A 57,671-nucleotide genomic window follows, 5' to 3' on the forward strand; every position below is an offset into this window, starting at 1 on the left:
CGTATGTATTTTGTAGAGGTGAGAGTCTACAAAGTGCATTGAGATACGCTTTATTAAATATATGTGAGAATCAATGGCTGGTTTGGAGGATGAGACCAAACCACTGTTGTACAATTTTCCTTAGGAGATCTATTTATGTCTATTACAGTAAATACTAACGTATCAGCAATGACAGCACAGCGTTACTTAAACAGCGCAACATCTGACGTAAACCAATCAATGGAACGTCTGTCTTCTGGTAGCAAAATCAACAGTGCTAAAGATGATGCAGCTGGCCTACAAATCTCTAACCGTCTAAACACGCAAACACGTGGTCTAGACGTAGCGGTTCGTAACGCAAACGACGGCATCTCTATGATGCAAACTGCTGAAGGCGCAATGAAAGAGACGTCAAACATCCTTTCTCGCGTACGTGACCTTGCACTGCAATCGTCAAATGGTTCAAACACTGATGCTGACCGTGGCGCGATCCAACAAGAAGTAACGGCGCTTTCTGATGAAATGAACCGTATTGCTGAAACAACGTCTTTTGGTGGTACTCGTCTACTAAACGGTAGCTTCGGTACTAAATCTTTCCAAGTTGGTGCTGATTCTGGTGAAGCAGTAATGCTTACTCTGAACAACCTACGTGCTGACGAGTCAAACATGGGTGGCCAATCTTTCACTGCGAAAGAAGGTGTTGCTGCGGGTTGGACTGCTGGTAAAGACGCAAACATGACTATCTCTTTCACAGACAAAGCGGGCGAAGAGCAATCTGTTTCTATCAACGCTAAAGCTGGCGACGATATCGAAGAAGTAGCAACATACATCAACGGCCAAACTGACAAAGTTAGCGCATCTGTTGGTGAAGATGGCAAACTGCAAGTATTCGCAGCTAAAGGCACAATTGAAGGCGAAATCGAATTCTCTGGCGCTCTAGCTAACGAAACTGGTATGTCTGACGCTGTTCAAGCTCAAAAAACAGTAGGTAACATCGATGTTACTTCTGTTGGTGGCTCTCAAGATGCTATCGCAGTTGTTGATGCAGCAATGAAATTTGTTGATAGCCACCGTTCTGAGCTAGGTGCTGCTCAAAACCGTATGGGTCACACAATCAACAACTTAGACAACATTAACGAAAATGTTTCTTCTGCTAAGAGTCAAATCAAAGACGTTGATTTCGCGAAAGAAACAACGGAAATGACGAAAGCACAAATCCTACAGCAAGCAAGCTCTTCTATCTTAGCGCAAGCTAAGCAAGCGCCTAACGCTGCTCTAGGTCTATTACGTTAATCCACGCGATTAATTGATAATACCTAAATAGGTAGGTGGGCGGCTTCATCGTCAACCCACTTACTGAAATATGACAGCAGGGCCGCTCTCCTGCTGTCTTTTTTCGTATTAGGAGGAAAGAGTTATGAACCCCTCATTTGTGTCTTCAGTAACCCCTGCATCCACGCCTTCCAATAACGGCACGCAAATTGCTTATTCTAATCTGCAACCGACATCATCTGTGAATACTATAAATAAAATAGCAGCAAGCGAATCGTCTGAAACATTGACGCCAAGCCAAGCGATTGTAGTAGAAGCAGAACAAAAGCTTGAAACGAAAAAGAAAGAAGAACTTCATAAAGCAGTAAAAGAGCTGAATGAATACGTGAAAAGCATGGATCGAGGATTATCATTTCATTTAGACAGCGAATCAGGGCGGCAGGTTATTACCGTTCGTGAAGTCAGTTCTGGTGAGATTATTCGTCAAATCCCTGATGAAAAAATGTTGGACGTTGCTAGAGAATTAGCTGCCAGTGCATCTGGATTGATAGCTGAGAGGATATAAAACGTTAATTGAGGAAAGCGCTTCATGAGTATGAGCCCGATGGGGATGGGTGGTGGCCTAGATATTAATTCTATGGTGAGCAAAATAGTTGAAAGCGAGCGCTTACCAAAGCAGCAGCGCATCGATCGTGATCGCTCAGATATAGATATGAATATCAGTGGTTACGGCCGTCTGCAAGAATCGTTAGATACCATGAAAAACCTAATGTCGACGTTTCGCCAAGAGGATACGTTTGCATCTCGAACTATCTCAAGCAGTGATGATGAAGTCGTCAGCGCAACCGCGACACCTGATGCCTTAGCTGGCCGATACAGTATCGACGTTTTACAATTGGCTCAAGCTCAAAAATTAGCATCGTCTCCAATTCGTGATGATGCTAAATTTGGTCCAGGAAAACTTGATATATCGCTCGGTGATAAAAATTTCACTATCGATGTTATTGGTAAAAACAATAAAATTACCGATTTATTAAGACAAATTAATGGCGCACCGTCCAACCCTGGTGTGCAAGCTTCTATCGTAAAAGATGATGGCGGATCTCGTCTTATCTTAGCCTCAGACAAACCAGGTGAAAGCCACAAAGTAAAAATTGAAGTTGATGCAGAATATAATGATCAGCTCCATCGTCTTGCTTTTAATCCAAACTTTGATCCCGTGGTATCGACTAAATTCGATATTCCAACCCTTCTTCAATACCAAAATAATCCAGAAATAGCAGCTCAACAAGTAGGTGAACCGTTAACTCAAGAACAAGTTCCAGAATTGAGTGATGATGAAAAATACGCTTACTTTAAACCATTAATCGATGTTGCGAATAGAGATCTTGCGCGTGAAGAAAAAGCGGCGAAAGAAATTCTAGTTCAACAAGAGGCGACGGCTGCATTATCAATACTTGAAGACCCAAGCGATCCTACTTCAGGGATGTCTGGTTGGAGTGAACGTACAGCCGGTACATTACAAGCTGCACTGCCAAATGAAAGTGAAAAAATAGAATTAGCGAAAGCGGCAAAACAAGGTGATAAATCCGCGGCAGAGGCGCTGGCAGAAATTGGTCAAACACCTGATACGGTATTTCAAGCCGCAGGGATTACTTATGAACCGTCTCAACCTGCACCAAAAAAAGAGTTGGTTGATATAGCAAAAGAGAAAATTGAGCAATTACCACCGACAATAAAAGAAATAGCAAAAGAAAAATTAGAACCGATAGAAGAAGTCGTAGAGGCGATTAAGCCTGAAGGCCCACGGAAACCACTGTATTCAGGTCTTCAAGAAGTTCAAACTGCGAGCAGTGCAAAAGTCGTACTTGATGGTATTGCGAGAATTAGTAGTGACACTAATGTAATCCAAGATGCGGTGCATGGTGTTGATATCACGCTTAAAGGAACGACAGTAGAAAACAGCAAGCGTATTGATTTAGACGTTCAGTTTGATAGAGAGGGTGTAAAAGCCGCTATTCAGCAGTTTGTTTCTACTTATAATCAGTTTTATGAAACCACGCAAGCCTTAAGTGGTTTTGACCCAGCGACTGGACAAAGTGGCCCATTGGCAGGAGACAGCGTAGTTCGTTCGGCCGAGTCTCGATTAAAATCTGTTTTCGTTTCGCAAGTAGAGTCCGCCCCTAAAGACATTAAAACATTAATTGAGCTTGGGATATCGACGACGCGTCAAGGGACATTAGAAATAAACGATACGATGCTTGACCGTCAGTTGAATGAAAACTTTGGTCAACTGCATACTTTCTTTGGTGGCTCAAAAGGGTTTGCCAAGAAAGTGGAGGATGTGATCCAAAGCATGACTGGAGTGACGGGGCCAATTCGAACCAGAATGAATACTATGCGAGATCAAAATTACCGTTTGAATGATCAACAAATGGATTTAGATCGTCGAATGGAGAGTATGCAAGAACGTACTCGTAATAAATTTGCCAATATGCAGGACGTTACAGGAAAGATGAAAGCGCAGTTATCTGGCATGATGAACGCATTAGGTTAAAAGAATAGTAAAACCATATATTAGGTGTTTTCGCTGATGTTATTACAACAATTAGAAAAATTAGACCATGAATTACAAAGATTATATCAACGAGATGATATTAATTTTGAACAGTTGGCGGTTGTTTTATTAAATCGGGAACAACTCTTGCATCAATGCATGCAAGTGTCAGAAATAGTGCACTCCACTGAATGGCAAGCTGCAATTGAAAGAACTCAGTTAATTATCCTAGAGATGAATAACTTAGGACAAAAATTTGCTTTAGATTATCAAAAATTGAATCATGGAAAAAAATCGATTCAGTTATATAGAAAATTTCAATAACACTGAGGAAATACGATGAGAGGCTCACTACAAGCATATAAGAAGGTATCGATTGATAGCCAATTAAGTGCTGCATCACCTCATAAGGTCATTCAAATGCTAATGGCAGGTGCTATTGAGCGCTTAATCCAAGGAAAAGCAGCAATGCAGCAAGGTAATATCGCTGTAAAAGGTGAGCGTCTTGGTAAAGCATTGGATATCGTGATCAGTTTACGTACCTGTCTTTCAATGGATGATGGTGGTGACATTGCAAGTAATCTTGATTCTTTGTATGACTTCATGATCCGTCAGATTTCACAAGCAAATCAAAATAATGAACCTCAGTCAATTGATGATGTGGTTGAGATGTTACGTGAAATAAAATCCGCTTGGGACCAGATCCCAGTAGAATTTCATAACCTTACGGCTGATAAAGTTGGCATATAATAAATATATTTTATAAATCAAATATATTTTATGATTTTACCACTAATATCACATTTACAGTATGGTCATCGCTTCATTGTGAGTCATGGTTGCCTTATTTTTCTTATGCTATAAAATGGTCGAGTGATTTCATTGATTTTTAATGAATAAGCCAATTAAATCAAAGAATTAAGGCGTATGATATTTTTATGGAAGGTTTAGCAAAGACTCTAATTATTGAAGATGATGAGCAGAATAGACATAACCTTAAGGTCATTCTTGAGTTTATCGGTGAGCATTGCCATGCTATCTCAACTTCAGAATTGTCTACTTTTGAGTGGAGAGCGCCTTGGAGTGCTTGTTTTTTAGGTCAAGCAACTAATACATCGCAAAAAGAACTGATAAAAAATTCATTAATTGCCCATAACCATATCCCAGTCATTATTATGACTGGGGCTATGTACGATCTTGATGATCTTACTAATTATGTTGGTGAGTTAAACCAGCCTGTTAATTATCCTCAATTAACGGATGCACTTCGTCATTGTCAAGAATTTATGGGCCGCCGTGGTCTTGGTATTCCACACCTTGGTCGAAAAAACACCTTATTCCGTAGTATGGTTGGGCAAAGTTCAGCCATTAGTACTGTACGTCACTTAATTGAACAAGTATCAGGCACAGAAGCGAGTGTTCTTGTATTGGGCGAGTCAGGTACGGGTAAAGAGGTTGTAGCTCGAAATCTTCACTATCATTCACCTCGTCGTAAAGGTCCATTTGTTCCTGTTAACTGTGGGGCAATCCCTCCTGATCTTCTCGAAAGTGAGCTTTTTGGTCATGAAAAAGGGGCATTTACCGGTGCAATTACAGCACGTAAAGGCCGATTTGAATTAGCACAAGGCGGGACGCTTTTCTTGGATGAAATTGGTGATATGCCAATGTCGATGCAAGTGAAGTTACTTCGAGTACTTCAAGAGCGTTGTTTTGAGCGTGTTGGTGGAAATCAAAGCATTAAAGCAGACGTTCGCATTGTTGCTGCAACGCATCGTAATCTGGATGACATGATCGAAAAAGGCATTTTCCGCGAAGATTTATATTACCGTTTAAATGTCTTCCCAATCGAAATGCCAGCACTGCGTGAACGTAAACAGGATATTCCGTTATTACTGCAAGAATTACTGACAAGAATGGAAGCTGAAGGTAGTTCTCGAGTCAGATTAACGCCTCGTGCTGTGAATTCATTAATGGAACATCATTGGCCTGGAAATGTTCGCGAATTAGCTAATTTGATTGAGCGATTAATGATTTTGTTTCCAGGAGAGTCTGTAGATGTAAATCACTTACCGACAAAATACCGTTATAGCGATATTCCTGAGTTTCAACCTGAAAATCACAGTCAGCAGACCATTGAAGAGCAAGAGCAAGCCGCGTTAGCGGATATGTTTGCACATTTTAGTGATGGTGGTGTCCCTCAAATAGCAGCACAAAACTTCGGACCTAAATCAAGTGATTTACCTGAAGATGGTTTAAATTTGAAAGAGATGTTGGCAGATGTTGAAGTCAATATGATTTGCCAAGCACTTGAAGCACAAAATGGAGTTGTTGCAAGAGCGGCAGATATGCTTGGTATGCGAAGAACAACATTAGTAGAAAAAATGCGTAAATATAATCTTACTAAAGATGATATCCGATAATTAAAATTACTGACAATTAATTGACTCGCTAAACTTACGGTTAAACGTAAGTTGTTGATAGTAAGTAATAAAAGGGCTGGCATGTAAAATGCATTAGCCCTTTTGTTGTTTTGGCGGGAATAAAGTTATGCAAGGTAATTCAGAGGGCGAAATCAGTTCACCTCTTGGCACAGTAGAAGAGCAAAATACACGATATAAACAAGTGTTAGATGTTATGCCGGCCGGTGTAATATTATTGAATACTCAAGGTGTCGTGTGTGAAGTTAATCCTGAAGCGATTAGGCTTCTTGGGCCTCCACTATTAGGTGAACGTTGGTTTGAAGTTATTCAGCGATCGTTTGACCCAAGAGAAGACGATGGGCATGAAATATCCCTACGTAATGGTCGTAAAGTACGTTTGGCTATTTCAGCATCAGAAACGGGTCAACTTATTCTTATTACTGATCTGACTGAAACGCGTTTACTGCAATCTCGTGTCAGTGATTTACAACGCTTGTCATCGTTAGGAAAAATGGTGGCTTCCCTTGCTCACCAAGTGAGAACACCTCTATCAAGTGCGATGTTATACGCATCGAATTTGGGTTCCCCTAATTTACCTGCCGCCACCCACAAACGTTTTCAAACTAAATTGGTTGATCGTCTCCATGATCTTGAAAAGCAAGTGAATGATATGTTGCTCTTTGCGAAAGGCGGAGATAACAAAGTGGTTAATTCTTTTACGATCGCTGATTTAGTTGCTGAATATCAACCAATGGTTGAAACCGCATTACAGTCAAACCAAGTTGATTACGCCTTAGAGATAGAAGAAGAAGATACCTTATTAATGGGCAATGCAAACGCCATTGCAAGTGCCATTAGTAATTTGATCATGAATGCCATTCAAGCGATTGGTAAGGAGTGTCAAATCGACGTCTTCTTTAGGCCGGTAAACGGATTTTTAAAAATATCGGTACAAGATAATGGTCCCGGTATTCCATTAGAACTACAAGATAAAATTATGGAACCCTTTTTTACAACACGCTCTCAAGGCACCGGTCTTGGTCTTGCTGTTGTTCAAATGGTGTGTCGAGCACATAAAGGACAACTTGAATTGTATTCAGAACCGGATGATGGTGCGTGCTTCACCATGTCGATCCCGCTAACAGCAACTTATGCTGAATCCGCAACTCAAACAGAATCTGGAGAATAACCATGGCGCAAAGTAAAGTACTGATCGTAGAAGATGATGAAGGCCTACGCGAAGCGTTAATTGACACCTTAGAATTGGCGGGTTATGAATGGATTGAGGCTGATAGCGCTGAAACGGCATTACTTATCCTAAAGAAAGAGCCCGTGGATATTGTTGTCTCTGATGTGCAGATGGCAGGCATGGGTGGATTAGCTTTATTGCGTAGCATTAAATTAAATTGGCCGAATTTGCCTGTTTTATTAATGACTGCTTATGCCAATATCGAAGATGCAGTTTCAGCAATGAAAGACGGTGCGATAGATTACATGGCAAAGCCATTTGCACCAGAAGTACTGCTTAATATGGTTAGTCGCTATGCGCCCGTTAAAAATGAACAAACAGGTAATGCGATTGTTGCTGATGAAAAGAGTCTGAAATTACTTAAATTAGCAGATAAAGTCGCTCGAACAGATGCGAACGTAATGGTGCTTGGGCCTAGTGGCTCAGGAAAAGAAGTCATGTCTCGCTATATTCACAATAATTCTCAGCGCAGTGAAGGTCCTTTTATTGCGATTAACTGCGCCGCAATTCCAGACAATATGTTGGAAGCAACCTTATTTGGTTATGAGAAAGGCGCCTTTACTGGTGCGGTTCAAGCGTGTCCAGGCAAGTTTGAGCAAGCCCAAGGCGGCACCATTTTATTGGATGAAATCAGTGAAATGGATCTTAACTTACAAGTTAAATTACTTCGAGTTCTTCAAGAAAGAGAAGTAGAACGTTTAGGTGGCCGTAAGAGCATTAAGTTAGATGTTCGTATTTTGGCAACCAGTAACCGAGATCTTAAGAAATACGTAGAAGAAGGGCATTTTCGCGAAGATCTATATTACCGTTTAAATGTATTCCCAATAGCATGGCCACCGTTAAAAGAGCGTAAAGGGGACATTATTCCTCTTGCTCAACATTTGGTTGAGCGTCATTGCCAAAAACAAGGATTACCAGTGCCGACGTTAACCTCTCAAGCTATTGCTAAATTAGAGGTGTATTCTTGGCCTGGCAATGTGCGTGAATTGGATAACGTGGTTCAACGTGCGCTTATTTTGGCTGAAGAAAATCATATTACGGCGGATGACATATTACTTGAAGGGGTTGATTGGTCTGATGCAAGAAGCTTACAGCAAATAGTGAGCAGTGAAGCGCCAACAATTAAACCGGAACAACAGGTATCGTCAATAAGTGAAGCGTCAAATGATCCAACTGGCAGCGTCAATGTGGAGTCTTCGAGTTCCTCTACCGGACTCGGTGGTGAATTACGCGAGCAAGAATACATTATTATTCTAGAGACAATAAAAGCGTGTGATGGAAAACGTAAAGATGTAGCTGAGAAATTAGGAATTAGCCCTAGAACACTCAGATATAAGCTTGCAAAGATGCGTGATGCTGGAATCGATATCTCAAGCTAAAACAATGCGTTGCACTTGTTTGTGTTTTGGTATGTAAATTGCTTTATATACTTCGGGTCGTAACATTAAGTCAATTAATTGACTGGGTCGGAGAATAGAAATGAAGATTGGTGGTTTACAGGACGAAATGCAAGCAATGATGCTTGATGCGTCAAATACAACGCGTCCAGCAACAGGTAAAGAAGTCGGTGCGGACTTCAGTGCAATGTTTGCAAAAGCAGTAAATAACGTAAATGGATTACAACAAGCATCAAGTGATTTAGCGGTGCGCTTTGATCGAGGTGATGAAGGGGTTTCATTATCAGATGTCATGATCGCACGTAATAAATCAAGTGTTGCATTTGATGCCACAATTCAAGTGCGAAATAAGCTAGTTGATGCTTATAAAACACTCATGAATATGCCTGTATAGTTTCTAGGAAATAAAGCGTGTCAGAAGAAAATAAAAAAACAGACTTAGCCATGTCTGGTGGTATGTCATCAGGAAGTGCTACGGCACTAGAGAGCTCAATTGATGTTCAAAATCCTGATATAGACGAGCAAAGTTCTTCAAAATTAGATTCAGCACTTGGAAATCTTGATTTATTACGCCAAGTAATATTGGTGCTCTCTGTTTCTATTTGTGTTGCGTTAATAGTGATGCTTTTCTTTTGGGTACAAGAACCTGAAATGCGACCGCTTGGTATGTATGAAACGGATGAATTAATTCAAGTTCTTGACCATCTTGATGCGCAAAAATCAGAATACAAATTGGATGGTAATACCATCTTAGTTCCAGCCTCTTCATTTAGTAAATTAAAATTAGATCTGTCTCGTGCCGGTTTAAATAAATCCGTCGGTGAAGGCGATGATATTTTATTACAGGACATGGGTTTTGGTGTTTCACAGCGTTTAGAGCAAGAGCGCCTAAAGTTGAGTCGTGAACGTCAATTAGCCAGTACGTTTGAGCAAATGCGTCCAATTCGTAAAGCTCAAGTGCTGTTAGCGATGCCAAAACAAAGTGTATTTGTTCGTCATAACCAAGAAGCATCAGCAACGGTATTCTTGACTATGCGTATGGGCGCTAGTTTACGACAAGAAGAAGTGGATTCAATCGTTGATATGGTTTCGAGTGCCGTTCCTGGAATGAAACCAACCCGTATAACGGTGACCGATCAGCATGGACGTTTATTAAGTTCAGGCTCTCAAGATCCAATGGCAATGGCTCACCGAAAAGAGCAAGAATTAGAACGTAAACAAGAGCAAACACTACGAGATAAAATTGATGCAATTTTAATCCCTGTATTGGGGTTAGGTAACTATACCGCTCAAGTTGATGTATCAATGGACTTCAGTGCTATTGAACAAACTCGTAAGCAGTTTGATCCACAGACACCTTCAACTCGAAGTGAATACACATTAGAAGATTATAATAATGGTAATGTTATTGCTGGGGTTCCAGGGGCGTTAAGTAATCAGCCTCCTGTTGATTCTGCAATCCCTCAAGACATTGCGGAGTTAAAAGACGGCTCAGTATTAGGTCAAGGTTCTGTACACAAAGAAGCAACACGAAATTTTGAATTAGATACCACGATCAGTCATGAGCGTAAGCAAAGTGGCACAGTCGCTCGTCAAACGGTTTCAGTTGCAATTAAAGAGCGTCAAAGCATTAATCCTGACACTGGTGAAGTAACCTATACGCCAATAGCCGCTGAACAGCTTGAAAAAATCCGCCAAATCATCATTGGCAGTGTTGGTTTAAATGAACAGCGTGGTGATTTATTAAATGTATTAAGCGTTAAATTTGCTATCGAAGAACAGCCTATCGCTATTGATGTGCCAATTTGGGAAAATCCAAACTTTAACGATTGGATTAAATGGTTAGCTGGAGCATTAGTCATTATTGCTGTACTTCTCATTCTTGTACGTCCGGCAATGAATAAACTGCTGTTCCCTGAACAAGCTGCAAATGATAACGCCTCTAACGGTGAGGGGAATTCTGATGGAGACATGGGCTTAATTGGCAGTGATTTGGATAGTGATGGCTTTGAATTCGGTTCAGGTATCGACCTTCCAAATTTACATAAAGATGAAGACTTATTGAAAGCGGTTCGTGCTCTTGTAGCAAATGAACCAGAACTTGCGGCACAGGTCGTTAAAAACTGGGTATCTGAAAATGGCTAATGAGATTGTAGAAGCAGGAAAACAAGAGGAAGACAACCAAGAGTTTGATCTTTCTTCATTATCGGGCTCAGAGCGTGCAGCGATTTTATTACTTAGTTTAAGTGAAAATGACGCAGCAAGCATTATTCGCCATTTAGAACCAAAACAAGTTCAGAAAGTAGGTGCAGCAATGGCGACTGTGTCTGACTTAAATCAGACTAAAGTGTCCGCGATTCATCGTGCTTTCTTAGAAGATATTCAGAAATACACCACGATAGGCATGGGCAGCGAAGACTTTATGCGTAATGCATTAGTCGCCGCGCTTGGTGAAGATAAAGCAAATAATCTCGTTGACCAGATTTTATTGGGCAGTGGGTCGAAAGGTTTGGATTCGTTAAAATGGATGGATCCTCGTCAAGTGGCAAGCATCATTATGAATGAGCATCCACAGATCCAAACTATCGTATTGTCTTACCTAGACCCAGATCAATCGGCCGAGATTTTATCTCAGTTCCCTGAACGTGTGCGTCTTGATCTAATGATGCGAATTGCTCATCTTGAAGAAGTTCAACCATCCGCTCTGGCTGAATTGAACGAAATCATGGAGAAACAGTTTGCTGGTCAATCTGGTGCTCAAGCAGCCAAAATTGGTGGCCTAAAAGCGGCAGCAGAGATAATGAACTACCTAGACAACAGTATTGAAGGCATGTTGATGGATCAAATTCGTGACCAAGACGAAGAGACCGCAACACAAATTCAAGATCTTATGTTCGTGTTTGAAAATCTTATTGATGTACAAGATACCGGCATTCAAATGCTATTGCGTGATGTGCCACAAGAAGTTCTACAAAAAGCGCTTAAAGGTGCAGATGATGCGCTTAAAGAGAAAATGTTTAAGTGTATGTCAAAACGTGCAGCTGAACTTATGCGTGATGATCTTGAAGCGATGGGACCAGTACGAGTTGCAGATGTTGAAGCCGCTCAGAAAGAAATTCTGGCAGTGGCGCGTAGAATGGCTGATTCAGGCGATCTTATGCTTACTGGCGGTGCAGACGAGTTCGTATAATATGCTTTTAAGGCGTTAAGTTATCATTGAGCGGCTATTTCTTTGTATTATTGAAATGGCCGTTATGCTTTTTATCTTCTTCTTTTCTACAGGTTTTCATCATGAGTATCAGTACAAAACGTGGCTTTATTCGTCTTACCGATGAGAGTGAACTACAAAAAACCAATATTTGGGAATCGCCTGATTACTCTGATCCGAATCAACCGGCTCGTGAAACTGCCTTAAATTACGATCCTGGCTGGACGCCATCATTACCTAAAGAAGATGAACCAGAAGAATTTATTCTTACTGATGAAATTATTGAGCAGATCAAACAAGGCGCTTATAACGAAGGATTGTTAGAAGGCCAAGAATTCGGCTATAAAGAAGGCTTAGAAAAAGGCCAAGCAGAAGGTTTTGACGCTGGCAAGCCAGAGGGGTATCAAGTCGGTTACGACGAAGGTATCGCTGCAGGACAAGCTGAAATTCAAGAAAAAATTAAGCAATTAATTGAAATGGCAGATAAATTTTCTGCACCCTTAGCGTTAATTAATTCTCAAGTAGAAAAGCAATTGATAGATATGGTTCTCGCTCTGACAAAAGAAGTCATTCATGTTGAGGTAAAAACCAATCCTCAAGTACTTCTTGATACGGTTCGTGAGGCAGTAGAAACGTTGCCAGTGACAGAACGAGAGATCACAATTTCACTTAATCCAGAAGATCTGCAACGTGTTATTGATGCCTATGGCGAAGAGACATTAGCTCAAAAACAATGGACTCTTATGTCAGAACCTTCAATGAATGTAGGGGATATCAATATCCAAGCCTCTGATTCTAAAGTCAGCTACTTATTGGAAGAACGAATTAAAAGTGTGTTAGCTAAATTCTGTGGAGTTAACCGTCACCATGGGGATCAGTAATGTTGCCATTATCTGAACGCCTTTCCCAATATAAAACAACAGGGCTAACCACTCGCGCGATTGCGTCAGGTAAATTAGTACGTGTTGTTGGTTTAACGTTAGAAGCCACGGGTTGTCGTGCGCCTATTGGTAGTTCTTGTTTGGTTGAAACCATTAACGGTGAAATTGAAGCTGAAGTGGTGGGTTTTTCTGGTGAAAACCTATTTTTAATGCCTAACGAACAGGTTTCTGGTGTGCTTCCAGGGGCTAAAGTGACGCCTATCGTCGGTGGCAGCGGTATTCCCGTTGGTATGGAGTTATTAGGTAGAGTCGTTGATGGGGTGGGAAATCCGATTGATGGGCTGGGCGAGATATATATCGAACAAACCGCGTCTTTTACTTCAGAACCAATCAATCCATTATCACGAAAGCCAATTACAGAACCTCTTGATGTTGGTTTAAAAGCAATTAATGGGCTACTTACCGTGGGCAAAGGGCAACGTTTGGGGTTATTTGCAGGTTCTGGTGTGGGTAAATCGGTCACACTTGGCATGATGACTCGTGGTACCACAGCACAAGTGGTTGTCGTGGGTTTGATTGGTGAGCGTGGACGAGAAGTAAAAGAATTTATCGAAGAAATTTTAGGGCCAGAAGGACGAAAACGTTCTGTTGTGGTTGCTGCTCCTGCCGATTCATCGGCATTAATGCGATTAAAAGGCTGTCAAACAGCGCTGACTATCGCAGAGTATTTCCGTGACCAAGGGTTAGATGTCCTGCTTTTAATGGATTCTTTAACTCGTTTTGCGCAAGCTCAGCGTGAAATAGCCCTGTCTGTTGGTGAACCTCCCGCAACGAAAGGTTATCCGCCATCAGTCTTTGCTAAGCTTCCAGCATTGGTAGAGCGAGCAGGTAACGGCAATGATGACCAAGGTTCGATTACGGCATTCTTTACCGTGTTAACTGAAGGTGATGATTTACAAGATCCTATCGCAGATGCATCACGAGCGATTCTTGACGGACATATCGTACTTTCACGTGAAATGGCGGATGCAGGGCATTACCCAGCGATTGATGTTGAGAAATCGGTTAGCCGTGTTATGCCACAGATTACTGACGAAGAGCATATGCTCATGTCGAAAGCGGTGAGACAAGTACTGTCTATCTGTCGTAAAAATCAAGATTTGGTTTCGATTGGTGCGTATAAACCAGGAACGAACCCCGCGATAGATCAAGCGTTTACGCTTAAACCAAGATTAGACGAATATTTGCAGCAGCGCATGAAAGAAACGGTTCCTTTCGATATGTGTAAAAACATGCTGAAAATGTTGTTAAGTGGCTAGCGGCTATTTTACTCCCTTTACGGTAATCCCCTTTGATGACTATTAGGAAATTGCATGAGCAGCGCCTTTGATTTTTTACTAGAACAAGCTCAAGAGAGAGAGAACCAATCGGTACTGGCGTTAAATAAAGCCAAAGCTGAATTGGACAATTTTTATGAGCAAGTAAAACAAATTGAAAAATATCGTTTGGATTACTGTAATCAACTGCTAGAACGTGGTCAAAAAGGCTTAACTGCAAGTCAATATAGCCACTTGAATAAATTTCTCGTTCAGTTAGATGAAACGCTAACAAAACAAAAAAGCGCGGAATCTCACTTCACTTCCCAAGTGGATAATTGTCAAACCTATTGGCAAGAAACACGAAAACAGCGTCGTTCTTATGAGTGGATGATTGATAAGAAGAAAACGGAACGTCAAAAGGTTCTCGATAAACAAGAGCAAAATATGATGGATGAGTTTTCAACGTTACAATTTTCTCGACGAACTCAACGCGAATAGTCTTTGTGCTTCTCTTTTCTTTATTAAAAAGTGGCTTAATATTTGCTTTAAAATATCAAATATTGAGCCTCTAACGCTCTTGTCAAAAAATTTACACTCAATGTAGAGAATATACTATGAGCAGTCATGATTTATCATTAAACAGTATCAATAAAAATGTGCCTATAAAGCCTGATACAAAAACGGCTGCCGTAGAAAAACAGGATTCAGAAGGCTTTGTAGAAGAGCTAAAAGAGTTGATGGGGTTCAGCGAAAAAGAAGACGTCAAAAAAGCAGCGGTCGAAGATAAATCGACAGCGGATGACGTCGGTCAGTCAGAGAAAAAAGAAAAAGCCGACGAACTAGAAAAAAAAGAAGACAGCATAGAAGAAAAAGTGGGTGAAGGCTCTGAGCTATTGTCTCGCCTTGAACAAGCGAATGGCACACTTGTAGATAGAAAAAAAAACCTTGATAAAACCGCTGAGTCGAGTGAAAAAGGCCTAAATAGCAGTAAAGCAGTCGGTGATGAGTCTGGCCCAATTCAAGACATTCAATGGGGAAAACAAGCTAAAGCTGCTAATGGCGAAACTCAATCCAAAGGCGACGCTTCTGGCAACAAAGAATCGAATAAAGAGTTGTTAACGTCAACGGCTCTTATTGGCAAAGCGGAAGCGGAGTCAGGTAAATTAGCTGAAGCTAAAAAAGCGAAACTGGATATTTCAGCATTAGGCATGACAGATGTCGTTAATGGACAAGCAATCAATTTAACCGAATCAAAAACAACCGATTCTTTTGCCCAGCAACTAGCAACGGCATCAGGAACGACGGCAACACAACAGGCCACTTCAGCTCAAAAGTCGGATCCAGCGACAATGCCTTTAAATATTCGTCAAGAACAAGTGAGTGATGACGTTGCTGAGCGTATAAATATGATGATGGCAAAAAACTTAAAGCACGTTGATATTCGTTTAGACCCACCAGAAATGGGGCGTATGCATATTCGTTTGAATATGGGAACAGACAACGCGGGAGTTCAGTTTACCGTATCGAACCAGCAAGCTCGTGATGCGATTGAACAAAGTTTGCCTCGTTTACGTGAGATGTTTGCTCAGCAAGGTATTCAATTAGCGGATACATCCGTTCAGCAGCAAAGCTCTGGGGATTCATCACAATATGGGTATCAAAAAGAAGAGTCTTCACGCCAAGGTTCAGGGTTTGGAGAGTCCTCTACTGAAGAGCATGAAATTAATGTTCAAGTGTCAAAATCAAATGACGGCATTAGTTTTTACGCCTAATTTAGAATCATAATTAACGATTTACCTAAAAGGAAAAACAATGGCAGAACAAGGTGATTCATTAAACAATAAAAAGAAACTGACCATCATTATCGCATTGATTGTATTATTAGTTATTGGTGGTGCCGCGGCTTGGTTTTTCATGCTGAATGAACCAAAAGTGGAACCAACTGAGAAAGATATTGCTGCACTAGAAGCAAAAATGCCTGCGTTATATTTAAATCTCCCTCAGCCATTTATTTTTAATGTGACCGGTGATAAGCGTGATCGCCTCGTTCAATTAAAAGTACAAGTTGTCATGCGTGGTACAGATAATGAAACCACTGCAATTCAACATACACCTTTAATTGAAAGTGTCTTATTGTCGACTTTTGCAGCGGCTTCTGTTGAACAATTAAGAGAACCTCGTGGTCGTATTGATCTTCGAGAGCAGGCAACACGCGATATTCAAGATGCCTTTACCAAAATTACAGCTAAGCCTGTAATTGAAAAAGTATTATTTACTGACTTTGTAATGCAATAGGTTCAATGTGACAGATCTCTTATCCCAAGATGAAATTGATGCTCTACTCCATGGTGTAGATGATGTAGAAGACGATCTACCAGGTGCAGATGAAAACGTAGGTTCTACCAAGAGCTTTGACTTTTCATCACAAGATCGAATTGTTCGTGGTCGTATGCCTACGCTCGAATTGATTAATGAGCGTTTTGCTCGTCATATGCGTATTAGCTTATTTAATATGTTAAGAAAGACGGCAGAAGTATCGATTAATGGTGTATCAATGGTGAAATTTGGTGAATACCAAAACACACTTTATGTACCAACTAGCTTGAACATGGTGCGTTTCCGTCCATTAAAAGGAACGGCACTTGTTACAATGGAAGCCCGTTTAGTTTTCATCTTGGTGGAAAACTTCTTTGGCGGCGATGGTCGATTCCACGCCAAAATTGAAGGTCGTGAATTTACACCAACAGAGCGACGTATTATTCAATTATTACTGAAAGTGGTTTTTGAAGATTATAAAGAAGCTTGGTCTCCTGTCATGGGGGTGGAGTTTGAATATTTAGATTCAGAAGTTAATCCAACGATGGCGAACATTGTGAGTCCAACAGAAGTGATCGTCGTTAGTTCATTCCATATTGAAGTGGATGGCGGCGGTGGTGATTTCCACGTGGTATTCCCTTATTCAATGGTTGAGCCTATCCGAGAATTGCTTGATGCTGGTGTTCAAAGTGACAAGATGGATACCGATGTTCGTTGGAGTAAAGCGCTTCGTGATGAAATCATGGATGTGCCAGTAGAAATGAAAGTTAATTTATTAGAAAGCCAAATTTCATTACGTGATCTAATGGATTTACAGGTAGGCGATATTATTCCCGTTGAAATGCCAGAAGCGGCGACCGTCTTTATAGAAGAATTACCAACTTATCGCGGTAAGGTTGGAAAATCTAACGATAAATTAGCAGTGCAAATCACTGAGAAAATTAAACGACCTGATATGGTAAAAACGGATTTAGCCTTTTTAGGCAAAGACGTATTGTTTGATTTAGATGATGAATAAGTATAAATAAGGTAATTGAACATGAATTCAAATGAGCAACAAATGGCTGACGAATGGGCAGCGGCATTAAGCGAAAGTTCGGAAGCGGTTACTGCGCCTTTAGATGATTTAGAAGAAAGATCACCGGCATTTAATGAAGATGAACGCCGTAAACTTGATACGATTTTAGATATTCCAGTCACTATTTCTATGGAAGTAGGGCGCTCGCAGATCAGTATTCGTAATTTATTGCAACTTAACCAAGGCTCAGTGGTTGAGCTTGACCGTATTGCGGGTGAATCATTAGATGTCATGGTTAACGGTACGCTTATTGCTCACGGTGAAGTTGTTGTCGTGAATGATAAATTTGGTATTCGTCTAACTGATGTAATTAGCCAAACAGAACGTATCAAAAAGCTACGTTAATTTAGCTACTTAGCTAAGTCACTGAACGAAAAGGGAAGGTATATGAAACAGCTATGGTTATTGGCCCTCGTGCCCTTTCCTTTGTTCGCTGCAAGCACCAACAATGTTGATTTAGCAGCAACATTGGGTTCACTTATTTTTGTCATAGCGCTCATCTTATTTTTTGCATGGTTGCTAAAACGGATGAGGGTCCCAGGTGTGGTGGGGGGAGCAGGCAGTTCAATGAGTATTGTAAAGCAGCTTCCTGTTGGTACTAAAGAGCGTATTGCTGTTGTCCAAGTCGGAGAAGAGCAATTTCTGATCGGAATTACCTCTCAAAATATCAATATGCTGAGTAAGCTTGAAACCCCGTTAGAAATAACAGAAAAAAAGCTAACACCATTTTCAACCCAACTAAGCCAACTGATGAAAAAAGATGCTAAAAACTAATTTAATTGCCGCCACTTTGGCGGTTTTTTCACTCTTCTTTATGACATCCTCTGCATGGGCAATTGATGATTTAGCAAGCGCGATCCCTGCCACGGCTGCTAGCGGTGAAAATATGACCTTAACGGCGATGGAAAAAGATTCTGGTGCCGCGAAAACCATCGCACACGGTAGTAGTTCTGGTGGTGGTATTCCAGCTTTTACCATGACAACTAATGCGAATGGTGGTGAAGATTATTCGGTTAATCTTCAGATTTTAGGGTTAATGACGATGCTAGGATTTTTGCCTGCCATGGTTATTTTAATGACCTCATTTACTCGTATTGTTGTGGTTATGTCGATTCTTAGGCAAGCCATGGGTTTACAGCAAACACCATCGAATCAAGTTATTATTGGCATCGCAATGTTTTTGACTTTTTTCATCATGGCACCGGTGTTTGATAAAATAAATAACACCGCTATTCAGCCTTATATCAATGAAGAAATTAATGCGCGAGAAGCGTTTGATGTCGCTCAAGTGCCTATGAAAGAATTCATGTTAGCGCAGACTCGAGTTAAAGATTTAGAAACGTTTGTGAATATGTCGGGTGTCGATGTCGACACTCCTGAAAACGTTCCTATTACGGTTATTATTCCTGCCTTTATCACTTCTGAATTAAAAACGGCATTCCAAATTGGTTTTATGCTTTTCTTACCGTTCTTAATTATCGATTTAGTGGTGGCCTCCGTCTTGATGGCGATGGGTATGATGATGCTTTCGCCTATGATCGTATCGTTACCGTTTAAATTAATGTTATTTGTACTGGTTGATGGTTGGAATTTAATTCTTTCAACTCTCGCCGGTAGCTTTATGACTTAAGGAGCAAGCATGACCCCTGAAATGGCGATTGAGCTATTCCGCGGTGCACTGTACATGGTGCTTATCATGGTGTGTGCCATTATTATTCCAAGTTTATTAATCGGCTTAGTTGTCGCTGTTTTTCAGGCTGCAACCTCTATTAACGAACAAACCTTAAGTTTTTTACCGCGTTTAATCGTAACGTTATTAGCATTGATGTTGTTCGGGCATTGGATGACGAGAATGCTAATGGAGTATTTTTACGAATTGATCGCGCGAATGCCTACGATATTGTATTGATGGTTTTATTTTAGTAAGCATAAGCTGATGTTATGGAATACCCAACTCAACTAGTTTTAGATTTTATAGCGACCTATTTTTGGCCCTATACTCGCATTTCAGCCATGTTAATGGTGATGTCTGTATTTGGGGCTCGTTTTGTGTCGCCAAAAATTCGACTTTATTTAGGGTTGAGTATCACCTTTGCTGCAATGCCAGCTATTCCCGCGATGCCATCTGACATTCAACTGGTCTCTTTTCAAGGCTTTATGATTACGGCAGAGCAACTCATTATTGGTATTGCCATGGGGATGGTGACCGTCTTTGTTACCCAGACATTTGTATTGCTTGGGCAAATTTTAGGTATGCAATCAAGTTTAGGCTTTGCCTCAATGGTTGATCCTGCAAATGGTCAGAATACCCCTTTGCTTGGCCAATTGTTTATGTTCTTGTCTATCTTGTTCTTTTTGGGAACAGATGGTCATTTAGAAATGATCAATTTTGTAGTGATGAGTTTCACTACATTACCCGTCGGAATTGGAAAATTAACCAGCGTTGATTATCAATCCCTTGCAGGTTGGCTTGGCATAATGATGAAAGCCGGCTTAAGTATGTCTCTCTCTGGGATCATTGCTTTATTAACGGTTAACTTATCATTTGGTGTAATGACTCGTGCAGCACCTCAGTTAAATATTTTCTCTTTGGGCTTTGCATTTGCACTACTGGTCGGATTATTGCTGACGTCTTATATCATTCTTGGTTTGTTTACCCATTACGACTTACATTGGGGTCGTGCAGAAGCCCAAATTTGTAGCTTGATAAGATTGGATTGCTAATGATTGAATTAAAAGTAGTGGAGGTCAGTCATGGCAGAAAGTGACGGTCAAGAACGCACCGAAGACGCCACGTCCAAACGCTTGCAACAAGCCAAAGATAAAGGGCAGGTTGCAAGGTCAAAAGAATTAGCGTCAGTATCGGTACTCGTCTGTGGTTCAGTGGCGTTAATGTGGTTTGGTGAAGATGTTGCCAAAGCCCTTTTCTCCATCATGGAACGTTTATTCTCCCTTTCTCGAGAAGAGATTTTTGACACCAATAAATTACTAGAAATTGTTGGCGGCGCATTAGGTGCATTAGTCTTTCCTGTATTATTGATACTGGTTACCTTGTTTGTTGCGGCATTAATTGGGGCTGCAGGTCTTGGTGGGATCAGTTTTTCAGCAGAAGCGGCGATGCCAAAACCATCGAAAATGAACCCAATGTCAGGCATTAAACGTATGTTTGGTATGCAAAGTTGGGTTGAGCTTTTAAAGTCGATCTTAAAAGTGTCACTTGTAGGAGGAACCGCCTTTCATTTGATCAATAAAAGTAAGGCCGATTTATTTCAACTGAGTTTAGATACTTATCCATCCAATATTTTCCATTCTCTTGATATTCTGTTGAATTTTATTCTATTAATAAGTTGTACTTTATTGATTGTGGTTGCGATTGATATACCTTTTCAAATTTGGCAACACGCGAATCAATTGAAAATGACAAAACAAGAAATTAAAGATGAATACAAAGAGACAGAAGGTAAGCCTGAGGTAAAAGGCCGTATTCGTATGTTGCAACGAGAAATGACACAGCGACGAATGATGGCAGATGTTCCCTCGGCGGATGTTATTGTTACCAACCCCGAACATTATTCAGTCGCTTTACGTTATGATCAAAGTAAAGACTCAGCACCAATTGTGGTGGCTAAAGGGGTTGATCATATTGCAATGAAGATCAGAGAAATTGCTCGTGAACATAATATTGATATATTGCCAGCACCACCGCTTGCTCGAGCGTTATACCACTCAACAGAAGTAGAACAACAAATCCCTGATGGGTTATTTGCGGCTGTTGCTCAGATCCTAGCATACATATTTCAGATGAAGCAGTATAAGAAAAAAGGTGGGACGAAACCTGAGCTTGATGAAGATACGTTAACCATTCCAGATGAGTTAAAGAAGTAGGAATAATGTAGTTATGCTATTTCTTTATAAATGCCAACTTTTTAGCATGCACTGGTGATGAATAGTCTGTAAGTCAGATGTATTTATACTTTCTGAATTAAACATAACCCCTAATTTAGAGTGCTTTTCTTTAGCATCAATATTTTTGATTTCGCCAGTAACCGTAATAGGAGCGGTCGTTTCTAGTTCTATCGAGACATTGACTTTCTGATTGATAAGATTGTCTGGATTCAACTTGGCTGGAAGTGAAATAGCACACCCCCCAACAGAAAAGTCAGTCATTAAGCCTGTAATGTTATGGCTTCCAACGGTTAAATTGCATGAAAACTTAGTTTCAAGGCGTTGATGAGTACGGATCTGTCTCATTGATATGCTGTTGGGTGCATGAAGGCAAATCATCTCCATTGGACGATAAATAACAGAGTGAACCTGTGTCCTAAATGCGATGACATCGCGATGCGTCGTATTGGTAATTGATCGAAAGGTAACTTCAGCGCCTTCTAGATAGATCTTATTAAACTCTAAAGGGGGTGACATAGGATATTCAATAAAGACGTATTGACCCTTTTTAAAGCCAATCAGAGTTGAACTTGCTTGGGCTGATTGACCATTAGGGCAAGTGATTTCGATAATGACTCTAGCACCAATATCCATTTTATTAAGTACGTTTTGATCAGTACTAAGTGATACGTCATTCATGTGGCTACCAAGTAAAAAACAAGCTTCTAATTATACAAATAACGATGTTATTTTCAATCTAGATTGTTATTTTCATTTGAAAATTAAGTGGTTAGCTCAAAAAGTTTACTTGTTGTTATCTCTGTCAGAAAAGTGGAAGATAAAGCCAAAAAAGTGACATTAATCTGGCTCGAAATTTGCTTTATTAGAAAGGTAATCATGTTATCAGTTATTTATTATTGATAATCGTCAGTAATAACGTCGAGTATAAGAAGCAAAAGTAATGAAATTTCAAATGCCCTTTCCAAATCAGCTATCTGGCTTAAAAGGTAAACGTATCCCGCCATTAGGTGCACCAATATTGGTGTTATCAACGTTAGCGATGGTTATATTACCAATACCTGCATTTTTACTCGATCTCATGTTTACTTTTAACATTGCTTTGGCAATGGTTGTGCTATTAGTCACCATCTATTCGCGTAGACCTCTTGATTTTGCTGCTTTCCCTACCATTCTTTTGGTTTCTACATTATTGCGTTTAGCATTGAACGTAGCCTCAACTCGAGTCGTACTCCTGCATGGCCATGAAGGTCCAGGAGCTGCAGGTAACGTTATCGATGCGTTTGGTAATGTTGTTATCGGTGGTAACTATGCGGTGGGTTTAATCGTATTTATTATCTTGATGATCATTAACTTTATGGTTGTAACCAAAGGTGCAGGACGTATTGCCGAAGTAAGTGCGCGTTTTACCTTGGATGCATTACCGGGTAAACAAATGGCGATTGATGCGGATTTAAACGCTGGACTGATCGATCAAGAACAAGCACGAACGCGTCGTTTTGAAGTAACAAAAGAGGCTGATTTTTACGGCTCAATGGATGGTGCGTCTAAATTCGTAAAAGGGGATGCCATTGCCGGTATTCTTATTCTTTTTATTAACATTATTGGTGGTCTGGCCATTGGTATGAGTCAGTTTGATCTTGGTTTTGGTGACGCGATTCAAATTTATACATTGTTAACCATTGGTGATGGTCTAGTTGCTCAGATCCCATCGTTACTATTGTCTATTGGTGCGGCGATCATGGTGACTCGTCAAAACACAGATGAAGATATGGGTGAGCAATTAGTATTCCAACTCGTTGATAATCCTAAAGCATTAATGGTGACCGCGGGTATTATGTTTGTAATGGGTATTGTTCCTGGAATGCCTCATTTCCCATTTATTCTTCTTGCCCTTCTTACGGGTATGTGGGCGTATTACCTGACTAAAAAGAAAGAGAAAGAGGGCGAAGATAAGAAAGCGGCCCCTCCAATGGAACTGTCATCATCGCAACCTAAAGAACTATCATGGGATGATGTGCAACCTGTTGATGTTATCGGATTGGAAGTCGGCTATCGATTAATTCCAATGGTAGATAAAGAACAAGGTGGTGAATTACTTGATCGTGTGAAAGGGGTTCGTAAGAAACTATCCCAAGATTTTGGTTTCTTAGTTCCAGCCGTACATATCCGAGATAATTTAGAGCTGCCACCAAACGTATACCGAATTACCTTAATGGGTGTGGCTGGTGGTGAAGCTGAAATTCGCCCAGATAAAGAATTAGCGATTAACCCCGGTCAAGTTTATGGGTCGATTGAAGGTGAACCAACCTTTGATCCCGCTTTTGGTTTAGAAGCCGTTTGGATCAATGGTGAACAAAGAGAGCACGCTCAAGCTCTTGGCTATACCGTTGTAGATGCAGCAACGGTGTTGGCGACACATTTAAGTCAATTATTAACAAATAATGCAGCGCAGTTGTTAGGTCATGAAGAAGTTCAAAACTTACTTGAGTTACTTTCACAAAGTTCCCCTAAACTGGTTGAAGGGCTAGTTCCAGATCAACTGCCGTTAGGTGCTGTTGTTAAAGTGCTTCAGAATTTATTGAATGAAGCAATTCCAGTTCGAGATATTAGAACTATTGTCCAAACTTTGTCGGAATATGCGCCAAAGAGTCAAGAACCTGACATTTTGACGGCTGCAGTTCGAATTGCATTAAAACGTCTAATTGTCCAAGAAATCAATGGTGTAGAGGCTGAAATGCCGGTTATTACATTAGTCCCTGAGTTGGAACAAATATTGCATCAAACAATGCAGGCATCTGGTGGTGAAACCACGGGAATTGAACCTGGATTGGCAGAACGTTTACAAGCCTCTTTAACTTTAGCGACTCAAGAGCAAGAATTAAAAGGAGAGGCTGCCGTTTTATTAACTTCTGGGGTATTACGTTCGACATTAGCCAAGTTTGTTAAGAATACAATTCCTAACTTACGAGTGCTTTCTTATCAGGAAATACCAGATGAGAAGCAAATTAGAATAGTTCAAGCTGTTGGTCACTAACCGCGTCGACTTCATTTAGCGCAGGAATACGAAATTGAAAATTAAACGATTTTTTGCAAAAGATATGCGTTCAGCTCTAGTTCAAGTAAAAGAAGAACTAGGGAGTGATGCCGTTATTATGTCAACTAAGAAAGTAACGGGTGGTATTGAGATCGTTGCAGCTATCGACCCTAATTCGCAACAGGGTTCATTTCCTACGAAAGCACCTCGTAAAATTGAAGAAGATAAAGTCAGTGTTGGAAAAGGCTCCATGACACGACGCTTTGCTAATATGATCAAACAATACGGTTCTAATAGCGGTTCGACTGCCCAAGAATCAGAACCTGCGAAAGCAGAAAGAGAAGAAGACAGCTTAGCCGCATTATTAAAGCGTCAATCTAAATTTCAGGGTCAACCTTCTAACTCTTATCAATCAATGACGTCTCAAACTCCAAAACTTGACACCTCAGGGATGACTCGTGCGATTCAAAGTAATCCTAATTTAGCGCACTTGATTTCTGATGAACCAATGAAACAGCAAAACAAGCCAGTACAACCAAGATTAGACCCTTCTCGTTATGAGAAAGGAAGACGAACAACACAAGAATCTAATGAAGATTTAGAGCACATGCGTTCAGAAATGTCGTCTATTCGTCGTTTATTAGAACATCAAGTGTCAGGCTTAATGTGGCAAGAAGTTGAGCGACGTGAGCCATTACGTGCAATGTTGATTAAACGTTTAGAAAAGATGGGTTTATCGGCAGAACTTGCTGATCAACTTGCGTGTTATATTCCAGAAGATACCGCGCCTAAAGATGCTTGGTCTGCACTGCTAAAACTACTTGCAGAGCAAATACCAACAGCGAAGGTAGATACATTATCTCGTGGTGGTATTGTTGCTTTGCTTGGTCCTACTGGGGTTGGTAAAACAACGACGATTGCAAAATTGGCTGCACGAGCAGCGATGGAGTATGGACCAGATCAAGTCGCGTTAGTCACAACAGATACGTTCCGAATTGGAGCCCAAGAACAGCTGGCTATTTATGGTCGTATTATGGGGTGTCCAGTCCGTATTGCTAAAGATGCAGATGAGCTTTCTTCTGTTTTATACCAATTACGTAATCGCCGTCTTATCCTTGTTGATACCGCAGGTATGGGGCAAAGAGATGTCCGATTAACAGAGCAACTTGATACATTAATGGAAAATAGCGGCTCAGAAATTAGCAGTTATTTAGTGATGCCAGCAACGGCACAGCGACGAGTATTACAAGAAACAATAGATCACTTTAAGCGCATCCCACTATCAGGGTGTATTTTAAGTAAGATTGATGAATCACTAAGTTTAGGCGAATTAATTAGCGTGACAATTGAAAATGGACTGCCAATAGCCTATATAGCAAATGGACAGCGAGTACCTGAAGATATTGTACTGGCTCAACCAAAATACTTAGTAGCAAAAGCAAATGAATTACTAGAAAAAACGACGGAAAAGGACCCTCATTTCTGGAATAGTGAAATGCCAGAGGCAGACAATTTATGATTGATAATAATATATACGATCAGGCTAGCGGATTACGACGACTGACGAAACCTACGTTAACTAAAGTAGTTGCCGTAACGGGTGGTAAAGGCGGCGTAGGTAAAACAAACGTAACATTGAATTTAGCACTATCACTTGCGCAGCAAGGAAAGAAAGTGATGGTGTTGGATGGCGATCTTGGCTTAGCAAATATAGATATTATGCTTGGTGTTCGAACGCATAAAAATTTAGGACACGTCCTTAGTGGAGAATGCGAACTTGCGGATATTATCGTTGAAGGCCCATACGGCGTTAAGATAATACCAGCGACATCAGGTTCTAAATCAATGGCTGAATTAAGTCCTGCGCAGCATGCCGGTTTAATTCGTGCCTTCAGTAGTTTAGAAGACAACATTGATGTGCTTTTAATTGATACCGCTGCAGGTATATCGGACATGGTAACGAGTTTTGCTCGTGCTGCTCAAGATGTACTTGTTGTTGTTTGTGATGAACCAACATCAATAACGGATGCTTACGCCTTAATTAAACTATTAAGTCGTGAGCATAATGTACAGCGTTTTAAAATCGTTGCGAACATGGTGAGAAGTTACCGAGAAGGTCGTGAATTATTTGCTAAATTAACCTTAGTGACTGATCGTTTCCTATCTGCAAATATGGAATTGGTGGCTTGTATACCGTTGGATGAAAAAGTTCGCTTAGCTGTTAGAAAACAAAAAGTTGTTGTTGATGCTTATCCTCGCTCTCCAGCAGCATTAGCGATGAAATCATTAGCGAATAAAGTGGTTACTTGGCCAGTACCAAGATCACCAAGCGGTCATTTGGAATTCTTCGTGGAAAAATTATTACGAGGAGACAATGCAGGTGAAGTCGAGGACGATTATGTCTAATGGGCTAACTTACGATCATAAAGGCATCGTTAACAGTCAGAAAGCGTTTTTAGAGCGTTACTCTGATTTAGTGAAACGAATTGCTCACCATTTAATGGCAAGATTACCGGCGAGCGTGCTAGTTGATGATCTTATTCAGTCAGGCATGATCGGTCTGTTAGAAGCTCAACAGAATTACGATGGCAGTAAAGGTGCAAGTTTTGAAACTTACGCTGGGATCCGAATTCGCGGTTCGATGTTGGATGAAATCCGACGTGGTGATTGGGTTCCTCGTTCTGTTCACAAAAACAGTCGTATGGTTAATTCTGCAATTAAAGCACTTGAGGCTAAACTTTCTCGTGAACCGGTCGATAAAGAGATAGCAGAATATTTAGAATTACCGTTAAACCAATATTATCAGATACTTAATGATGTAAATTGCGGTAAACTAGTCGGTATGGAAGATTTAGGTGTTTCTGATGATGTGATTACAACAGAAGAAAACGCTAACGATAATATTCCCTTTCAAGGTGTTGCCGATGAGCACTTTAGGGTCGCTCTTGTGAAAGCGATTAAAACGCTTCCAGAAAGAGAAGCCCTTGTTTTATCTCTTTATTATGATGAAGAGCTAAACCTAAAAGAAATTGGTGCGGTGATTGGTGTCAGCGAGTCTCGCGTCAGCCAAATTCACAGCCAATCAATGCAACGACTACGAGCCAAGTTATCAACTTGGACGGTAGAATAATTAAATCCCGTTACTTGCCCTCACTGGAGGCGATTTTGAATAAAAACATGAAGATCCTTATTGTTGACGACTTCTCAACAATGCGCCGTATTGTAAAAAACTTACTACGTGACTTAGGTTTTAATAACACCCAAGAAGCAGATGATGGGTTAACCGCATTGCCATTGCTTAAAAAGGGCGGTTTTGATTTTGTAGTAACAGATTGGAACATGCCAGGAATGCAAGGGATCGATTTGCTAAAAATGATTCGTGCTGATAACGAATTAAAGCATTTACCAGTATTGATGATCACTGCTGAAGCAAAGCGTGAGCAGATAATTGAAGCCGCTCAAGCTGGTGTAAATGGTTACATTGTTAAGCCATTCACAGCCGCAACATTGAAAGAAAAACTAGACAAAATTTTTGACCGTTTATAAGAAAATGTTGTGCTGTAAGGATTAGCCAGAAAATGATTTCATTAACCGATGCCAAAGAGCTTGTCGCTTTATTAGAAGCGGGTAAGCAAGAAGAAGCGGATCAAATAGTCGCTTCATTAACGGTTGTTAACGAACCTCCAATGCTGCAAGAAATAGGTTTTTTAACTCGTGACCTTCATGAGTCATTGAAGAACTTTAAACTCGATCATCGAGTGGTCACTATCGCTAATGATGAGATCCCTGATGCACGTAATCGTTTGCAATATGTGATTGATAAAACGGAAATGGCAGCCAATAAAACCATGGATGCGGTTGATCGTTCATTTCCTATTGCTGACGAGTTGCATGAGGGGCTACTTCAAGTTCGCCCTCAATGGAATAGCTTAATGAAAGGCAGAATTGAGTTGACTCAATTTAAAGCGTTATGTCACAACATTGATGGCCTACTTACTCAAGTTGAAGGGAACAGTTCAGAGCTACGTAATGAACTGACCAACATCTTAATGGCGCAAGATTTTCAAGATCTTACCGGTCAAATTATTAAACGAGTAATTACCTTAGTTCAAGAAGTTGAAGACCGATTGGTTGATATTTTGACGTTGTTTAAAGTAGAAGAGCGACTTGCTGAACAAGATGAACTCAATAAGCCTTCTAAGGCAGAAGGACCTATTTTAAATCCACATGAACGTGAAGATGCAGTTGCATCTCAAGATGATGTTGATGACCTATTAGCCAGTTTAGGATTTTAGAGGAATATTATGAGCTTTGAAATGGATGAAGACATCCTGCAAGATTTCTTAATTGAAGCAGGAGAAATTCTTGAGCTACTTTCTGAACAATTAGTTGAATTAGAAAAACGTCCTGACGATTCTGATTTGTTAAATGCTATTTTCCGAGGTTTTCATACTGTAAAAGGGGGAGCTGGCTTCCTTTCATTAACAGAGCTGGTTGATGTCTGTCACGGCGCTGAAAATGTGTTCGACATTCTTAGAACAGGTAAGCGTAAAGTTACTTCTGAGTTAATGGACACCATTTTAGAAACGCTGGATAGCGTAAATGTCATGTTCAGTTCAGTTCAAAATGGTGAGGTTGTCGATCCTGCGGAACAACGACTATTAGATTTACTTCATGATCTAAGTAAACCTGCGACAGAAGCTGAAGTATCTACAACGACAATGGTTGAGCCTATTATTGCTCAAGAACCCGTTGTGGAAAACACGATTCATGATTCAGTGGATGATATTACAGAAGATGAATTTGAAAAGTTATTAGATGAATTGCACGGCAAAGGTGCAGCTCCATCAAGTGCTTCTTCAACGCCAAAAGTACCACTTACTCCAGTCATGGACAGTGCCGCTGATGGAGACATTACAGATGATGAATTTGAACGATTACTTGATGAGCTTCATGGTTCAGGTCAAAGCCCAAGCAAGTCAACTATCGTACAAACACCAGTAGCACCAATTACTAATATTAAGTCTGTTGATGAAACCTTAGCGGGTGCTCCAGATTTGATGAGTGATGATGAGTTTGAAAAACTGTTAGATCAACTGCATGGTTCAGGAAAAGGACCAACAGATGAAGAGCTTGATCAAGCCGTAAAACCAGCGGCAGCAATGGCTCCGGCGACGCCTGCACCAATAGTGAAAGAAGAACCAACACGAACAACAGCGCCAGCACCAACAAGAACTCAAGCACCAGAAGCAAAGCCTGTAGCAAAAGCACCTGCTAAACCACAAGCTAAACCTCAAGCAGAAAGCACGGTTCGTGTTGATACATCAACGCTTGATAGCATTATGAACATGGTTGGTGAATTGGTTCTAGTGCGTAACCGTTTAGTGAGCTTAGGCTTAAATAGCAATGACGAAGAAATGTCAAAAGCGGTTTCAAATCTTGATGTCGTTACTGCTGACATCCAAGGCGCAGTAATGAAAACTCGTATGCAACCGATCAAGAAAGTATTTGGTCGTTTTCCTCGAGTTGTACGAGATCTTGCACGTACACTGAAAAAAGATATCGTGCTTGAAATGCGTGGAGAAGAAACTGATTTAGATAAGAATCTAGTTGAAGCGCTTGCCGATCCACTTGTTCACTTGGTGCGTAACTCTGTGGACCATGGTATTGAAATGCCGGATGTTCGAGCTAAAGCCGGTAAAGAACGAACTGGTAAGGTTATCTTATCTGCCTCTCAAGAAGGTGATCATATACTGCTGAGTATCATCGATGATGGTGGCGGTATGGACGCGGACAAACTTCGTGGTATTGCCGTTACTCGTGGTTTGATGGACAGTGATGCGGCGTCTCGTTTAACCAATAAAGAATGTTATAACCTTATTTTTGCACCAGGTTTCTCGACTAAAACTGAAATTTCAGAAATTTCAGGTCGTGGTGTTGGTATGGACGTAGTGAAAACAGCGATCAACCAATTAAATGGGTCAATTGACATCGATTCAAGCATGGGTGAAGGCACCAAAATTGTTATTAAAGTGCCCTTAACTTTAGCTATTTTACCAACGTTAATGGTTGGGGTTGCTAATCAACCATTTGCTTTGCCGTTAGCTAGCGTTAATGAAATATTCCATCTTGATTTATCGAAGACAAATGTCGTTGATGGGCAATTAACAACTATTGTTCGTGAAAAGTCGATCCCATTATTCTTCTTGCAAGATTGGTTAGTTCCTCGTTCTCGTCAAACAGAGCGTAAAGGGTTAGCTCATGTTGTGATTATTCAATTAGGAGCGCAACGAGTTGGTTTCGTTGTTGATACATTAATTGGACAAGAAGAAGTCGTGATTAAACCGCTTGATGAATTACTGCAAGGCACGCCAGGAATGGCAGGTGCAACCATTACTTCTGATGGTCATATTGCATTGATCCTTGATGTTCCAAATTTGCTAAAGCGTTACGCCGTTCGCACGCGCTAATGCACAAGGACTGACATGGCAATAAAAGTATTAGTTGTAGATGATTCTAGTTTTTTTCGTCGCAGAGTAAGTGAAATCATTAATGCAGATCCTCGTCTTGAAGTTATCGACGTAGCGGTTAATGGTAAAGAAGCGGTAGAAAAAGCAAAATTATTAAAACCTGATGTCATTACTATGGATATTGAGATGCCAGTCATGGATGGCATCTCAGCAGTAAGAGAAATAATGAAGGTCTGTCCAACACCGACCTTGATGTTTTCTTCTCTTACTCATGATGGCGCAAAAGCAACGCTGGACGCATTAGATGCTGGCGCGTTAGATTTTTTACCAAAGAAATTTGAAGATATCGCGCGCAATAGAGATGAAGCGGTTAGTTTATTGCAAAAACGCATTGCTGAAATTGCTCGTAAGAAATTGTTTATGCGTCGTCCTGCTTTGGCTGCGCAAACGACAACATTGACGCCGCGTCCAACCGTTCGTGCTAACGCATCAACGGTGGTTCCTGCTAAAGCGGCTCCTGTGGCACCAATAGCGCAGCGTTTTAAAGCAACAGGTAAAAAATATCAGTTAACCGCGATAGGGACTTCAACGGGAGGTCCTGTTGCATTACAAAAAATATTAACGGCAATTCCGGCTAACTACCCGCATCCGATTATTTTAGTCCAGCATATGCCAGCAACATTTACTGCAGCGTTTGCTTCGCGTTTAAATAATCTTTGTAAGATCCAAGTAAAAGAAGCCGCCGATGGTGATGTACTAAAACCTGGTTGTGCTTATCTTGCTCCTGGTGGCTTACAAATGATGATAGATGGCCGCCCTGGTTCTTCTCGTTTGAAGATTTTAGATGGCGGAGAACGCATGAATTACAAGCCTTGTGTTGATATTACTTTTGGTTCAGCCGCTAAGGTGTATGGCGATAAAGTACTTTCTATGATCTTAACTGGTATGGGAGCGGATGGTCGTGAAGGCTGTCGTATGCTTAAGGCCGCAGGATCAACCATTTGGTCTCAAGATGAAGAAAGTTGCGTTGTTTATGGTATGCCTCAAGCAATAGATAAAGCAGGTTTATCATCAGAAAGTTTACCGTTAGAACGCGTAGCGGAAAGAATCCTGACTGAAGTCGGATTAAAGTAGGAAAATAGAAATGATTGTCTGGAGCATAGCGAACCAGAAAGGTGGGGTGGGAAAAACGACAACAACTATCACACTCGCCGGTTTATTAAGTCAGCGTGGTAAACGTGTGTTGTTGGTTGACACAGACCCTCATGGCTCCTTAACAACCTATCTTGGGTATGACTCAGACAATTTGCCGTGTAGCTTATTTGAACTGTTTCAATTACCGACGTTAAATAAAGCGACGATAACGCCGTTTGTTTTAAAAAGTGACATTCCTGGGTTGGATCTTATTCCAGCGCATATGTCTTTGGCTACTCTTGATCGTGTTATGGGAAACCGTAATGGTATGGGGTTAGTATTAAAGCGAACATTAAAAGCCTTAGAAGATGACTATGATTACGTATTAATTGATTGCCCACCTATTTTAGGGGTGATGATGGTGAATGCGTTAGCAGCAAGTACACGTGTACTCATTCCAGTACAAACCGAATTCTTAGCGATGAAAGGTTTAGAAAGAATGATGAAAACATTGAATATAATGCAGCGAAATAAGCCATCTTTGTTTGATGTAACTATTATTCCAACGATGTACGACAAACGCACAAATGCTTCATTACAAACATTAATGGAATTGAAGTCTCTCTACCCAGAGCAAGTATGGGCTTCAGCTGTCCCTATTGATTCTCAGTTTAGAGATGCGAGTTTAAAAAGAATGCCGCCGTCATTTGTTTCCCCAAATAGTCGTGGTGTTTTTGCTTACAAAACATTATTGAATTATTTAGAGCGATTAGCTTAATGGCTGAGTTTAAAAAACTGACCAGTGAGGAAGCTCTTGATGACTATTTTTCATCACTGTTAAATGCAGAGGTTATTGAACTGACCCCTGTTATTGAAGAAATTGTTTTTGTAAAACCAGAGATTACATGGCATTCAAATTCAGTCACGGTAGAAGAGCCAGAGCCACAATATCAACCACAATTTTCAGCAAGTGTTGATGACAGTGATGATTATCCATTTGAGTTGCCACAGCTAGAAGATGTTCAGCGTTTACTGAGCCAATTAGAAAGCTCTCAGATTGAAGCTCAAATAGAGATAGATGCATTAATACTCGAAGATGTAGAGTTCAACGTTAATATTGAACCAATCCCAATATTGGTAGCAGAAGAAACTAAGAGTGAAACTGAAGACATACCAGAAGAAAATCTTGATCTTTCTGCATGGGATTTGTCAGATAAAATCACAGTAGCGCCTTCTTCTGAGGCGGAAATTGAAGAGCCTCAACCGGTTGAAAATACGCTTGCTACGATTGATGAAAATCAAGATGACACAACAGAGATTCAATTAGAAACCAAAGCAGGCAAAGCACCACCGCCAAGTGGTTTAGATTGGGAAAATGTTGAGCATGACAACGAATTTCAAGTGTTATTTTTTGAAGTAATCGGTGTTACTTTTGCCGTTCCATTAGCTCAATTAGGGGGAATTCATCAAATCACTGAGTTGAATCACTTAATCGGTCGTCCTGATTGGTATCTTGGATTGCAAAATAACAAAGAAACTCAAGTTGATGCCCTTGATACTGCTAAGTGGGTTATGCCACAAAGTATCAAAGATGACAGCTATAAAGATGATTACCAATACCTCGTTATGCTTGGAGAAAGCAAATGGGGTTTAGCGTGTAATGCGCTCGCTGGGACTGAAAATATCACTAGCGATCGAATTCGCTGGCGTGAAACCGCGGGGAAGCGACCGTGGTTGTCAGGAATGGTAAAAGATAAGATGTGTGCCTTGATTCATGTTGAGGCGATGATTACGATGCTTAATGCCGGTCTCGACATTAAGGGAATAGAGTAAGATAACTCTAAAGAGGACGAGGAAAGAAGATGTCTCAGATTAATGAAGTAGGGATCCGTAAAGATCAAGTTAATGATGAAGTATTGCAGTGGGTAACGTTTCAACTAGAAGAAGAAACTTACGGTATTAATGTAATGCAAGTGCGCGAAGTATTGCGTCATACTGAAATTGCACCAGTACCGGGTGCTCCAGATTACGTTCTAGGTATCATTAATCTTCGCGGTAATGTAGTCACAGTTATTGATACTCGTTCACGTTTTGGTTTAATGCAGGGTGAGATTACGGATAATACACGTATTATTGTTATCGAATCTGAGCGTCAAGTTATCGGTATCCTTGTTGATAGTGTTGCGGAAGTTGTATACTTACGTTCATCAGAGATTGACACTACGCCAAGTGTTGGCACGGAAGAAAGCGCTAAGTTCATCCAAGGCGTTAGCAACCGTGATGGCAAGTTACTTATCTTGGTAGACCTAAATAAACTTTTGTCTGAAGACGAATGGGATGACATGGCAAGCCTATAATGGTTGATATATTAACTCAGCTCTCAGAGCTATTTGCAGTAACAGCAATGATCTTAGTTCTTGTGGTTTTCTTTATTTTAAATCGCAAGAATAAACAGTTAGTCACGGAATTAACGCTAGCTCAAAAACAAAATAAACAACTTCAAGATGAACAACAAAAGCTAAATAAGCAATTTGTTGAATTTCGTACTGGTTCTATTAATTTAGGGCAGCAAGTTGCTGAATTGACTAAATTAAGTCAACATTTTGATGATCGTTTAAATGAGCTAGAGAATACAGATGTCGACAGTCGTTTGTATTCAAGAGCCAATAAATTGGTTCAGTTAGGTGCTGGTATTAACGAGTTAATGGAGGAGTGTGAATTGCCTAAAGCAGAAGCCGAGTTAATGATGTCTTTACAAGCCAAAATTGCAAAAGGCAAAGGTTCTATCCCGCCATTACGATTGGAAGACGAAGATTAATATTCGGCTCCCATCTTAAAAAATGAATAAGCTCCTCATTTGAGGGGCTTTTTTTACGCCTATAGAAAAAGTGATTTATGATTAAAATATCAAAGTAACCATAAAGTGGTATTTGTTTATCTTTTCAGTAACCAGTTGATACCCTTATAGATTATAAGGTATTTAAAAAATGAAACGAAAGGACATACTTATTTACTTATCTATCTAAATAGATTTGTTTTATATCTAAGTTTCATCGTTTTTGCTGTGCTAGAATGCCGATAATATTTTTTAACAATAGACAGTTATGCTAGAAATTCGCAACGTAACCTGTATTCGAGATGAACGCGTTTTATTTGAACAGCTCAGTTTTACCATATCTAGTGGTGAGCTAATCCAAATTGAAGGGCAAAATGGTGCAGGTAAAACAACATTACTTCGCATTATTGCAGGGTTAGGTTATGCGGATGAAGGTGATATCTATTGGAATGGAGAATTAACCAAGAAAAACCGTGAAGAATTTCATTCAAACTTACTTTTTCTTGGTCATCATACTGGCGTTAAGCGAGAGCTAACCACCTTTGAAAATCTCGCATTTTATCAATCGATGCATAATAATTACGATGAAGCAGCAATTTGGGATGCTTTGGCTCGTGTTGGATTAGCAGGCAGAGAAGATGTTTCTGCTGGTCAATTATCAGCAGGACAGCAACGTCGCGTTGCATTAGCTCGTCTTTGGTTAAGCAACCATAAATTATGGATTTTAGATGAACCGTTAACTGCGATTGATAAACAAGGTGTGAAAGTACTTGAGCAGTTGTTTATGGATCATGTGAAGCAGGGTGGTATTGTTTTATTGACCACTCACCAGGATTTATTTAAAGACAGCGATAAATTGAAAAAAATAAGATTAGGTGAGTAGATGCTGACTTCAATGACAACCATTATTCGACGTGAATTATTAATCGCATTTCGTCGTAAAGCAGATGTACTTAACCCTTTGTGGTTTTTTATTATCGTCATCACTCTTTTCCCATTGAGTATTGGTCCTGAACCGATGCTATTAGCGCGTATTGCTGCTGGTATTGTATGGGTTGCCGCTCTTTTATCGGCGTTACTTTCTTTAGAGCGATTATTTAGAGATGATTTTTCAGATGGCTCTTTAGAGCAAATGATGTTGATGCCAACGCCTTTATCTGTTCTTGTTCTTGCTAAAGTGTTCGCTCATTGGGTTTTGACTGGCTTGCCTCTTATTATTATTAGCCCATTACTTGCTATTTTATTGTCTTTAGATTTCAATTCTTGGTTAGCCATCGTGTTAACTTTATTGCTTGGTACGCCAACATTAAGCTTTCTTGGTGCGGTTGGTGTCGCATTAACGGTAGGATTACAGAAAGGGGGGGTGTTATTAAGCCTTCTTATTCTACCTTTATATATACCAGTTCTAATTTTTGCTACATCAGCGATTGATGCTGCTAGCCTAGGTATGGCTTATAATGGTCAATTAGCTATTTTAGGCGCTCTTTTTATGGGCTCCGCAACACTGACTCCTTTTGCCATTAGTTCGGCACTGCGAGTGAGTGTTCAATAAACATAATTATAATTTTATATTTGAAGTAAGTGAGATAAACCAATGTGGAAATGGCTTCATCCTTACGCTAAACCTGAAAAAGCGTATCAATTAAGTACCACGCTATTGCCGTGGTTTGCGGTAATTTCAATCATTAGCTTAACGGTGGGAACCATTTGGGGTCTAGCCTTCGCGCCTTCTGATTATCAACAAGGTGATAGTTTCAGAATTATCTATATTCATGTTCCTTCTGCTATCCTGTCGATGGGGGCCTACATGTCGATGGCAATCGCCGCTTTTATCGGTCTCGTATGGCAATTTAAATTGTCTGATATGGCAGCCGCTGCAATGGCTCCTGTTGGTGCAGTATTCACATTTATAGCCTTATTAACGGGTGCCGTTTGGGGTAAACCAATGTGGGGTGCATGGTGGGTATGGGATGCTCGTTTAACCTCTGAACTTATTCTTCTTTTCTTATACTTAGGGGTGATTGCGCTTTATAGTGCATTTGATGATCAACGAACCGCTGCTCGTGCTGCCGGTATTCTTGCTATTGTTGGTGTCATTAACCTACCTATTATTCATTTCTCAGTAGAGTGGTGGAATACGCTTCATCAAGGTGCAAGTATCACCAAGTTTGATAAACCTTCCATTTCTTCAGATATGTTGTGGCCTTTATTATTAAATATTATTGGTTTTGCAACTTTCTTTGGTTCTGTGACTCTTATTCGCTTTAGGAATGAAATTTTAGCAAAAGAGAGTCATCGTCCTTGGGTTAGAGCATTGGTAGAATCAAAATCTACTGCATCTAAATAACGAGAGATAAAGGAATTATTGTCATGCATTTTGATACATTCAGTGATTTTTTAGCCATGGGCGGTTATGCCGTGTATGTATGGGGCGCATTTGGTGCCACTTTTCTCTCATTATTCTGGATTTTATTTTCTAGCTTAGGCAAGCGTCGCCAATTGCTAAAAGAAATTGAACAGAAAATGGCACGAGAAGAACGAATTAAAAAAGCAAAAACTATGGAGAACACACTATGAATCCAAGACGTAAAAAACGCCTAGGATTGATCCTTGCTCTATTCTTTGGGGTCAGTGCAACGGTTGGCTTGATGATTTATGCATTGAATCAAAATATGGATTTATTCTATACCCCAACGGAACTCGTTAACGGTAAACCTGATGGCACTAAACCTGAGGTTGGTCAACGTCTTCGTATTGGTGGGATGGTTGTCGCTGGTACTGTAAAGCGTGACAGCGAATCGTTAGAAGTTTCATTTAAAGTTGCCGATATTGGTCCAGAAGTTACGGTTACTTATAGCGGTATTCTTCCTGATTTATTCCGTGAAGGGCAAGGTATTGTAGCGCAAGGTGTTCTTGTCGATGCAACCACAGTTAAGGCTCATGAAGTACTGGCAAAACATGATGAAGAGTACATGCCGCCTGAAGTTGCAGAAGCAATGAAGAAAACGCATGAGCCACTTCAATACACAGATCAACAAAAACAAGGAACAGGTCAATGATCGCAGAACTCGGTCATTTTGCCTTAATTGCTTCTTTAGGACTTTCCATCCTATTGAGTATATTGCCAATATACGGTGTAAGCCGTGGCAATAAAGCATTAATGCAAAGTGCAAGACCATTGTCGTGGGGTATGTTCTTACTCCTTGGCTTATCATTTGGGATCTTAATGTGGGCGTTCTACATTAATGATTTTACCCTGCAATACGTAGCAAGTAACTCAAACAGCTTACTTCCTTGGTACTACCGTTTAACGGCAGTTTGGGGTGCTCACGAAGGGTCATTATTGCTTTGGGTTCTTATCCAAGCAGGTTGGACTGTAGCCGTTGCTACCTTTAGCCGTGGGATGCCACAAGAATCTGTTGCTCGTGTATTAGCGGTAATGGGGTGGATTAACGTCGGTTTCTTACTGTTCATTATCCTTACATCAAATCCATTCTTACGTACTCTGCCATTCTTCCCAATTGATGGTCGTGACTTAAATCCGCTTCTACAAGATCCGGGTCTAATCATTCACCCACCAATGCTATACATGGGTTATGTAGGTTTCTCTGTTGCGTTCTCTTTTGCAATCGCGTCTTTAATGGCAGGTCGTTTAGATACGGCTTGGGCTCGTTGGTCTCGTCCTTGGACAATCGCAGCATGGTCATTCCTAACGGTAGGTATCTCTCTAGGTTCGTGGTGGGCATATTATGAACTTGGCTGGGGTGGCTGGTGGTTCTGGGATCCAGTAGAAAATGCATCATTCATGCCTTGGCTTGCTGGTACTGCATTAATGCACTCATTAGCGGTAACAGAGAAGCGTGGTACGTTTAAAGCGTGGACAGTGTTACTTGCGATCTTAGCGTTCTCATTAAGTTTATTAGGCACTTTCCTTGTTCGTTCAGGCATCTTAGTATCGGTTCACGCCTTTGCTTCTGATCCATCGCGAGGCATGTTCATTCTTGGTTTCCTAGTCATGGTAATCGGTGGTTCACTGCTATTGTTTGCATTGAGAGGAGCGTCAATACGAGCTCGTGGTAATTTCTCACTGTTCTCTCGTGAAAATGCCTTATTAGCAAACAACACGTTATTGATGACCGCATTAGTGGTGGTTCTTGTTGGTACGTTACTGCCGTTAGTTCATAAACAACTTGGTTTAGGTTCTGTATCTATTGGTGCACCCTTCTTTGATATGTTGTTTGCGTGGTTGATGATCCCATTTGCTTTCTTAATGGGGATTGGTCCACTGATCCGCTGGAAACGTGACAACTTAGGTCATTTAGCAAAACGCATGGTAATTACAGGCGCTATCACAGTTCCTCTCGCTGCTGTCTTTATGGTTATTTTTGCAGATAGATTCCAATTCATGCCATACCTTGGTTGGATGATGTCTATTTGGATTGTGATCTTACACGGTTTTGAACTGCATGAACGTGCAACTCACCGTCATACGTTCTTTGTTGGTTTAACTAAATTAGGTCGTAGTCATTGGGCAATGATGTTTGCACACATTGGTCTAGCCGTAAGTATTATCGGTATTGCAATGGTACAAAACTACAGCATTGAAAAAGATGTACGTTTAGCACCTGGTGAGCATATTGAAATGAACGGATACCAGTTCTACTTTGCTGGTGTGCGTGATACTGACGGTCCTAACTATGACGGTTATACCGCTGATTTTGATATCACTCTTGATGGTAAGGCGATTAATACCCTTCATGCTGAAAAGCGTTTTTATGAAACCTCAGGTTCTATGATGACAGAAGCAGCAATTGATCGTGGTTTTACTCGTGACCTATACATCGCAATGGGTGAGCGTTTGGATGATAACCGTTCATGGGCTGTACGTATTTACTACAAACCATTCGTACGTTGGATCTGGGCTGGTACATTATTTATGGCGATTGGTGGCATATTAGCGTTATCTGATAAGCGCTACCGTTTCCGTAAAACAGCAAAAAAACAGGAAGCTTAAATCATGAATAAGAACTTTTTATTTGCACCTCTAGCTCTGTTTTTAATTTTAGTTGCCGTGTTTGCTACTCAGTTAACACGTAACTCAAATGGTGATGATCCAACCAAACTCGAGTCAGTGTTAGTTGGTAAGCACGTACCAGAATTTCGCTTAGAAGATTTGGCGGAAGAAGGTAAATTGTATGACCAAAACATCTTTAAGGGTGAACCTTTACTATTAAACGTATGGGCGACGTGGTGTCCAACGTGTTATGCAGAACACCAATACCTAAATACCCTTGCAACTCAGGGCGTTAAGATCATCGGTATGAACTACAAAGATGAGAGAGCGGGTGCGGTTCAATGGTTGAGAGAGCTTGGTAACCCGTATCTAATCACTCTATTTGATGGTGATGGTATGCTAGGTATGGATTTGGGTGTGTACGGCGCACCTGAAACCTTCTTAATCGACAGCAATGGTATTGTTCGTTACCGTCACGTTGGTGATGTGAATGATCGCAATTGGAATGAAGTATTAAAACCAATGTACGATCAACTTGTTGCGGAGGCTAAATAATGAACAATAGCTTACGTAAATGGGGTCTTCGTAGTTTTGCTGCCATCGCATTGAGTTTCTTTGCGGTGCAAGCAAGTTATGCAACGATTGACCTATATAAGTTTGATTCACCAGAACAAGAACAGCAATTTAAAGAACTAGGACAAACACTGCGTTGTCCTAAGTGTCAGAACAATAACATTGCTGATTCAAGTGCTGAGCTTGCTCAAGACATGCGCCATAAAGTGTATGAAATGACGAAAGCTGGAAAAACAGACGAACAAATCGTTGCTTATATGATTGATCGTTACGGAAATTTCGTAACTTACGATCCGCCATTAACCGCAGGTACATTAATTTTATGGTTAGGGCCATTAGGTGTACTTGTGTTTGGTTTTGGTTTTATTGTTCTTCGTAGCCGAAAGAGTAAAACCGTGATAGAAGCGAATTCAGAAGAGTGGGATAACGAACATGAAGAACGTTTGAACGCACTATTAGATGAGAATAACAATGAAGATGGGAAGGTAAACAAATGACTTTGTTTTGGATTTCGACCTTAGCCCTAATTTTTGTTGGTGTGGTATTTATCGTTCTTCCTTTATGGAAAGCAAGAGAGCAAGATGATGAAGCCCGCCGAGATGAATTGAACAAAGCGTTCTATAAAGATCGCTTAGCTGAACTGAAAGAAGAAGATGCCGAAGGCCTAGTAAATAACCAAGATGAGTTAATTACAGAGCTAAAACAATCATTGCTTGATGACATTCCAGCGAAAGAAAAAGCACAGCAAGATAACCTAAATGCACGATTGTTTATCCTGCCTTCTGTCATTATCTTTATTGTAATTACTTACGGTTTATACTTTAAGTTTGGCAATATCGATAAGATTGAAAAATGGCAAGAAGTAAGTGCACGCTTACCTGAACTGTCTAAGCAATTAATGAACCCTGAAGGCGTTTCTCTTAGCGATTCAGAAATGACAAACCTAACATTGGCATTACGTACTAAATTACATAATGAACCAAAAGACGCGATGGGTTGGTTCCTATTGGGTCGTATTGGTATGTCAAATCGAGATATCGATACGTCGGTAGGTGCGATGAAAAAAGCGTATGCACTAGAACCAACAAACGTTGAGATTAAATTGGGTTATGCTCAAGCGTTAATGCTTTCGGGTGATGATGCAAAAGCAGAACAAGCTAAGAAAATGCTAAAACAAGTACTTCGTAGTGACTCAACCAACTTACGTGCATTATCGTTATTAGCGTTCAGCTCGTTTGAGCGTCAAGATTATAAAGGTGCCGTTTCAGCATGGAAAGCAATGCAAATGCTGATTGGTCCTGATGATTCTCGCTATGAAATGTTGACTCGTAGTATTGAGCGTGCTCAATCTAAGATTAACCCAGAAGCGAGCCTAGATAAGCAAGTACCGATTACGATTAACCTAGGCAGCAATGTAACGCTACCTTCGCAAGGTGTTGTGATTGTATCCATCCATCCTGCTGATGGGTCAGCAATGCCTGTAGCCGCAGCTCGTATCCCATTAAGTCGTTTCCCGCTTAAAATCATGATGTCAGATGACAACAATATGATTGAGCAGCGTAAATTGTCTGATATGCCTAACTTTATTGTTCGAGCTCGTATCGATCAAGATGGTAATGTATCGACTAAAGAGGGCGATTGGTATGGTGAAAGCACAGTAAGTACATTAGGTAAAAATGTATCTGTTGAGATTGATAAGCAATACTAATATCTCTTAACAAGTGGCATACTACGGCGGGTAGGAGCATTTAGCTTCTGCCCGTTTTTTTACATATAAACTATAATAATATTAATAAAAGCTAGGCAAGGTGTATTGTGCTTAAAAGAATATGGATATCTTGTTCATTATTGTTTTTTATTGCAGGGTGTTCTCAAACCCCAAAGCAAGACAATGATGAATTAGAAACAACCGAAGTCGTAGTGGTTGAATATGATGACTCTCATCATGGGGATCCCTTAGAGGGATTTAACCGTACCATGTGGGATCTTAACTACGATATATTAGACCCCTATTTAGTGCGTCCAGTTTCTGTTACTTATGTCGATTACACACCCACGCCGGTTCGGATGGGTATCGCCAATTTCTTAGCTAATTTAGATGAACCATCAAGCATGATAAATAATCTGTTGATGGGTAATGGTGAAGTCGCATTGGTGCATTTTAATCGCTTTTGGTTAAACACAACGCTAGGTTTAGTCGGTTTAATTGATATTGCTAGTGCGGCGGACATCAATAAACCAGACAGTAAATCTTTTGGTGATGCACTTGGTCATTATGGCGTCGGTAATGGGCCTTACTTTATGTTACCTGGATATGGACCATGGACATTGCGTGAAGCAGGGGACTTTGTTGATGGGCTTTACATGCCGTTATCTTATTTAAACTTTTGGCAAGGTTTAGGGAAGTGGGGTTTAGAGGGCATGGAATCTCGCGTTCAGCTTATCTCGCAAGAACCTATGTTAGAAGCATCACCTGATCCATACGTATTAACGCGTGATGTGTATTTACAACGCCAAGATTTTAAAGCAGAAGTTGAACCAGAAGTGGACTTAGATGCTGAAGATAATCTTGATGATTATCTCGATGAAATAGACGAATAATATGATATTTTCAGGTTTCAGGAGTGACTATTCTCCTGAAACCTGAAACCTGAAACCTGAAACCTGAAACTAGTTACTTTTACGTTGGGTTACCATCAATAGTAAAGCGACTAACGCCCCTGAGGTATCACACAACATATCTTTTTGAGCATCCCAAATATCCCCTTGTGAGCCTAAAAAGGCAATGCCTTCTTCACCACCAGCAACTGCCGCATACCACCATTCAATGATTTCATAGCCGGCAGCCACACTCATTAGGGTAAACAAACCAAATGCCATTGCGAGTGGAGCAGAGCACTTCTTGGTTTTAATTAGATATTCCGCAATAGGGTAAGCATAAAAGCCAATAGAGAAATGAGCGACGCGATCAAAATTATTACGCTCAGATCCAATTAAGTCATTAAACCAATCAAAAGGTACATCGGCAAACGTATATTTAGATCCAATGGTATGTAAAATTAGCCAGATAAACATTAATGCATACGCCGTTTTACTAAACTTAAAACGTGTACTCATATATAAAATACCGGCTAGAATAAATAATGCAGGTAAGATTTCTGCAATCCAAACGGCTCTTGATACAGGGCTAAAAGCAGAGAAAAGGAAAACACACGAATACAGTGAAGTGAGAGTCGCGAGGAAAGGTTGTGTTCTAAGTGATGAAAACATAGTAAGTCCCTTAGATAAGCTCAGTAAAACGTGGTAGGTATTTCAGAGTAAATATGAAAACCGATGGTCTTAATAAGTAAGAATGGATAAATACTTAGTTAGATTTATATTAGATCTTATCATGTAAAAAACACAGTAAAAACGTTTAACGCCGTTACATGATATTTTAATCGAGCAATTCAAGTGTGGTCACATAAGAAAAGCCAGAGATGATCTCTCTGGCTTTGTAAAATAGCAGCGTATAATTCGATTTTATTTTGTCATAATAACTTCGGCTTGGCGTTCTTCAGGTTTATCCATGCCTGATTCCCAGAACCAATAAGTGATATTTCCCGGGCAATTTAAGCTGACTACCTTATGATTGCCTTTATTATCAATCGCATGAATGGTAACCCCTTCGGTGTAGCCATCTTTGAGGTAAGTTAGATCATTAATCGCTTCATACACCGCTTCGTCTAATGACATTCCCATTTTCATATACAGGATAACAGAGTGAGCAGTAGCGCAACGGATGCTCATTTCACCAGTATGAGTACAAGCACAAGCCCCATAACGGCTATCCGCGTAAGATCCTGCGCCAATAATTGGGCTATCACCTAAACGTCCTGGGTATTTCCAAGCCCAACCAGAAGTTGATGTTGCCGCACTGATTTTACTTTGATGATCCGATGATAAAAATACCGTCGTATCACGAACACGTTCAGGGTCGGTAGCATTATTAGATAGTGGTGCTAAAGGGACGTTAGGGAACGCTTTTTGCTCTTCTTCTGTCATGGCAAGTGCGAGTTTTTCCCACCATACTTGCTTAGAATCTTCAATTAAGTTGTCACCGGCAACGGCATTTACTTCATTCGCAAAAATAGCCGCACCTTCACCAACCAAAATTTCATGATTTAGCTTTTGCATTACTTGGTAAGCAACATCAACAGGATGCATATACCCTTTCAACGCACCAACAGCACCCGTTCGTAAACTGTCACCATCCATAACAGAGGCGTCTAATTCCATTTCCCCAAGTACATTAGGCCAACCACCGTAACCTACAGTACGAACTCTAGGGTCTAACTCTACAATTTTAATGCCTTCAATCAGCGATAATAAGCCATCTTCTTGTGCTTGTAGACGGCGAGCTGATTCTTCAATTCCAGGGAATGCTTCGGAGTTAGCGAGTAAGATCATATAGTGAATACCTTATTATATTTATGATAAAGAGAATTATTGTTGAGCAATATGCTGACAAATTTGAGAAAGTAACAGCACTCCAAATCCACTGGTTGCACAAGGGTGAATATGACGGTGAGTCATCCCTAATGACATAGACGCTGAATCAATATGAATCCATTTTTGCGTCGGTGCGACAAAGTGCTCTAAGAACGTTGCTGCCACACAAGCGCTGCCATCGGGCTCTTCGCTACCATGACGTAAATCTGCAAAATCACTTTTTAATGCAACTTCATATAATCCACCGGTTGGCATTTGCCATAACGCTTCAGCACATGATTTTCCGGCTTCTTTGGCGATAGTCATTAATGAGTCATCATTTCCCATTAATGACGCATATTCTTTGCCTAATGCAATTCCGGTTGCACCAGTTAAGGTTGCAATATCAATAAGATAGTCTGGATTGTAAGTGTCTTGTGCATAATGAAGAACATCAGCTAACACCATACGACCTTCTGCATCTGTAGTAATAATCTCAACACTGGTGTTTGAAAGCATAGTTACGACATCGCCAGGTTTAACGGCATTGCCTGAAGGCATATTTTCAACTAAACCACACAAACCAATCACTCTTATTGGTAGCTTTTGTTCAGCAATGGCATTAAGGGCACCCACAACCGCAGCTGCACCACCCATATCTACTTTCATCGTACTCATATAGCGAGGTTGCTTAATACTGATACCACCAGAATCAAACGTAACCCCTTTACCGACAAGAACTACCGTTGATAGGGGGTCTTTAGGATGATAATCCAAGCATAAAAGTCGAGCGTCTTTATCACTGCCTTGAGCTATCCCCATTAAGCCGCCAAAACCTTGGGTTAACATGTCTTCCCCAGAAAGAGAGGAAAGAGAAACATTATTAATGGCAAGATCTTCAACAGCGTGAACAAAACTTTCAGGGTAAAGGACATTCCCCGGTTTATTCATTAACTCGCGTGAGATTAATTGGCTTTTTGCTAAAGATTGACCTTGTGAAAAAGCAGATAAAAGTGAAGATGATGAACTATTCAACGCAAATATAGCCAATGTAGGAGCTAATTTTGGACTGTTATTGTGCTTATAGCGATAAACCGAAAGTGATAAGCCAAAAGAAAGCCATTTCATCCAAATCTCGGATTGGAACAGAGATGACACATCGTCATTTAAGAAGAGATTTAATTCTGTTGCCGTTTTAAATGTCGTCGCAATAAGGTGCCCGATATCTTGAATGTTAGCAATGGTGTACGTACTTAGAGTAATGAGTCCATCGCACTCTAAAGTATCACGGTCAATTTCAAGATCTTTAGTTGAACCACAATTTATCTGTATGTTTTTAACAATGCGATGTTCAGAATCAGTCGTGCGTGTGAATGTAAAATGTTGCATGGAAAATCCTTTTTAATTATTCGTATAAATAACAACGTACAAAATGATTGTCTGACAGTGTCGTTACGCCAGGCATACGTTCTTTACATTTTTCTGTTACGTGAGTACAACGACCGGCAAATGGACAACCTACTGATTCTGGTGTCCAAAGTGGTATTTCCCCTTTATTGCCTTTCAGTTTGGTATGAATCGATTTACTTGGATCGGGTACTGCTGAAACTAATAATTGAGTATATGGGTGCTGAGGATCATGAATAATATCGTCTGTATCGCCCCATTCAACCATGTGTCCTACATACATAACGGCGAGGTCTTCTGCGATATAACGAGCAGTCGCTATGTCGTGAGTGATGTAAAGTAGAGACATTTCTTTCTCAAACTTCATCTCTTCCATTAGGTTAAGAACACCAGCTCGGATAGACACATCCAACATTGATGTGGGTTCATCAGCCAATACCACCTCTGCACCAACTGCGATATTACGAGCTAAATTGACACGTTGACGTTGGCCACCTGAGAGTTGGTGGGGAAATTTAGCCGCGGTCTCTTTTGGTGGGATTAAGCCCACTTGTTCTAGAAGATCATGAACACGATCCTCTAGTTCTTTTTGATTACCCGGAGTCACTTTCTTATGAATAATAAGTGGTCGGGCAATATGATGAAAAATATTATGAGTTGGGTTCAAAGAGCCGAATGGGTCTTGCCATACCATTTGCACGCCTTCACGATATTTCATGAGATCATTTTTCTTAACGATCTCTTGAATATCACGGCCTTTGTATTGGATAAGGCCGTCTGTTGGTGCGTACATTTTTGCGATCATTTTTGCTGTGGTGGACTTGCCAGAACCTGATTCACCAACAACAGCAAGACCACGACTCTTGTACATTTTGAATGACACGTCGTTGATTGCACGCATCATTGGATTTTTAAGTGTGTGACTGCTAACAGGGAAATCTTTAACGAGATTTTTACCTTCAATCAATAGTGTGCCAAGTTTGTTGCTCATAATGATTCCGAATACTGAGGTTGAGTATATAAGTGACAATTTGAAAAGTGGCCAGCTTCAATTTCACATATCTGTGTCGCTTGTTTAAAACATATATCTTGAGTTTTGGTACAACGAGATTGAAAGCGACAACCTTGTGGGATTTCTAATAAATTAAGAGGGTTCCCAGGGATCCCTGTTAATTTGGTTTTTGGTCCCGTTAACGGTGGGAATGAACTCCCCAATCCTTTCGTATATGGATGGTAAGGTGAGGTAAGGATCTCTTTTGACGAAGCCACTTCAATCAATTCACCTGAATACATGATCCCTATGCGATCTGAGAACTCAACCATTAATGATAAATCGTGCGTAATGAAGAGAATGGAAAAACCAAACTCTTCTTTAAGCGCATAAATCTTCTGTAAAATTTCACGTTGAACAACAACATCCAGTGCGGTTGTTGGTTCATCCATGATGATCATTTTAGGATTTAGCGCCAATGCAATAGCAATAACCAAGCGTTGACGCATACCACCAGAGAACTGGTGAGGGTAATCGCTTAAACGACTCGGGTGAATATCAACGATTTCTAATAAACCTTGAGCACGAACAACCGCTTGCTCGCGGGTCATGGTGGTGTGGCGCATGATCACATCACAGAACTGCTCTTCCATAGGAAGCACAGGATTCAATGCGTTCATGGCACTTTGGAATACCATGGACATTTTACTCCAGCGGAAAGTCTGCATTTGAGGATCGCTGTATTTTAAAATGTCTTGTCCATCAAATATAACCTCACCACCAGTAATGAATGCAGGCGGTTTATGCAGGCGCATTAAAGAGAATGCAATGGTTGATTTACCACATCCTGATTCACCCGCCAAACCAAAGACTTCACCTTTACCGATGTCAAAACTCACATTGTTTACAGCGCGTACATCACCTGATTCAGTAATGTAATCCACACATAGATTGCGGATAGAAATTTGTGGGTCAGTCATTATTGTATTCCTCTCTCAATATGCGGTGGAAAAGCAGTTTCAGGGGCTGCTGAATGAGCTTGGTTTACCGCTTTTTCCCAACGACGCATTCCTTTGTGAGATCTAAGTTGAGGGTTTGCGATTTCATCAACCGCAAAGTTTAATAAAGATAAACCAAGAGCAATGAAGATAAGAGCCAAACATGGCGTTAAAATTTCCCACCATGCGCCGATCAGCATAGAAGAAGAGGTTTGTACGTTATATAGCATTACGCCCCAACTAATGGCATTAGGGTCACCTAATCCAAGGAAAGATAAGCTGGCTTCGGTCATGATGGCGAGTAATACACAGCCAATAAAACTGGCCCCTACAATTGAAATTAAGTTCGGTAAGATTTCGACAGAAATGATGCGCCAAGAAGACTCACCTAATAGTTCAGCCGCACGAATGAATTCCTTTTCACGTAGAGATAAAGTTTGCGCTCTTACGACTCGAGCTCCCCATGCCCAGGAGGTAATTGCAATAACAATGGCAATGGTTGTTGGGCCAGCTTGCCCAATAAAAGCGGCAATAATAAACAGTAAAGGAAGCTGAGGAACCACAAGCATAATATTCATCGCTGCGGTTAGAACTTCATCGACGCGCCCCCCAAAATACCCCGCAGACACCCCAATAAATGTCGCCAAAAGACACACTAAGATCCCCGCACCAAAGCCAACAGCCAAAGAGGTGCGAGTGCCATAAACAAACTGAGACCAAATATCACGGCCCATACGAGAAGTGCCTAATACGTGATCCGCTTTTTCTGACATCATTAAGGTACGTTTGTTGGTTGCAAGGTGTGTTGCAATCCAACCATCTGGATTGTTTTGTGCCGCTTTTACAACAAAAGAAGGGTATTCATGTGGATTTCCCGTCCCAACATCCGGTGCATGCTTTGTTAATAGTGGCGCGAAAATCGCGATAAAAACAAAGGCCAATAAAATACAGAGTCCAAACAGAGCTTTAGGATTGCGGGTAAGTAATGCAAATAAAGATTTCATTTTATTTTTCTCCATTACGTAAACGAGGGTCTAAAAAGACAATGAAGATGTCGGCCATAAAATTAAAGAACAACATGAATAGAGTCATAAGAAGCAATTGCCCTTGTAATACTTGGTAGTCTCGGGCATGAATTGCATTTAATAAAACGGTGCCTAATCCTGGGTAGTTAAAGATCATTTCAATAATTAATTGACCACTGATTGCGGTACCAAGTGCCATCGATAATGCAGTAACACTTGGTAGCATGGCATTACGTGCTGCGTAATTGAAAACAACGCGATTCTCAGTCAGACCTTTGGCTTTTGCCATGGTAATAAAGTCTTCATTAAGAAGGTTTATCATGTTGTTACGCATGCTGATTAAGAACCCACCAATTTGAGTGATGGTGGCACAAAAAAGAGGAAGAGCTGCGTGGTAAAGTACATCTTTATAAAATGCCCAACTAGACCAGTCAGGAGTATCGCCAGAAGTATAAGCATTACCCGAAGGGAACCACTCTAAACCAACCGCAAAGATAAACATGACCAACATGGCAACCACCACGGATGGAATGGACTGCACTACAAGCATCGCTGGCGAAACTATTGTGTCGTAACGGCTACCGCGTCGCCAAGCAGCAAAAATACCAAGAATAGAACCAATGCAGAATGAAAGAATAACGGCAGTTCCAGTTAAAAATAGTGACCAACCAATGGCTCCACCCAGTAAATCCGTTACGGATATTGGGTAGAATTTAATGGAGGTACCCCAGTTCCAAGTGAAAATATTAGACAAGTAAGTAAAGTATTGTTCATATAAAGGAGCATCGACGAAGCCTAATAATTTTCTCATTGCATCAATACGTTCAGGACTGACATAAGTCATGGCGTTAGCAAACATCATGGTGACAGGATCCCCCGGCATCGCTCGAGGCAAAATAAAGTTTAATGTTGCAGCAAAAATTAGGGCTAAAAAGTAGAAGAAGAGTCGACGAATGAAAAAGCTCATAACCTATTCCTATTAAAATAAACTTGAGAGCAGCATGAAATAGTGAACTATCCATGCTGCTTAGTGTTTTTGAACGCTGTTATTTGATTTATGTTCTAGGTTTTAAGTCAAGAACATGAAGTAAACGTTCAGGAACACCTGCCCATGATAGTGGTCGACCTTTTGGATTCTCTGCATTCCACCATCCAGTAAAACGACTTTCATTAAATTGATAAACATCTACGCCTGACATAACAGGAACCGTCACTTGATTTTCAGCAATAATTTGTTGAATTTGATGAGCAATATTTTGTTGCTCTTCAATACTTGCTGTTTTGTAGAACTTATCTAACAGCGTATCTAATTGAGTATCTTTGAAGAAATGCATCGCAAAGCGTGGCATGTTTCCGCCAGCTTGATTACGTGAGTGATAAGCACTGTTCCAGTAAGGGTGTGGGTCGGCACCGTTAAAGTAATTGGTGTAAGCAACGTCATAAGTCCCTGATACCATCGCTTTGTTATACACAGCAAAGTCAGCGGTACGAGCGGTTGCATTAATTCCGGCAGCGCGAAGTTGCTCTACACCAAGTTGTACGGTGTTATTGAAATCAGTCCAACCGTTAGGAGATTGAACTTCAAGCAAAATAGATTTTCCGGTTGGTGATTCAACGAATCCATCGCCATCAATATCCTTAAATCCAGATTCATCAAGCAATGCCTTTGCGCCCGCAACATTGTAGGTGTTGTAGCTTCTGTATTTATGATAAATGTCTTTATCTGCCCAGAACTTAAATACCTCACCAAGGCCTGATGCGTAATCATTCACAACGCCATTACCATAGAAGGCGATATCAATGATTTTTTGTCTATCGATAGACATTGAGAAAGCACGACGGAAATCGACGTTATTAATCGCTTCATGGTTCCCCGGTTTTGGAGATTTAAAGTTGAGCATAAATGCTTGTGCACTAGCAGCAGGGTACCAATATTTATGGTGCTTATTTCTAGCGACATAAGTGCTATCAATATCAGGGATAAAGGCAGCAGACCAATCAAGTTCTGATTTAATAATGCGACTTAGTAGTTGGTCATTATTTGCAATTTGTGGCACGCGTAAACAGTCCACTTCTAAATTATCATTATCCCAATAGTGTGGGTTTCGGCATTGAACATAAAGTTGAGGAGTAAACGTATCTATTTCAGTAAAAGGACCTGAGCCGACAGGGTTTTCATTGGTGAAACTTTCAGGATTTTTAATGTCTTTCCAAATATGTTTAGGAACGACGGGAATATTGGCTATTTCATAGGGTAAATTTGAGTGAGCTTCGGTTAAATCAAAAATAACGTTATTGCCTTCTTGGCGAACGTTTTTAAGCCAACGGTTAATACCACGGGGATCTAATTCTGGTTTTGCTTTGATTAACTCAAAAGAATAAACAACATCTGCAGCAGTGAACGGTTTTCCGTCTGACCACTTTACACCGTCACGTATTTCGTAAGTAACCTGAGTTAGGTCTTCAGACATATAGTAATTTTTTGCCAGACGCATAACGGGTTTATTGCCATGCATTTGATTAAAAATAACCAAAGGTTCATAAACAAAATCGGTTGTTGTACGTAAATTTGTTGATAAATACGGGTTAAAGTTACGAATAAGTACAGGATAGAAATCAGAGACAATAGTGAGCTGATTTTTTTCTTCTGCGAACGCACCTTGAGAAGATAATGCAGCGAGTATTACTAACGCGAGTCGAGATGACTTGGCTTTTAAAGACATAAAGCTTCCTTACTTAATGATTAATGCAATAAACCACTGTCATAAAATTAACTCCTATGAAGAGGTGGGTTCGTCGTTGTATTTGTTGAAAATAAATAATGTATTTTTAATTTGGTGGTTTTTTAAAGTATTGAAAATAAAAGGTATTTATTGTTTATTTGTTTGGTGGCATGCTGTAATGAAAGAACAGTGTAGTCTGCATTAGATTTAATTAAGAGTGGATAAAAGGCATATTTACTGGATATCCGTACCCAAGAGAATAATTTGTGACATGCTTAAAAAATGGGCGAGTTGTTTATATTTTAGTCAATAAGAGGTGGTGAAATTAAGTGTTGTTTTTTTGGATAAAAAAATGGCGCTCACCTTAAGATGAGCGCCATTTTTGTGTATTTATGGTGTTATTAGAAACGGTAGTTCGCTTGAACACCAACTAGCCATACATTACCAGTGGTTTCGCCAGTGAATTCACCGCCAACAGCTTGTGCAGCATCATCTGATTCATAGCCGCGTGATTCTGTGATTGGTGCATCTTTAGCAATGATGTAAGTAAAACCTGCATCTAAGCTTAGATTTTTAGACCAATCGTAACCAGCACCAATACTTAACCATAAACGGTCTGTTTCAGGAATGGTAATTGTACGGTTTTTATCGCTAACAGCTGATGTATCGTAAGCAACACCTGAGCGAAGAGTTAATTTTTGATTTAATTGGTAAGTACCACCAACAGCAAGACGGTAGTTATCTTCCCAGTGCTCTTCCTTAACCATGCTACTTGTACCATCATTGAATTCAGCTTCTAGCTTTTCAAAAGCACTCCAATCGGTCCAGTTAAAGCTGGCGTGTACTGCCATTTTATCTGTTAATTGGTGATAACTAGCTAATTCTGCAGTTGCAGGCATAACTAATTCCATTGAACCGCTCTTTCTCATTCCAGGGGCCATTAAGCCAAAACCCATACCTTCAGCATGGCCAGTTAGGTCTAGTTTAACTTCTGATTTATAGCTAAAACCGATACGGTTTGTTTCATTCAGTTGCCAAGCTGTACCAACTTGCCAACCCCAAGTTTCATCAGTACCTTCCATGTATTTAAGAGTTGTTCCTTGTGGAGCATTAAGAACATTATTGGTTGGCATTGTTGCACCAAAGCTACCTTCACCCATCACGTAACGAATACCGCCACCAACACTGAATTGGTTGTTGATTTGGTAAGCCATGTTTACGTTGATTTCTTTAGTTAATACGCTTGCTTCATTACCAAAATGAGAGGCATTAAAATCAGAGCCTAAATTAGTTTCCATACCGTAGTTAGTACCAACCGCAAAACCAATTGCTAGTTGTTGGTTTACTCGGTGAGAAACGTAAAGGTTAGGAATGAAAGCGGCATCAGCAAAATCTTCAGAGCTAGCATGATTGTTGCCTATTGATGGGTTCAGTGATTTTGAACCATCAACATTACCCTCAACATCAATGTTTGGATTTACATAAATACCACCAACCGAAACTTGAGTCCCTTCTAAGTACGTTAGCATTGCCACGTTGCGCCATTGTGCGTCAGCACCATCAGCGATAGCAGCTTCACCTGCGTATGCGCGGCCTAAACCTGTTGCTGAGTACTCTGCCAATTGGAAGCCTGCTGCCATAGAATTTGTGCTTGCTACTGAGCCTAATAGACCAAGTGCGATGGCAAGAGATAGGCGATTTTTATTATTGTTCATTGAATTTTCCATATTGGTACAAGTGTACGCTGAAATTGGTGGTAATAAGTAGGAGTGGATAATACGTTTTAGAGTAAAAACTTCAAACAAAAAATTGATTTATTCGAGTTTTAAGTGCTTTTTTCTGAAAAAAAGGTCATTTTTAGGTGATATTTCTGTACTCATCTGGTCGGATGTGTTAATTGGGCGCACAGCTGTAGGTTTGAATTTTAATTGAGGGTATATGTGTACGCTGAAATTGTGGTGGAAGCAGGACTAGTTTTTAGGGGCTAGGAAGAGCAGGGTTCAGATCGCTTCGCTTGCAGGGTTCAGGGGGATTGCTTTGGGCTTTTAGCTCTTACTCGTCCCTAATCTCTAGTCCCTCGAAGCGAAGCGTTCTAAAGACTGTTTCTTAAAGATCAAAAAAGGCCAGCGTATGCTGACCTTTTTGTATTTACACTTTTAAGAGTAAATCTTAGAAGCTGTAGCTGTACTGAACACCTGCAAGAATTGCATCTGCGTGTGTAGTTGCTGTTAGGGTTTGAAGCGATGATTCTTCAACTTTAACATCATCACCCATTAGGTAAGTGAAGCCGAAATCAACCGTGTGTTTTTTCTCAAAGTGGTAGCTGAAACCAGCAGAGAACCACTGACGATCTGAATCAGGTACAGAAATCGATGTTAATTCGTCTTGAGCTGCTGTGTCGTACATGTAACCTGCACGTAATGTCCATGCATCATTTAAGAAGTATGTACCACCAATCGCGTAGTGCATGCCATTCTGCCAGTCATATGTACTTTCACTTAAGCCACTTGGGTTATTGGTGAATTTGATTTGATCGAAATCACTCCAACCAATGTATTGAACAGAGTAATGTACCGCAAACTTAGTGTCTTTGATCTCATGGTAACCAGAGAATTCAATCATATCAGGTAGTGGTAATGTTACTTTTTGATTGCCGTCTTCCGCTTCAATTTCTGGGCTATAGTGGTATGAGAAACCGAAACGGTTACGTTCATCTAATTCGTAGACAGTACCAAGATTGAATCCAAGACCTGTACCTGTAGCATCAATATCAACTAATGTTGCAGCTGTTGCTATATCGCCAGTGACTGGGTTTTTAACTGATACTTGACGTTTTAAAGTGCCGGCACCATAAATAATATCTAACCCACCACCAACGCTCCATTGTTCGTTAATACGGTATGATGTAGTTAGAGCAAAGTTAACACTTTTAATCTCAGTGGTTCCACCTAGAGCACTTGCACCAATTGTTGTATGACTTGTACCAAAATCATTTTCAAAATTATTTTCTGTACCGAAATTGGAATAAATGCCAGCACCGAATGCCCATTTGTCATTTAAACGATGGATATAGTAAATATTAGGAACTGGTGTGCCACTGCCATTATTTGCATCATCAATGTCTTGAGCGCCATATTTGATATCACTAACTTCGATGTCAGTATCAATGTAGTTTAAGCCAGCTGAAAACTGTGATGAATCAAAAAGAGCCATAGCGGCGGCGTTACGTGACATTACAGATGCGTTATCAGCGATTACTGCATCACCAGCAAATGCGCGGCCTAGGCCTGTTGCTGATTGTGCGTTTAGTTGGAAACCGGCAGCGGTAGCTTGTTGTGTTGCAAGAGTGATGGTAGCTGCTAACAGTGTTTTTGAAAACAAGCGTTTCTTATTCATAATTATTATATTCCATATATTGTTATTTCCTTTCAATTTCTATGACTGAAAAGATTTATTTTAGTTGAGACTGAAATCTCGATGACGAGATAATAACGATCAGATCATAGACGACAAATCCGACCACTGCTAAAAAAGCATTAAAATTCGTGATCTGGTCGTGATTTGTATATAACAGACTAGCTATCTTGTATTTATAGAGCTTAAACTCTAATTTATCATTTGATTGCTGTTGTTTTCATTTTGTGTAACTATTTGTTTTTTATAATAAATATTTATCATATTGTTTAATTTAGAGCTTAAGCTCTAAATTGTATTCAGATAAGGTTAAATTGATGATTAATCATGGGTTTTGAGCGTAATTTTGGTTGGAATGTTAATGAGTAGTAAGCGGTATTTATTTTGTGATTAATGCCTGGTTGGTTGATGGGACTGATGAATAAGTAGTAAAAGAACATAAAATTGATCTATTTCAATAAATTAATTCTGAGACGCGTTATAGTTGATCTCGTTATCTGGTTGAGTAATCAACCCGTTGAGCAAGATAACATTTCCTTTTGAAGGCTGACTTTACTTTCTCCTTATCAGGTGAAACTGATTTTACAATTGGCTATATCGTTAATTGTTTTTTATTCTGACCACATCGATTGATGTGGTTTTTTTTTATCAAAATAGTTTGCAGATTACATCCCCGCTTTTTCTATTCAGCTTATGTTCATTCTCTATTTCATCACTTTTTCATTATTTTCATCGATAGATAATTATTTTTTAGTGATTAATAATTCTTTGCTCACATTTCTACTATAACCCACTTTATATAATTAACAACTTAGTTACAATTCAGGTCTGACCACTTAAAGTACGATTTGGTATTACGCAAGGAGATGCGATGTCAAACGCTAAATTTTCAAAGGCCTATCAACCATTAACGACACGACAAGGTGATCGAATTGCGGTTGTTTCAGGTATTCGGACCCCATTTGCTAAACAATCAACCGCTTTTATCTCTACGCCTGCGGTAGATTTAGGAAAGCTTGCGGTTAAGGCATTAATGGATAAAACGGACATTGATCCTAAGTTGATTGATCAAGTTGTCTTTGGGCAAGTAGTGCAAATGCCAGAAGCGCCAAACATTGCGCGTGAAATTGTCTTAGGTACAGGAATGAACATCGGTACGGATGCGTATAGTGTAACTCGTGCCTGTGCGACCAGTTTTCAAACAACGGCAAACGTGGTTGAAAGTATCATGGCGGGAAGCATTGATATCGGTATTGCTGGCGGGGCTGATTCATCTTCTGTTCTGCCTATTGGGGTATCAAAAAAAATGGCAGCAACTCTGCTTGCCCTCAGTAAAACAAAAACCATGAGTCAAAAGCTCTCTCTTCTTCGTACTTTATCGATGAAAGACATTGCGCCAGTTCCTCCTGCGGTAGCGGAATACTCGACAGGAATTTCAATGGGACAAACCGCAGAGCAAATGGCAAAAAGTCACGGCATTACGCGTGAAGAGCAAGATGCATTAGCGCACCGTTCGCATTCGTTAGCGGCTAAAGCATGGCAAGATGGATTGATACAAGATGAGGTCATGACCGCTTTCCCTGAGCCCTATAAAATGTGGCTAGATCAGGATAATAATATTCGTCATGATTCTGAACTGGCAAGCTATGCCAAGCTACGTCCTGCCTTTGATCGAAAATACGGCTCAGTGACTGCTGCCAACAGTACGCCATTAACCGATGGGGGTGCTGCAATATTATTGATGAGCGAAAAACGTGCGAAAGAATTAGGCTATGAGCCATTAGGTTATATTCGATCTTTTGCTTTTAGTGCAATAGATGTTCATAACGATATGTTAATGGGGCCATCTTATGCTACGCCAATGGCGCTCGATAAAGCGGGGATTTCCTTATCAGACCTTACTCTTATTGATATGCATGAAGCGTTTGCAGCACAAACCTTATCGAACGTAAAAATGTTTGCATCGAATAAATTTGCGAAAGAATGTTTAGGACGTGATA

The 57,671-nt window shown here is 40.4% G+C and carries 57 protein-coding genes (1 of these 57 cut by a window edge); 46 read left to right on the forward strand and 11 right to left on the reverse strand.

Annotated features, from left to right (window positions below; translation table 11 throughout):
• Positions 1 to 135: 135 nt before the first annotated feature.
• The 23 genes from A6E06_RS17630 to flhB all read left to right on the forward strand — a co-directional run bounded on the left by A6E06_RS17630 (position 136) and on the right by flhB (position 21,561).
• Positions 136 to 1,272, forward strand: a complete 1,137-nt coding sequence (locus tag A6E06_RS17630) for a flagellin (protein WP_065593815.1) — start codon at positions 136 to 138, stop codon at positions 1,270 to 1,272.
• A 124-nt stretch (positions 1,273 to 1,396) separates the two neighbouring features.
• Positions 1,397 to 1,816: a flagellar protein FlaG gene (locus A6E06_RS17635; RefSeq protein WP_065593814.1), complete on the forward strand. Its 420-nt coding sequence runs from the start codon at positions 1,397 to 1,399 to the stop codon at positions 1,814 to 1,816.
• Positions 1,817 to 1,840: 24 nt separating this feature from the next.
• Positions 1,841 to 3,808 carry a flagellar filament capping protein FliD gene (fliD, locus tag A6E06_RS17640; protein WP_065593813.1) on the forward strand — a complete coding sequence of 656 codons (1,968 nt, stop codon included), beginning with the start codon at positions 1,841 to 1,843 and terminating at the stop codon, positions 3,806 to 3,808.
• A 36-nt stretch (positions 3,809 to 3,844) separates the two neighbouring features.
• Positions 3,845 to 4,132 carry a hypothetical protein gene (locus A6E06_RS17645; RefSeq protein ID WP_255310579.1) on the forward strand — a complete coding sequence of 96 codons (288 nt, stop codon included), beginning with the start codon at positions 3,845 to 3,847 and terminating at the stop codon, positions 4,130 to 4,132.
• A gap of 15 nt (positions 4,133 to 4,147) precedes the next feature.
• Positions 4,148 to 4,558, forward strand: a complete 411-nt coding sequence (gene fliS / locus A6E06_RS17650) for a flagellar export chaperone FliS (RefSeq protein WP_065593812.1) — start codon at positions 4,148 to 4,150, stop codon at positions 4,556 to 4,558.
• Between the two features lie 188 nt (positions 4,559 to 4,746).
• Positions 4,747 to 6,228 (forward strand): sigma-54 dependent transcriptional regulator, encoded by a 1,482-nt coding sequence (locus A6E06_RS17655; protein ID WP_065593811.1) that lies wholly within the window; start codon positions 4,747 to 4,749, stop codon positions 6,226 to 6,228.
• A 127-nt stretch (positions 6,229 to 6,355) separates the two neighbouring features.
• Positions 6,356 to 7,417, forward strand: coding sequence for a PAS domain-containing sensor histidine kinase (locus A6E06_RS17660; protein ID WP_065593810.1), 1,062 nt, complete (start codon positions 6,356 to 6,358; stop codon positions 7,415 to 7,417).
• 2 nt (positions 7,418 to 7,419) lie between these two features.
• Positions 7,420 to 8,856, forward strand: a complete 1,437-nt coding sequence (locus A6E06_RS17665; RefSeq protein WP_065593809.1) for a sigma-54 dependent transcriptional regulator — start codon at positions 7,420 to 7,422, stop codon at positions 8,854 to 8,856.
• Positions 8,857 to 8,956: 100 nt separating this feature from the next.
• The gene (gene fliE / locus A6E06_RS17670) at positions 8,957 to 9,268 is read left to right on the forward strand and encodes a flagellar hook-basal body complex protein FliE (RefSeq protein WP_065593808.1); all 312 of its coding nucleotides are present in this window, start codon (positions 8,957 to 8,959) and stop codon (positions 9,266 to 9,268) included.
• A gap of 17 nt (positions 9,269 to 9,285) precedes the next feature.
• A complete protein-coding gene (gene fliF / locus A6E06_RS17675; protein WP_065593807.1) occupies positions 9,286 to 11,019 on the forward strand; it encodes a flagellar basal-body MS-ring/collar protein FliF in 1,734 nt (577 codons plus the stop codon).
• Positions 11,012 to 12,064, forward strand: coding sequence for a flagellar motor switch protein FliG (fliG, locus tag A6E06_RS17680; RefSeq protein ID WP_065593806.1), 1,053 nt, complete (start codon positions 11,012 to 11,014; stop codon positions 12,062 to 12,064). The genes fliF and fliG overlap by 8 nt, the downstream gene beginning before the upstream one ends.
• Before the next feature lie 101 nt (positions 12,065 to 12,165).
• Positions 12,166 to 12,963, forward strand: a complete 798-nt coding sequence (gene fliH / locus A6E06_RS17685) for a flagellar assembly protein FliH (protein WP_065593805.1) — start codon at positions 12,166 to 12,168, stop codon at positions 12,961 to 12,963.
• Positions 12,963 to 14,282 (forward strand): flagellar protein export ATPase FliI, encoded by a 1,320-nt coding sequence (fliI, locus tag A6E06_RS17690; RefSeq protein WP_065593804.1) that lies wholly within the window; start codon positions 12,963 to 12,965, stop codon positions 14,280 to 14,282. The genes fliH and fliI overlap by 1 nt, the downstream gene beginning before the upstream one ends.
• 54 nt (positions 14,283 to 14,336) lie before the next feature.
• Positions 14,337 to 14,780 carry a flagellar export protein FliJ gene (gene fliJ / locus A6E06_RS17695; RefSeq protein ID WP_065593803.1) on the forward strand — a complete coding sequence of 148 codons (444 nt, stop codon included), beginning with the start codon at positions 14,337 to 14,339 and terminating at the stop codon, positions 14,778 to 14,780.
• A gap of 116 nt (positions 14,781 to 14,896) precedes the next feature.
• Positions 14,897 to 16,054: a flagellar hook-length control protein FliK gene (locus A6E06_RS17700; RefSeq protein ID WP_065593802.1), complete on the forward strand. Its 1,158-nt coding sequence runs from the start codon at positions 14,897 to 14,899 to the stop codon at positions 16,052 to 16,054.
• A 40-nt stretch (positions 16,055 to 16,094) separates the two neighbouring features.
• Positions 16,095 to 16,577, forward strand: coding sequence for a flagellar basal body-associated protein FliL (fliL, locus tag A6E06_RS17705; protein ID WP_065593801.1), 483 nt, complete (start codon positions 16,095 to 16,097; stop codon positions 16,575 to 16,577).
• A 7-nt stretch (positions 16,578 to 16,584) separates the two neighbouring features.
• On the forward strand, positions 16,585 to 17,616 hold the full coding sequence (gene fliM, locus A6E06_RS17710; protein ID WP_065593800.1) for a flagellar motor switch protein FliM: 1,032 nt from the start codon (positions 16,585 to 16,587) through the stop codon (positions 17,614 to 17,616).
• Positions 17,617 to 17,637: 21 nt separating this feature from the next.
• A complete protein-coding gene (gene fliN / locus A6E06_RS17715) occupies positions 17,638 to 18,021 on the forward strand; it encodes a flagellar motor switch protein FliN (protein WP_065593799.1) in 384 nt (127 codons plus the stop codon).
• A 42-nt stretch (positions 18,022 to 18,063) separates the two neighbouring features.
• The gene (fliO, locus tag A6E06_RS17720; protein WP_065593798.1) at positions 18,064 to 18,450 is read left to right on the forward strand and encodes a flagellar biosynthetic protein FliO; all 387 of its coding nucleotides are present in this window, start codon (positions 18,064 to 18,066) and stop codon (positions 18,448 to 18,450) included.
• Complete coding sequence (gene fliP, locus A6E06_RS17725; RefSeq protein WP_065593797.1) at positions 18,437 to 19,306, forward strand: flagellar type III secretion system pore protein FliP; 870 nt, start codon at positions 18,437 to 18,439, stop codon at positions 19,304 to 19,306. Before fliO ends, fliP begins: the two co-directional genes overlap by 14 nt.
• Positions 19,307 to 19,315: 9 nt before the next feature.
• Positions 19,316 to 19,585, forward strand: coding sequence for a flagellar biosynthesis protein FliQ (gene fliQ, locus A6E06_RS17730; RefSeq protein ID WP_065593796.1), 270 nt, complete (start codon positions 19,316 to 19,318; stop codon positions 19,583 to 19,585).
• Between the two features lie 32 nt (positions 19,586 to 19,617).
• Complete coding sequence (gene fliR, locus A6E06_RS17735; protein WP_065593795.1) at positions 19,618 to 20,400, forward strand: flagellar biosynthetic protein FliR; 783 nt, start codon at positions 19,618 to 19,620, stop codon at positions 20,398 to 20,400.
• Between the two features lie 30 nt (positions 20,401 to 20,430).
• Positions 20,431 to 21,561 carry a flagellar biosynthesis protein FlhB gene (gene flhB / locus A6E06_RS17740; RefSeq protein ID WP_065593794.1) on the forward strand — a complete coding sequence of 377 codons (1,131 nt, stop codon included), beginning with the start codon at positions 20,431 to 20,433 and terminating at the stop codon, positions 21,559 to 21,561.
• A 24-nt stretch (positions 21,562 to 21,585) separates the two neighbouring features.
• Here flhB and A6E06_RS17745 read toward each other — a convergent pair whose 3' ends face one another.
• Complete coding sequence (locus tag A6E06_RS17745) at positions 21,586 to 22,260, reverse strand: flagellar brake protein (RefSeq protein ID WP_065593793.1); 675 nt, start codon at positions 22,258 to 22,260, stop codon at positions 21,586 to 21,588.
• A 262-nt stretch (positions 22,261 to 22,522) separates the two neighbouring features.
• On the opposite strand from A6E06_RS17745, the gene flhA reads away from it, so the two are divergent.
• From flhA to A6E06_RS17855, 22 genes are all read left to right on the forward strand, one after another.
• Entirely contained in the window at positions 22,523 to 24,616 is a 2,094-nt protein-coding gene (flhA, locus tag A6E06_RS17750) for a flagellar biosynthesis protein FlhA (RefSeq protein ID WP_065593792.1), read from the forward strand.
• Between the two features lie 34 nt (positions 24,617 to 24,650).
• Entirely contained in the window at positions 24,651 to 26,135 is a 1,485-nt protein-coding gene (gene flhF / locus A6E06_RS17755; protein ID WP_065593791.1) for a flagellar biosynthesis protein FlhF, read from the forward strand.
• On the forward strand, positions 26,132 to 27,022 hold the full coding sequence (locus A6E06_RS17760; protein ID WP_065593790.1) for a MinD/ParA family protein: 891 nt from the start codon (positions 26,132 to 26,134) through the stop codon (positions 27,020 to 27,022). The genes flhF and A6E06_RS17760 overlap by 4 nt, the downstream gene beginning before the upstream one ends.
• On the forward strand, positions 27,015 to 27,746 hold the full coding sequence (locus tag A6E06_RS17765) for an RNA polymerase sigma factor FliA (protein WP_065593789.1): 732 nt from the start codon (positions 27,015 to 27,017) through the stop codon (positions 27,744 to 27,746). The genes A6E06_RS17760 and A6E06_RS17765 overlap by 8 nt, the downstream gene beginning before the upstream one ends.
• 47 nt (positions 27,747 to 27,793) lie before the next feature.
• Positions 27,794 to 28,162 carry a chemotaxis response regulator CheY gene (gene cheY, locus A6E06_RS17770; protein WP_065593788.1) on the forward strand — a complete coding sequence of 123 codons (369 nt, stop codon included), beginning with the start codon at positions 27,794 to 27,796 and terminating at the stop codon, positions 28,160 to 28,162.
• A gap of 32 nt (positions 28,163 to 28,194) precedes the next feature.
• Positions 28,195 to 28,911 carry a protein phosphatase CheZ gene (locus tag A6E06_RS17775; protein WP_065593787.1) on the forward strand — a complete coding sequence of 239 codons (717 nt, stop codon included), beginning with the start codon at positions 28,195 to 28,197 and terminating at the stop codon, positions 28,909 to 28,911.
• Between the two features lie 9 nt (positions 28,912 to 28,920).
• Entirely contained in the window at positions 28,921 to 31,086 is a 2,166-nt protein-coding gene (locus A6E06_RS17780; RefSeq protein WP_065593786.1) for a chemotaxis protein CheA, read from the forward strand.
• Positions 31,087 to 31,101: 15 nt separating this feature from the next.
• Complete coding sequence (locus A6E06_RS17785) at positions 31,102 to 32,220, forward strand: chemotaxis response regulator protein-glutamate methylesterase (protein ID WP_065593785.1); 1,119 nt, start codon at positions 31,102 to 31,104, stop codon at positions 32,218 to 32,220.
• 10 nt (positions 32,221 to 32,230) lie between these two features.
• Positions 32,231 to 32,998 (forward strand): ParA family protein, encoded by a 768-nt coding sequence (locus A6E06_RS17790; protein WP_065593784.1) that lies wholly within the window; start codon positions 32,231 to 32,233, stop codon positions 32,996 to 32,998.
• Positions 32,998 to 34,053 (forward strand): chemotaxis protein CheW, encoded by a 1,056-nt coding sequence (locus tag A6E06_RS17795; RefSeq protein WP_065593783.1) that lies wholly within the window; start codon positions 32,998 to 33,000, stop codon positions 34,051 to 34,053. The genes A6E06_RS17790 and A6E06_RS17795 overlap by 1 nt, the downstream gene beginning before the upstream one ends.
• A gap of 29 nt (positions 34,054 to 34,082) precedes the next feature.
• Positions 34,083 to 34,577 (forward strand): chemotaxis protein CheW, encoded by a 495-nt coding sequence (locus tag A6E06_RS17800; RefSeq protein ID WP_065593782.1) that lies wholly within the window; start codon positions 34,083 to 34,085, stop codon positions 34,575 to 34,577.
• Positions 34,577 to 35,038 carry a DUF2802 domain-containing protein gene (locus tag A6E06_RS17805; RefSeq protein ID WP_065593781.1) on the forward strand — a complete coding sequence of 154 codons (462 nt, stop codon included), beginning with the start codon at positions 34,577 to 34,579 and terminating at the stop codon, positions 35,036 to 35,038. Before A6E06_RS17800 ends, A6E06_RS17805 begins: the two co-directional genes overlap by 1 nt.
• 286 nt (positions 35,039 to 35,324) lie before the next feature.
• Positions 35,325 to 35,939, forward strand: a complete 615-nt coding sequence (gene ccmA, locus A6E06_RS17810; RefSeq protein WP_065593780.1) for a cytochrome c biogenesis heme-transporting ATPase CcmA — start codon at positions 35,325 to 35,327, stop codon at positions 35,937 to 35,939.
• The gene (gene ccmB, locus A6E06_RS17815; RefSeq protein WP_065593779.1) at positions 35,940 to 36,608 is read left to right on the forward strand and encodes a heme exporter protein CcmB; all 669 of its coding nucleotides are present in this window, start codon (positions 35,940 to 35,942) and stop codon (positions 36,606 to 36,608) included.
• A gap of 42 nt (positions 36,609 to 36,650) precedes the next feature.
• A complete protein-coding gene (locus A6E06_RS17820) occupies positions 36,651 to 37,403 on the forward strand; it encodes a heme ABC transporter permease (RefSeq protein WP_065593778.1) in 753 nt (250 codons plus the stop codon).
• A gap of 23 nt (positions 37,404 to 37,426) precedes the next feature.
• Positions 37,427 to 37,633 carry a heme exporter protein CcmD gene (gene ccmD, locus A6E06_RS17825; protein ID WP_065593777.1) on the forward strand — a complete coding sequence of 69 codons (207 nt, stop codon included), beginning with the start codon at positions 37,427 to 37,429 and terminating at the stop codon, positions 37,631 to 37,633.
• Positions 37,630 to 38,115, forward strand: coding sequence for a cytochrome c maturation protein CcmE (ccmE, locus tag A6E06_RS17830; RefSeq protein WP_065593776.1), 486 nt, complete (start codon positions 37,630 to 37,632; stop codon positions 38,113 to 38,115). Before ccmD ends, ccmE begins: the two co-directional genes overlap by 4 nt.
• Positions 38,112 to 40,070 carry a heme lyase CcmF/NrfE family subunit gene (locus tag A6E06_RS17835; protein WP_065593775.1) on the forward strand — a complete coding sequence of 653 codons (1,959 nt, stop codon included), beginning with the start codon at positions 38,112 to 38,114 and terminating at the stop codon, positions 40,068 to 40,070. Before ccmE ends, A6E06_RS17835 begins: the two co-directional genes overlap by 4 nt.
• Before the next feature lie 3 nt (positions 40,071 to 40,073).
• On the forward strand, positions 40,074 to 40,625 hold the full coding sequence (locus tag A6E06_RS17840; RefSeq protein ID WP_065593774.1) for a DsbE family thiol:disulfide interchange protein: 552 nt from the start codon (positions 40,074 to 40,076) through the stop codon (positions 40,623 to 40,625).
• Positions 40,625 to 41,140 (forward strand): cytochrome c-type biogenesis protein, encoded by a 516-nt coding sequence (locus tag A6E06_RS17845; RefSeq protein ID WP_065593773.1) that lies wholly within the window; start codon positions 40,625 to 40,627, stop codon positions 41,138 to 41,140. Before A6E06_RS17840 ends, A6E06_RS17845 begins: the two co-directional genes overlap by 1 nt.
• A complete protein-coding gene (ccmI, locus tag A6E06_RS17850; protein WP_065593772.1) occupies positions 41,137 to 42,351 on the forward strand; it encodes a c-type cytochrome biogenesis protein CcmI in 1,215 nt (404 codons plus the stop codon). Before A6E06_RS17845 ends, ccmI begins: the two co-directional genes overlap by 4 nt.
• Positions 42,352 to 42,458: 107 nt before the next feature.
• Complete coding sequence (locus A6E06_RS17855) at positions 42,459 to 43,244, forward strand: MlaA family lipoprotein (protein ID WP_065593771.1); 786 nt, start codon at positions 42,459 to 42,461, stop codon at positions 43,242 to 43,244.
• Between the two features lie 69 nt (positions 43,245 to 43,313).
• Here A6E06_RS17855 and A6E06_RS17860 read toward each other — a convergent pair whose 3' ends face one another.
• The 10 genes from A6E06_RS17860 to A6E06_RS17905 all read right to left on the reverse strand — a co-directional run bounded on the left by A6E06_RS17860 (position 43,314) and on the right by A6E06_RS17905 (position 55,653).
• The gene (locus A6E06_RS17860; RefSeq protein ID WP_065593770.1) at positions 43,314 to 43,913 is read right to left on the reverse strand and encodes a DUF2238 domain-containing protein; all 600 of its coding nucleotides are present in this window, start codon (positions 43,911 to 43,913) and stop codon (positions 43,314 to 43,316) included.
• A gap of 252 nt (positions 43,914 to 44,165) precedes the next feature.
• Positions 44,166 to 45,092: a N(4)-(beta-N-acetylglucosaminyl)-L-asparaginase gene (locus A6E06_RS17865; RefSeq protein ID WP_065593769.1), complete on the reverse strand. Its 927-nt coding sequence runs from the start codon at positions 45,090 to 45,092 to the stop codon at positions 44,166 to 44,168.
• 36 nt (positions 45,093 to 45,128) lie between these two features.
• Positions 45,129 to 46,502 (reverse strand): leucyl aminopeptidase family protein, encoded by a 1,374-nt coding sequence (locus A6E06_RS17870; RefSeq protein WP_065593768.1) that lies wholly within the window; start codon positions 46,500 to 46,502, stop codon positions 45,129 to 45,131.
• A 16-nt stretch (positions 46,503 to 46,518) separates the two neighbouring features.
• Positions 46,519 to 47,511 carry an ABC transporter ATP-binding protein gene (locus tag A6E06_RS17875; protein ID WP_065593767.1) on the reverse strand — a complete coding sequence of 331 codons (993 nt, stop codon included), beginning with the start codon at positions 47,509 to 47,511 and terminating at the stop codon, positions 46,519 to 46,521.
• Positions 47,508 to 48,491 carry an ABC transporter ATP-binding protein gene (locus tag A6E06_RS17880; RefSeq protein ID WP_065593766.1) on the reverse strand — a complete coding sequence of 328 codons (984 nt, stop codon included), beginning with the start codon at positions 48,489 to 48,491 and terminating at the stop codon, positions 47,508 to 47,510. The genes A6E06_RS17875 and A6E06_RS17880 overlap by 4 nt, the downstream gene beginning before the upstream one ends.
• Positions 48,491 to 49,513 (reverse strand): ABC transporter permease, encoded by a 1,023-nt coding sequence (locus A6E06_RS17885; protein WP_065593765.1) that lies wholly within the window; start codon positions 49,511 to 49,513, stop codon positions 48,491 to 48,493. The genes A6E06_RS17880 and A6E06_RS17885 overlap by 1 nt, the downstream gene beginning before the upstream one ends.
• Before the next feature lies 1 nt (position 49,514).
• Complete coding sequence (locus A6E06_RS17890; protein ID WP_065593764.1) at positions 49,515 to 50,501, reverse strand: ABC transporter permease; 987 nt, start codon at positions 50,499 to 50,501, stop codon at positions 49,515 to 49,517.
• 88 nt (positions 50,502 to 50,589) lie between these two features.
• Positions 50,590 to 52,257 (reverse strand): ABC transporter substrate-binding protein, encoded by a 1,668-nt coding sequence (locus A6E06_RS17895; protein ID WP_065593763.1) that lies wholly within the window; start codon positions 52,255 to 52,257, stop codon positions 50,590 to 50,592.
• A gap of 401 nt (positions 52,258 to 52,658) precedes the next feature.
• The gene (locus tag A6E06_RS17900) at positions 52,659 to 53,972 is read right to left on the reverse strand and encodes an outer membrane protein transport protein (RefSeq protein WP_065593762.1); all 1,314 of its coding nucleotides are present in this window, start codon (positions 53,970 to 53,972) and stop codon (positions 52,659 to 52,661) included.
• A gap of 454 nt (positions 53,973 to 54,426) precedes the next feature.
• Positions 54,427 to 55,653 carry an outer membrane protein transport protein gene (locus A6E06_RS17905; protein ID WP_065593761.1) on the reverse strand — a complete coding sequence of 409 codons (1,227 nt, stop codon included), beginning with the start codon at positions 55,651 to 55,653 and terminating at the stop codon, positions 54,427 to 54,429.
• Between the two features lie 889 nt (positions 55,654 to 56,542).
• Here A6E06_RS17905 and fadI point away from each other — a divergent pair.
• Positions 56,543 to 57,671, forward strand: the 5' portion of a protein-coding gene (gene fadI / locus A6E06_RS17910; protein ID WP_065593760.1) for an acetyl-CoA C-acyltransferase FadI. It continues 200 nt past the right edge of the window; the window shows 1,129 of its 1,329 coding nt (coding positions 1-1,129); the start codon lies at positions 56,543 to 56,545; its stop codon lies beyond the right edge, outside the window.

It is taken from the genome of Aliivibrio sp. 1S175 (assembly GCF_001690985.1).
Taxonomy (GTDB): domain Bacteria; phylum Pseudomonadota; class Gammaproteobacteria; order Enterobacterales; family Vibrionaceae; genus Aliivibrio.

What these genes read in the sequence shown, in the direction of transcription:
- flhB (WP_065593794.1), top strand. Translation starts at nt 20,431, where the DNA reads ATGGCAGAAAGTGACGGTCAAGAACGCACCGAAGACGCCACGTCCAAA.
- A6E06_RS17890 (WP_065593764.1), bottom strand. Translation starts at nt 50,501, where the DNA reads ATGAGCTTTTTCATTCGTCGACTCTTCTTCTACTTTTTAGCCCTAATT.
- A6E06_RS17805 (WP_065593781.1), top strand. Translation starts at nt 34,577, where the DNA reads ATGGTTGATATATTAACTCAGCTCTCAGAGCTATTTGCAGTAACAGCA.
- A6E06_RS17635 (WP_065593814.1), top strand. Translation starts at nt 1,397, where the DNA reads ATGAACCCCTCATTTGTGTCTTCAGTAACCCCTGCATCCACGCCTTCC.
- A6E06_RS17660 (WP_065593810.1), top strand. Translation starts at nt 6,356, where the DNA reads ATGCAAGGTAATTCAGAGGGCGAAATCAGTTCACCTCTTGGCACAGTA.
- A6E06_RS17875 (WP_065593767.1), bottom strand. Translation starts at nt 47,511, where the DNA reads ATGAGCAACAAACTTGGCACACTATTGATTGAAGGTAAAAATCTCGTT.
- ccmB (WP_065593779.1), top strand. Translation starts at nt 35,940, where the DNA reads ATGCTGACTTCAATGACAACCATTATTCGACGTGAATTATTAATCGCA.
- A6E06_RS17870 (WP_065593768.1), bottom strand. Translation starts at nt 46,502, where the DNA reads ATGCAACATTTTACATTCACACGCACGACTGATTCTGAACATCGCATT.
- A6E06_RS17645 (WP_255310579.1), top strand. Translation starts at nt 3,845, where the DNA reads ATGTTATTACAACAATTAGAAAAATTAGACCATGAATTACAAAGATTA.
- A6E06_RS17765 (WP_065593789.1), top strand. Translation starts at nt 27,015, where the DNA reads ATGTCTAATGGGCTAACTTACGATCATAAAGGCATCGTTAACAGTCAG.
- A6E06_RS17860 (WP_065593770.1), bottom strand. Translation starts at nt 43,913, where the DNA reads ATGTTTTCATCACTTAGAACACAACCTTTCCTCGCGACTCTCACTTCA.
- A6E06_RS17795 (WP_065593783.1), top strand. Translation starts at nt 32,998, where the DNA reads ATGGCTGAGTTTAAAAAACTGACCAGTGAGGAAGCTCTTGATGACTAT.
- A6E06_RS17865 (WP_065593769.1), bottom strand. Translation starts at nt 45,092, where the DNA reads ATGATCTTACTCGCTAACTCCGAAGCATTCCCTGGAATTGAAGAATCA.
- fliI (WP_065593804.1), top strand. Translation starts at nt 12,963, where the DNA reads ATGTTGCCATTATCTGAACGCCTTTCCCAATATAAAACAACAGGGCTA.
- A6E06_RS17895 (WP_065593763.1), bottom strand. Translation starts at nt 52,257, where the DNA reads ATGTCTTTAAAAGCCAAGTCATCTCGACTCGCGTTAGTAATACTCGCT.
- fliQ (WP_065593796.1), top strand. Translation starts at nt 19,316, where the DNA reads ATGACCCCTGAAATGGCGATTGAGCTATTCCGCGGTGCACTGTACATG.
- fliG (WP_065593806.1), top strand. Translation starts at nt 11,012, where the DNA reads ATGGCTAATGAGATTGTAGAAGCAGGAAAACAAGAGGAAGACAACCAA.
- A6E06_RS17700 (WP_065593802.1), top strand. Translation starts at nt 14,897, where the DNA reads ATGAGCAGTCATGATTTATCATTAAACAGTATCAATAAAAATGTGCCT.
- A6E06_RS17900 (WP_065593762.1), bottom strand. Translation starts at nt 53,972, where the DNA reads ATGAACAATAATAAAAATCGCCTATCTCTTGCCATCGCACTTGGTCTA.
- cheY (WP_065593788.1), top strand. Translation starts at nt 27,794, where the DNA reads ATGAAGATCCTTATTGTTGACGACTTCTCAACAATGCGCCGTATTGTA.
- fliP (WP_065593797.1), top strand. Translation starts at nt 18,437, where the DNA reads ATGCTAAAAACTAATTTAATTGCCGCCACTTTGGCGGTTTTTTCACTC.
- flhA (WP_065593792.1), top strand. Translation starts at nt 22,523, where the DNA reads ATGAAATTTCAAATGCCCTTTCCAAATCAGCTATCTGGCTTAAAAGGT.
- ccmA (WP_065593780.1), top strand. Translation starts at nt 35,325, where the DNA reads ATGCTAGAAATTCGCAACGTAACCTGTATTCGAGATGAACGCGTTTTA.
- A6E06_RS17880 (WP_065593766.1), bottom strand. Translation starts at nt 48,491, where the DNA reads ATGACTGACCCACAAATTTCTATCCGCAATCTATGTGTGGATTACATT.
- fliJ (WP_065593803.1), top strand. Translation starts at nt 14,337, where the DNA reads ATGAGCAGCGCCTTTGATTTTTTACTAGAACAAGCTCAAGAGAGAGAG.
- A6E06_RS17745 (WP_065593793.1), bottom strand. Translation starts at nt 22,260, where the DNA reads ATGAATGACGTATCACTTAGTACTGATCAAAACGTACTTAATAAAATG.
- fliO (WP_065593798.1), top strand. Translation starts at nt 18,064, where the DNA reads ATGAAACAGCTATGGTTATTGGCCCTCGTGCCCTTTCCTTTGTTCGCT.
- ccmD (WP_065593777.1), top strand. Translation starts at nt 37,427, where the DNA reads ATGCATTTTGATACATTCAGTGATTTTTTAGCCATGGGCGGTTATGCC.
- A6E06_RS17630 (WP_065593815.1), top strand. Translation starts at nt 136, where the DNA reads ATGTCTATTACAGTAAATACTAACGTATCAGCAATGACAGCACAGCGT.
- A6E06_RS17885 (WP_065593765.1), bottom strand. Translation starts at nt 49,513, where the DNA reads ATGAAATCTTTATTTGCATTACTTACCCGCAATCCTAAAGCTCTGTTT.
- fliE (WP_065593808.1), top strand. Translation starts at nt 8,957, where the DNA reads ATGAAGATTGGTGGTTTACAGGACGAAATGCAAGCAATGATGCTTGAT.
- A6E06_RS17775 (WP_065593787.1), top strand. Translation starts at nt 28,195, where the DNA reads ATGATTTCATTAACCGATGCCAAAGAGCTTGTCGCTTTATTAGAAGCG.
- A6E06_RS17655 (WP_065593811.1), top strand. Translation starts at nt 4,747, where the DNA reads ATGGAAGGTTTAGCAAAGACTCTAATTATTGAAGATGATGAGCAGAAT.
- ccmE (WP_065593776.1), top strand. Translation starts at nt 37,630, where the DNA reads ATGAATCCAAGACGTAAAAAACGCCTAGGATTGATCCTTGCTCTATTC.
- fliN (WP_065593799.1), top strand. Translation starts at nt 17,638, where the DNA reads ATGAATTCAAATGAGCAACAAATGGCTGACGAATGGGCAGCGGCATTA.
- A6E06_RS17835 (WP_065593775.1), top strand. Translation starts at nt 38,112, where the DNA reads ATGATCGCAGAACTCGGTCATTTTGCCTTAATTGCTTCTTTAGGACTT.
- ccmI (WP_065593772.1), top strand. Translation starts at nt 41,137, where the DNA reads ATGACTTTGTTTTGGATTTCGACCTTAGCCCTAATTTTTGTTGGTGTG.
- fliS (WP_065593812.1), top strand. Translation starts at nt 4,148, where the DNA reads ATGAGAGGCTCACTACAAGCATATAAGAAGGTATCGATTGATAGCCAA.
- fliR (WP_065593795.1), top strand. Translation starts at nt 19,618, where the DNA reads ATGGAATACCCAACTCAACTAGTTTTAGATTTTATAGCGACCTATTTT.
- A6E06_RS17785 (WP_065593785.1), top strand. Translation starts at nt 31,102, where the DNA reads ATGGCAATAAAAGTATTAGTTGTAGATGATTCTAGTTTTTTTCGTCGC.
- A6E06_RS17845 (WP_065593773.1), top strand. Translation starts at nt 40,625, where the DNA reads ATGAACAATAGCTTACGTAAATGGGGTCTTCGTAGTTTTGCTGCCATC.
- A6E06_RS17760 (WP_065593790.1), top strand. Translation starts at nt 26,132, where the DNA reads ATGATTGATAATAATATATACGATCAGGCTAGCGGATTACGACGACTG.
- A6E06_RS17905 (WP_065593761.1), bottom strand. Translation starts at nt 55,653, where the DNA reads ATGAATAAGAAACGCTTGTTTTCAAAAACACTGTTAGCAGCTACCATC.
- fliD (WP_065593813.1), top strand. Translation starts at nt 1,841, where the DNA reads ATGAGTATGAGCCCGATGGGGATGGGTGGTGGCCTAGATATTAATTCT.
- A6E06_RS17780 (WP_065593786.1), top strand. Translation starts at nt 28,921, where the DNA reads ATGAGCTTTGAAATGGATGAAGACATCCTGCAAGATTTCTTAATTGAA.
- fliL (WP_065593801.1), top strand. Translation starts at nt 16,095, where the DNA reads ATGGCAGAACAAGGTGATTCATTAAACAATAAAAAGAAACTGACCATC.
- A6E06_RS17790 (WP_065593784.1), top strand. Translation starts at nt 32,231, where the DNA reads ATGATTGTCTGGAGCATAGCGAACCAGAAAGGTGGGGTGGGAAAAACG.
- A6E06_RS17820 (WP_065593778.1), top strand. Translation starts at nt 36,651, where the DNA reads ATGTGGAAATGGCTTCATCCTTACGCTAAACCTGAAAAAGCGTATCAA.
- fliH (WP_065593805.1), top strand. Translation starts at nt 12,166, where the DNA reads ATGAGTATCAGTACAAAACGTGGCTTTATTCGTCTTACCGATGAGAGT.
- A6E06_RS17665 (WP_065593809.1), top strand. Translation starts at nt 7,420, where the DNA reads ATGGCGCAAAGTAAAGTACTGATCGTAGAAGATGATGAAGGCCTACGC.
- A6E06_RS17800 (WP_065593782.1), top strand. Translation starts at nt 34,083, where the DNA reads ATGTCTCAGATTAATGAAGTAGGGATCCGTAAAGATCAAGTTAATGAT.
- A6E06_RS17840 (WP_065593774.1), top strand. Translation starts at nt 40,074, where the DNA reads ATGAATAAGAACTTTTTATTTGCACCTCTAGCTCTGTTTTTAATTTTA.